Origin of the sequence: Paraburkholderia sp. RCC_158 (assembly GCF_041355255.1) — a bacterium.
Lineage (GTDB): Bacteria > Pseudomonadota > Gammaproteobacteria > Burkholderiales > Burkholderiaceae > Paraburkholderia > Paraburkholderia graminis.
The window spans coordinates 519,045-576,715 of sequence record NZ_JBFUPM010000001.1; the positions used below are offsets into that span (position 1 = coordinate 519,045).

Annotated in this window: 43 protein-coding genes (2 of these 43 cut by a window edge); 23 read left to right on the top strand and 20 right to left on the bottom strand. The window is 62.9% G+C overall.

Translation table 11 applies throughout. The features are described from left to right. Positions 1 to 887, top strand: partial view of a branched-chain amino acid ABC transporter substrate-binding protein gene (locus AB6809_RS02335; protein WP_307260141.1) — the 3' portion only. Its footprint begins 262 nt before the window's first position; 887 of the gene's 1,149 nt are visible here — the last part of the coding sequence; its start codon lies off the left edge, out of view; the stop codon is at positions 885 to 887. A 26-nt stretch (positions 888 to 913) separates the two neighbouring features. On the opposite strand, the gene AB6809_RS02340 is transcribed toward AB6809_RS02335, so the two are convergent. Then, on the bottom strand, positions 914 to 2,194 hold the full coding sequence (locus AB6809_RS02340) for a dipeptidase (protein ID WP_307260144.1): 1,281 nt from the start codon (positions 2,192 to 2,194) through the stop codon (positions 914 to 916). Between the two features lie 312 nt (positions 2,195 to 2,506). Here AB6809_RS02340 and AB6809_RS02345 point away from each other — a divergent pair, with 312 nt between their 5' ends. The 4 genes from AB6809_RS02345 (at position 2,507) to AB6809_RS02360 (ending at position 7,993) form a co-directional block, all read left to right on the top strand. Continuing rightward, on the top strand, positions 2,507 to 3,574 hold the full coding sequence (locus tag AB6809_RS02345; RefSeq protein ID WP_307260146.1) for a porin: 1,068 nt from the start codon (positions 2,507 to 2,509) through the stop codon (positions 3,572 to 3,574). 175 nt (positions 3,575 to 3,749) lie between these two features. Then, positions 3,750 to 4,787 carry a 3-oxoacyl-[acyl-carrier-protein] synthase III C-terminal domain-containing protein gene (locus AB6809_RS02350; protein WP_029966890.1) on the top strand — a complete coding sequence of 346 codons (1,038 nt, stop codon included), beginning with the start codon at positions 3,750 to 3,752 and terminating at the stop codon, positions 4,785 to 4,787. 29 nt (positions 4,788 to 4,816) lie between these two features. After that, positions 4,817 to 7,390 (top strand): response regulator, encoded by a 2,574-nt coding sequence (locus AB6809_RS02355; RefSeq protein WP_371025972.1) that lies wholly within the window; start codon positions 4,817 to 4,819, stop codon positions 7,388 to 7,390. Between the two features lie 69 nt (positions 7,391 to 7,459). Further along, entirely contained in the window at positions 7,460 to 7,993 is a 534-nt protein-coding gene (locus tag AB6809_RS02360) for a GNAT family N-acetyltransferase (RefSeq protein ID WP_029966894.1), read from the top strand. 32 nt (positions 7,994 to 8,025) lie between these two features. Here the strand turns inward: AB6809_RS02360 and hmpA are convergent, their stop codons facing one another. After that, positions 8,026 to 9,240, bottom strand: a complete 1,215-nt coding sequence (gene hmpA / locus AB6809_RS02365) for an NO-inducible flavohemoprotein (protein ID WP_307260149.1) — start codon at positions 9,238 to 9,240, stop codon at positions 8,026 to 8,028. Positions 9,241 to 9,403: 163 nt separating this feature from the next. On the opposite strand from hmpA, the gene AB6809_RS02370 reads away from it, so the two are divergent. Further along, positions 9,404 to 10,096, top strand: a complete 693-nt coding sequence (locus AB6809_RS02370) for a phosphatase PAP2 family protein (protein WP_006049679.1) — start codon at positions 9,404 to 9,406, stop codon at positions 10,094 to 10,096. Positions 10,097 to 10,113: 17 nt separating this feature from the next. Here the strand turns inward: AB6809_RS02370 and AB6809_RS02375 are convergent, their stop codons facing one another. Further along, entirely contained in the window at positions 10,114 to 11,853 is a 1,740-nt protein-coding gene (locus AB6809_RS02375) for a ShlB/FhaC/HecB family hemolysin secretion/activation protein (RefSeq protein ID WP_029966898.1), read from the bottom strand. A 498-nt stretch (positions 11,854 to 12,351) separates the two neighbouring features. On the opposite strand from AB6809_RS02375, the gene AB6809_RS02380 reads away from it, so the two are divergent. After that, positions 12,352 to 15,000, top strand: coding sequence for a PAS domain-containing protein (locus AB6809_RS02380; RefSeq protein WP_006049683.1), 2,649 nt, complete (start codon positions 12,352 to 12,354; stop codon positions 14,998 to 15,000). A gap of 67 nt (positions 15,001 to 15,067) precedes the next feature. Here the strand turns inward: AB6809_RS02380 and AB6809_RS02385 are convergent, their stop codons facing one another. The 3 genes from AB6809_RS02385 to AB6809_RS02395 all read right to left on the bottom strand — a co-directional run bounded on the left by AB6809_RS02385 (position 15,068) and on the right by AB6809_RS02395 (position 24,877). Next, a complete protein-coding gene (locus AB6809_RS02385; protein ID WP_035569661.1) occupies positions 15,068 to 15,796 on the bottom strand; it encodes an OmpA family protein in 729 nt (242 codons plus the stop codon). Between the two features lie 67 nt (positions 15,797 to 15,863). Continuing rightward, on the bottom strand, positions 15,864 to 22,085 hold the full coding sequence (locus AB6809_RS02390) for an ESPR-type extended signal peptide-containing protein (RefSeq protein WP_029966900.1): 6,222 nt from the start codon (positions 22,083 to 22,085) through the stop codon (positions 15,864 to 15,866). 1,013 nt (positions 22,086 to 23,098) lie between these two features. Then, entirely contained in the window at positions 23,099 to 24,877 is a 1,779-nt protein-coding gene (locus AB6809_RS02395; RefSeq protein WP_307260157.1) for a YadA family autotransporter adhesin, read from the bottom strand. Positions 24,878 to 25,321: 444 nt separating this feature from the next. Here AB6809_RS02395 and AB6809_RS02400 point away from each other — a divergent pair, with 444 nt between their 5' ends. From AB6809_RS02400 to AB6809_RS02410, 3 genes are read left to right on the top strand one after another with little or no spacing between them, the layout of a single operon-like run. Beyond that, a complete protein-coding gene (locus AB6809_RS02400; RefSeq protein ID WP_029966903.1) occupies positions 25,322 to 26,131 on the top strand; it encodes a response regulator in 810 nt (269 codons plus the stop codon). A gap of 7 nt (positions 26,132 to 26,138) precedes the next feature. Then, a complete protein-coding gene (locus tag AB6809_RS02405) occupies positions 26,139 to 28,412 on the top strand; it encodes a sensor histidine kinase (protein WP_371026036.1) in 2,274 nt (757 codons plus the stop codon). Between the two features lie 58 nt (positions 28,413 to 28,470). Beyond that, the gene (locus tag AB6809_RS02410; RefSeq protein WP_029966905.1) at positions 28,471 to 30,669 is read left to right on the top strand and encodes a TonB-dependent siderophore receptor; all 2,199 of its coding nucleotides are present in this window, start codon (positions 28,471 to 28,473) and stop codon (positions 30,667 to 30,669) included. Between the two features lie 49 nt (positions 30,670 to 30,718). Here the strand turns inward: AB6809_RS02410 and AB6809_RS02415 are convergent, their stop codons facing one another. Then, positions 30,719 to 31,708, bottom strand: coding sequence for a zinc-dependent alcohol dehydrogenase family protein (locus tag AB6809_RS02415; RefSeq protein WP_029966906.1), 990 nt, complete (start codon positions 31,706 to 31,708; stop codon positions 30,719 to 30,721). A gap of 102 nt (positions 31,709 to 31,810) precedes the next feature. On the opposite strand from AB6809_RS02415, the gene AB6809_RS02420 reads away from it, so the two are divergent. Next, positions 31,811 to 32,704, top strand: coding sequence for a LysR family transcriptional regulator (locus AB6809_RS02420; protein ID WP_053859929.1), 894 nt, complete (start codon positions 31,811 to 31,813; stop codon positions 32,702 to 32,704). A 26-nt stretch (positions 32,705 to 32,730) separates the two neighbouring features. Here the strand turns inward: AB6809_RS02420 and AB6809_RS02425 are convergent, their stop codons facing one another. The 7 genes from AB6809_RS02425 to AB6809_RS02455 form a co-directional block, all read right to left on the bottom strand. Beyond that, positions 32,731 to 33,729: an ABC transporter substrate-binding protein gene (locus tag AB6809_RS02425; protein ID WP_216649191.1), complete on the bottom strand. Its 999-nt coding sequence runs from the start codon at positions 33,727 to 33,729 to the stop codon at positions 32,731 to 32,733. Positions 33,730 to 33,802: 73 nt separating this feature from the next. Next, positions 33,803 to 34,711 carry an SMP-30/gluconolactonase/LRE family protein gene (locus AB6809_RS02430; RefSeq protein WP_029966909.1) on the bottom strand — a complete coding sequence of 303 codons (909 nt, stop codon included), beginning with the start codon at positions 34,709 to 34,711 and terminating at the stop codon, positions 33,803 to 33,805. 63 nt (positions 34,712 to 34,774) lie between these two features. Beyond that, positions 34,775 to 35,761 carry an ABC transporter permease gene (locus tag AB6809_RS02435; protein WP_029966911.1) on the bottom strand — a complete coding sequence of 329 codons (987 nt, stop codon included), beginning with the start codon at positions 35,759 to 35,761 and terminating at the stop codon, positions 34,775 to 34,777. Continuing rightward, a complete protein-coding gene (locus tag AB6809_RS02440) occupies positions 35,758 to 36,693 on the bottom strand; it encodes an ABC transporter permease (RefSeq protein ID WP_006049697.1) in 936 nt (311 codons plus the stop codon). Before AB6809_RS02440 ends, AB6809_RS02435 begins: the two co-directional genes overlap by 4 nt. After that, positions 36,690 to 38,174, bottom strand: coding sequence for a sugar ABC transporter ATP-binding protein (locus AB6809_RS02445; RefSeq protein WP_029966913.1), 1,485 nt, complete (start codon positions 38,172 to 38,174; stop codon positions 36,690 to 36,692). Before AB6809_RS02445 ends, AB6809_RS02440 begins: the two co-directional genes overlap by 4 nt. Positions 38,175 to 38,207: 33 nt before the next feature. Next, the gene (locus AB6809_RS02450) at positions 38,208 to 39,242 is read right to left on the bottom strand and encodes a substrate-binding domain-containing protein (protein WP_029966915.1); all 1,035 of its coding nucleotides are present in this window, start codon (positions 39,240 to 39,242) and stop codon (positions 38,208 to 38,210) included. Between the two features lie 290 nt (positions 39,243 to 39,532). After that, positions 39,533 to 40,459, bottom strand: coding sequence for a sterol desaturase family protein (locus tag AB6809_RS02455; RefSeq protein WP_051153892.1), 927 nt, complete (start codon positions 40,457 to 40,459; stop codon positions 39,533 to 39,535). Positions 40,460 to 40,758: 299 nt separating this feature from the next. Between AB6809_RS02455 and AB6809_RS02460 the strand changes: the two genes are divergently transcribed. The 5 genes from AB6809_RS02460 to AB6809_RS02480 all read left to right on the top strand — a co-directional run bounded on the left by AB6809_RS02460 (position 40,759) and on the right by AB6809_RS02480 (position 45,193). After that, positions 40,759 to 41,796, top strand: a complete 1,038-nt coding sequence (locus tag AB6809_RS02460; protein WP_029966917.1) for a hypothetical protein — start codon at positions 40,759 to 40,761, stop codon at positions 41,794 to 41,796. A gap of 67 nt (positions 41,797 to 41,863) precedes the next feature. Continuing rightward, positions 41,864 to 42,154 carry a hypothetical protein gene (locus AB6809_RS02465; protein WP_029966918.1) on the top strand — a complete coding sequence of 97 codons (291 nt, stop codon included), beginning with the start codon at positions 41,864 to 41,866 and terminating at the stop codon, positions 42,152 to 42,154. A gap of 26 nt (positions 42,155 to 42,180) precedes the next feature. Beyond that, positions 42,181 to 42,894, top strand: a complete 714-nt coding sequence (locus tag AB6809_RS02470) for a response regulator (RefSeq protein WP_029966919.1) — start codon at positions 42,181 to 42,183, stop codon at positions 42,892 to 42,894. After that, positions 42,891 to 44,255 carry an ATP-binding protein gene (locus AB6809_RS02475; RefSeq protein ID WP_051153894.1) on the top strand — a complete coding sequence of 455 codons (1,365 nt, stop codon included), beginning with the start codon at positions 42,891 to 42,893 and terminating at the stop codon, positions 44,253 to 44,255. The genes AB6809_RS02470 and AB6809_RS02475 overlap by 4 nt, the downstream gene beginning before the upstream one ends. 173 nt (positions 44,256 to 44,428) lie before the next feature. Continuing rightward, complete coding sequence (locus AB6809_RS02480) at positions 44,429 to 45,193, top strand: DUF4410 domain-containing protein (RefSeq protein ID WP_029966921.1); 765 nt, start codon at positions 44,429 to 44,431, stop codon at positions 45,191 to 45,193. Positions 45,194 to 45,203: 10 nt separating this feature from the next. Here the strand turns inward: AB6809_RS02480 and AB6809_RS02485 are convergent, their stop codons facing one another. Together AB6809_RS02485 and AB6809_RS02490 are read right to left on the bottom strand one after the other, a co-directional pair. Further along, positions 45,204 to 46,586, bottom strand: coding sequence for a dihydrolipoyl dehydrogenase (locus AB6809_RS02485; protein ID WP_029966922.1), 1,383 nt, complete (start codon positions 46,584 to 46,586; stop codon positions 45,204 to 45,206). A gap of 41 nt (positions 46,587 to 46,627) precedes the next feature. Then, positions 46,628 to 47,164 (bottom strand): carboxymuconolactone decarboxylase family protein, encoded by a 537-nt coding sequence (locus AB6809_RS02490; RefSeq protein ID WP_006049707.1) that lies wholly within the window; start codon positions 47,162 to 47,164, stop codon positions 46,628 to 46,630. Positions 47,165 to 47,294: 130 nt separating this feature from the next. Between AB6809_RS02490 and AB6809_RS02495 the strand changes: the two genes are divergently transcribed. The 4 genes from AB6809_RS02495 to pqqD all read left to right on the top strand — a co-directional run bounded on the left by AB6809_RS02495 (position 47,295) and on the right by pqqD (position 51,006). Beyond that, positions 47,295 to 48,278, top strand: coding sequence for an AraC family transcriptional regulator (locus AB6809_RS02495; RefSeq protein WP_035569664.1), 984 nt, complete (start codon positions 47,295 to 47,297; stop codon positions 48,276 to 48,278). Positions 48,279 to 48,393: 115 nt separating this feature from the next. Next, positions 48,394 to 50,367 carry a sigma-54-dependent Fis family transcriptional regulator gene (locus tag AB6809_RS02500; protein ID WP_029966925.1) on the top strand — a complete coding sequence of 658 codons (1,974 nt, stop codon included), beginning with the start codon at positions 48,394 to 48,396 and terminating at the stop codon, positions 50,365 to 50,367. 197 nt (positions 50,368 to 50,564) lie between these two features. Next, positions 50,565 to 50,639, top strand: a complete 75-nt coding sequence (gene pqqA / locus AB6809_RS02505) for a pyrroloquinoline quinone precursor peptide PqqA (protein ID WP_013341955.1) — start codon at positions 50,565 to 50,567, stop codon at positions 50,637 to 50,639. 85 nt (positions 50,640 to 50,724) lie between these two features. Beyond that, positions 50,725 to 51,006: a pyrroloquinoline quinone biosynthesis peptide chaperone PqqD gene (pqqD, locus tag AB6809_RS02510; RefSeq protein WP_029966926.1), complete on the top strand. Its 282-nt coding sequence runs from the start codon at positions 50,725 to 50,727 to the stop codon at positions 51,004 to 51,006. A gap of 143 nt (positions 51,007 to 51,149) precedes the next feature. On the opposite strand, the gene AB6809_RS02515 is transcribed toward pqqD, so the two are convergent. The 4 genes from AB6809_RS02515 to AB6809_RS02530 all read right to left on the bottom strand — a co-directional run bounded on the left by AB6809_RS02515 (position 51,150) and on the right by AB6809_RS02530 (position 56,138). Further along, entirely contained in the window at positions 51,150 to 52,400 is a 1,251-nt protein-coding gene (locus tag AB6809_RS02515) for a c-type cytochrome (protein ID WP_371025973.1), read from the bottom strand. A 92-nt stretch (positions 52,401 to 52,492) separates the two neighbouring features. Beyond that, a complete protein-coding gene (locus AB6809_RS02520) occupies positions 52,493 to 54,220 on the bottom strand; it encodes a methanol/ethanol family PQQ-dependent dehydrogenase (protein WP_114157738.1) in 1,728 nt (575 codons plus the stop codon). A 332-nt stretch (positions 54,221 to 54,552) separates the two neighbouring features. Then, complete coding sequence (locus AB6809_RS02525; RefSeq protein WP_053860799.1) at positions 54,553 to 55,062, bottom strand: cytochrome P460 family protein; 510 nt, start codon at positions 55,060 to 55,062, stop codon at positions 54,553 to 54,555. Positions 55,063 to 55,106: 44 nt separating this feature from the next. Then, positions 55,107 to 56,138, bottom strand: coding sequence for an alpha/beta fold hydrolase (locus AB6809_RS02530; protein ID WP_029966929.1), 1,032 nt, complete (start codon positions 56,136 to 56,138; stop codon positions 55,107 to 55,109). Positions 56,139 to 56,559: 421 nt separating this feature from the next. On the opposite strand from AB6809_RS02530, the gene AB6809_RS02535 reads away from it, so the two are divergent. The 3 genes from AB6809_RS02535 to AB6809_RS02545 all read left to right on the top strand — a co-directional run. Then, the gene (locus AB6809_RS02535) at positions 56,560 to 56,817 is read left to right on the top strand and encodes a DUF4148 domain-containing protein (RefSeq protein WP_029966930.1); all 258 of its coding nucleotides are present in this window, start codon (positions 56,560 to 56,562) and stop codon (positions 56,815 to 56,817) included. Between the two features lie 31 nt (positions 56,818 to 56,848). Continuing rightward, complete coding sequence (locus AB6809_RS02540; RefSeq protein WP_029966932.1) at positions 56,849 to 57,145, top strand: hypothetical protein; 297 nt, start codon at positions 56,849 to 56,851, stop codon at positions 57,143 to 57,145. Positions 57,146 to 57,224: 79 nt separating this feature from the next. Next, on the top strand, positions 57,225 to 57,671 hold the start of the coding sequence (locus tag AB6809_RS02545; RefSeq protein WP_029966934.1) for an epoxide hydrolase family protein. Its footprint extends 825 nt past the window's final position; 447 of the gene's 1,272 nt are visible here — the first part of the coding sequence; its start codon is at positions 57,225 to 57,227; its stop codon lies off the right edge, out of view.

Consider the following 57,671-nt stretch of genomic DNA (forward strand, 5'->3'; position numbering starts at 1 on the left):
TCGGCGTGCAGGTCGCGCAAAAGCTCGTGGATGGAGGCGTGTCGGTTGTCGTCGGGCACTTCAATTCCGGCACGACCATTCCTGCTTCCGATCTCTACGAGAAAGCGGGCTTGCCCGTCATCGATCCGGCGGCGACTAATCCAGTCATCAGCAGCCGCGGCTACAAGAACGTCTTCATGGTGATTTCGAGCGACGCGCAAAACGCCGGCACCGCGGGCGCCTATGCAGTGACGACGACGAAGGCCAAGCGCATCGCGGTGATCGACGACCGCACGGCCTTCGGTCAAGGCGAAGCCGATGAGTTCGTGAAGGCAGTGAAGGCGCACGGCGGCGACATCATCGATCGCGAATACACGACGAATCAGGCGACGGACTTCAAGACGCAGCTCACGAACCTAAAGAGCAAGAACCCCGATCTGATTTTCGTGGGCGCGCTCAATCCGCAAGCGGCCGGCATCATGAAGCAGATGAACCAGCTCGGCCTCAAGGCGCAGTACGTGGGCGGCGGCGGCGTGAAGGACGTCGACTTTATCAAGCTCGCGGGCAACGTGTCGGAAGGCGCAATGGCATGGGAGTACGGGCGCCCGCTCGACAGCACGCCCGTCGGCGCAAAGTTCGCCGAGCGCTTCAAGCAGAAGTTCGGCCAGGACGTGCTCTCGTATGCGCCGTTCGGCTACGACGCCGCGTGGACCGCGATCAAGGCGATGCAGGCAGCCAATTCGACCAAGCCCGACGACTACCGCGCGAAGCTGCAGAACATCAACTTCGAAGGCATCACAGGGCAGATCGAGTTCAACGCGAACGGCTCGCTTAAGACCGGTTCTTCCACGCTTTATCAGGTGAAGAACGGACAGTGGGTGACGGTGAAGACGGTTAGTGGGCTTTGAGGGTTGGGGGCGTTGTTGAGTGAGAGTCAGCTCAACGACGCCTCGAACACGCGCCGATAGTTGCCGCCTAGTAGCTGTTCGGTTTCTGTTTGGGAGAAGCCGGTGGCGAGCAATGCTGCGCCCAACGCCGGTAGTTGTTCATAGCGCGTGAAAACCGGCGGCGCAATGAAGCCGAGCATGTCGGTGCCGAGGCCGACGTGTTCGACGCCCACCACATCCGCCATGCGCTTGAAGCCGTGCGCCATCGCATCGAGGTCGTGGAATGTGCCGGAACTCGGCCACACGCCGATCACGCCGCCCGTGTCCGCGACAGCGCGCGCATGGTCGGCTGTGATCAGGCGGCTGCGCGCGCCCGGATGTCCTGCGAGCGCCGTGTGCGAGAGCACCAACGGCTTCGTCGTGACTGAAGCTGCGCGCTTCACGAGATCGAACGTGCCGTGCGCAACGTCCACCACAATACCCAGCGCATTGCAGCGGCGCACGACATCCGCGCCGAAATCGCTCAAGCCGCCGTGAACAGGCGCCTCCGTTTGAATGTCGCCGAGTTCGTTCACACGGTAATGCGTCAATTGAAGGTGACGTAGATGATGGCGCGAGTACGCCTCGTCGATACGCTCCAGTTGCCCCTCCAGAAAGTCCGCGCCCTCGGCGGCGATGATCACGCGCGGTCTTTCTTTTTCCGTCGACGCCAGCATGCTTGCATTCGTCACGATGACGAGTTGCTCGCGATCGACCAGTTCTTTCGCGCGGGCGAATTCCGTTTGGCCGAGTCGATATAGCTCGCCTGGCTGCGGCTCGCGCCACGCCTCGAAACGCTTGCGATCGGCGGACACGTGCGTGACGACGGTATCGGTGACGATGGCGAGGCAGATCACATTCATCCCGCCCGCGCGCATCGGGGCGCTGACGGGCGTCAATGGCCGATGGTCGCCTATGGCCGGATCGCGTGAGACGATGACATGGCCCGCATGACTGTGCATGTCGATGGTCAATGCGCCCGGGGATGCTTGCCATTGCTGCTGTTCTGAGCGCGAATCGGTGTATCTGGCAAAGCGGCCAGGCGCGCAAGCCGCGAGCCCCAGCGCGGTGGTTGACGCGAGGAATGCACGCCGAGTCATGCGCGATAAGGGTGGCTGGGTGACGCTCGCCGCTTCATCGACGCGCTCGGCCATTTCGAGCCGATAACGCCAGCCCGCAGGATCGTCAACGAGTCGCATCAGACGGCCACGCATGGTGACTAGGCCCGCGTCGAGCGCGACCGGCTCGAGCGGAATGACTTCAATGCAAGTGAAAGGATCGCGTGGCACGCAGCCACCGCAACAAGGTTCTTGCGCGGCGAGGAGGAAATAGTCGACGGTGATTGCGGTCGGGTCTAGTGGAATCATCCAGCCTGTTATTTCCACCATGCAGCGGTTTTGATCTATTGCCGGGTCATCTCGGATCATGGCCCATATCGATGAGAATGGCATTGAGTCGTCGTCGGTTGGCGGCATTGTCATTAGTATCCGATTGATGGTCTGATGGCAGCATGCAGTTAAACGCGACGTATGCAAAGATTCCGTCGGCAGAGCCTCCGCTTTATTTTCGCGGTATATCCGCTATTCCATCAAAAACATTCGATGCACTTTACCGAGCCCTTTCATTCACGCAACAACCGCACGGCGCGGCTGGTGCTCTTTCTCTCCATCGCGAGCTCATGCTTTTCCGTAGCGCCGAATGTTCTCGCTCAAAACACGGTCACGCTATACGGCACGATCGACACCAGTATCGAAGTCACGAACCCCGGCTCATCGTGGACGCCGCGCCTCGACTCGGGCGCTTACCGCGGCTCGCGAATCGGCTTGCGCGGCTCGGAGCAACTGGACTCGGACACACGCCTTCTGTTCGAACTGGAAAACGGCTTCAGCTCGGCCGACGGCACGTTGGCCACCCCCGGCACGATCTTCAACCGCCAGGCGTGGATCGGCATCGGCGCGCCGTGGGGCGAAGTGCGTGTGGGCCGTCAGTACTCGCCGATCTACATTCCGTTCAAAGGACAACTCGACGCCTTCGGCGCGGGGACGATCGCCTCGGGGTTGAATAACCTGTCCAAAATCACGCCTTATACCGACAACGGCATCGCCTATCTGTCGCCGGACTTTCACGGCTTCACGACGACGGTCATGGTCGCACTGCGCGACAGCGGCGATGGCAACGGCAACGGCAACGGGCTATCCGGCGACTACGAAACGTTTGCCTATTGCAACGGACCGCTTCGCGTTTCCTACGCGCATCAGCAAACGCATGGCGGTACGACCTTGCGCGCGAACCTCGGTGGTGTCTCCTACCAGTTCGGCCAAGCGACCGCCTATGCGTCGTTCTTCAACGGCGACGGCGGTTCGCCGCGGTATCACGACGACGGCCTTTCGCTTTCGATGCGCTATGCGTTCTCGCCGCGCCTGCGCGCTTCGTTGGGCTATGCGTACGCACGCGATCGCTCGGGCGGCGACAACGACGCGGACCAGTTCAGCGTGGCGTGCGAATACGATCTTTCGCCGAAACTCACGCTCTACGCGAGCGGCGCAATGCTGCGCAACCACCACGACGCCACCTTCACCCTGCGCGGCGTCAACGTCACCGGCCTTCCCGCGGCCTATCCGGGTGCGCCGGTTCGCGGCGTGCAATTGGGAATGATCGAGCGGTTCTAGCCAGATATCGGCCGCGAGGCCGATTAAATGATCCAGCGAGGGCGACGGTATTTTCGCCAGTCGCGGTGGACGCGTTAATGTACGAGCGCCGTGAGGCGGACGCCGAAGTACCCGCGCCCGCCGCCACGCGCGAACGGGACTCCATCCACCAAAAACCCTCTTTCACGGATTGTTTATGCTTATCAAGAACGTTGCGGTCAGCCTGCCTTCCCGAATCGTCACCAATGACGAAGTCGCCGACATGATCCGGTTTCATTCCACCGGCTACGACGGGGACATCGACAGAGGCATACGCACCATCAAGACACTGCTCGACAGAAGCGGGCTCGTCAACCGGCGCTGGTGCGACAGCCATGAATCGCCCATCGATCACGTCGCCATGGCCACTCGCAAGGCTTTGTCGGAAACCTATTTGCGGCCCGAGCATATCGAGCTGTTTATTTATGTCGGCATCGGCAGAGGGTTTCTCGAGCCGGGCAATAGCCACATGATGGCGAGCACGCTCGGCTTCATCAATGCGGAATGCTTCGACGTGGTGGACGCCTGCATGAGCTGGACACGAGCGATGTCGATTATCGACAGTTTGTTCAAGTGCGGTCAGTACAGAAACGCTATGATCGTGAATGCCGAATTCAATATGCTCGCAGGCGGTCCACTCTACCCGGGGAATTTTGCGTTGAAGAACCAGGCGCAAATCGAATACACGCTGCCGTCGTTTACGATCGGCGAGGCCGCCACCGCCACGCTGCTGGTCGCCAACGAGCCGGAGAACTTCAATTTTGCCTTTCGGGGCAAGCCCCAGGTATCGGACCTGTGCACCATTCCGATTCCCGGCTATGAAGGCTTCTGCCATCCGTCGGAAAGAATTGGCAAGAACGGCGACATGCGTTTTACATCGTTCGGCCACGAGCTTCACAAGAATTCCGACGAACTGTCCGCGGTACTCGCTAAACTGCCGATTCCGAGGAAAGACATCGACATTGTCTTTACCCATGCTTCTTCGAAGGCCGCGTGGCACGGCTACGGAGAAAAGGCCGGAATAGAGGACAAGATGTATCACATCTATCCGGAAACGGGAAACCTCGTTTCGGCCTCTATTCCCGCCGCGATAGCGATGGCAAAAGACAGCGGAGAACTGAAGCGCGGCGACAGAGTGTTGTGCTGGGTTGGCAGTGCCGGCATGTCATTCAACGTCAGCAGCTTCAAGTTCTGAGGCCGGTTCAATAAAAGTTAAAGAGCGACATGAAAGCCATTTCAGGGGGCATCCGCTATCTCAACCGGGTCGTGTCCGATGCCGCAAAGGTCTCCGATTACAGCGTATTGGCTGTGGGGCTGATCGGCACCGTTGGACATCCGGTGTACTGGTTGTGGTGGACGTTCATCGATCCTCAACCGAACGAGAACCTGCTGATGCGGGTTGTCGGCACCGTGAGCTGCGCATTGCTGCTTCTGCGCCGTTTCTGGCCCGCGAGGACAGCGCGCCTCCTGCCGTGGTTTTACTTCGTAACGGTAGCGTACACGCTACCGTTTTTCTTCACTTACTACCTGCTGTCCGGTCATTACTCGATGCTCTGGTCGATGGCGGAACTGGGCATGGTGTTCTTTCTGATCGCCATCTTTCCGTCTTTCGTTGCGTTGTCACTGAATCTTGCGCTCGGCATAGGCGCTGCTATTCTGTGCGCGCGAATCGTTATTCCGGAAGCCGTCCACGTCGACGCGCATCTCTTTCTCTACACCTATCTGCCGGTTTTCACGTTTGGCATTTTCGCCGGCATCACCTTCTCATACAGCAATCTGAAGGGGATCGTCGCACAGGCGAGAACCGGCGCGCTTCGGGCGCTTGCCGGGTCGATCGCTCATGAAATGCGCAATCCTCTCAGCCAGCTCAAGCATGTTCTCGATAGAGTAGAAGAAGTCTTGCCCGCTGCGATAGATCATGACTCGCCGCCGGCCGCATCACAGCGCCGGATTGCACTGCTGTATCGGCACCTGGCGCACGGGCAGTTATCGATCGAGCGCGGGTTGCGCATCATCGCGATGACACTTGACGAAGTCAGCGCGAAAGCCATCCGCCCGGAACAGTTCACGTATCTGAGCGCAGCGGCCGCAACGCGCAAGGCGCTGGACGAATACGGCTTCGGCGACCAGAACGAACGCGCGAGAGTCAGACTCGCGGTGCTCGAAGATTTCACCTTCAAGGTCGACGAAACGGTTTATCTGTTTACACTTTTCAATCTGATCAAGAATGCGCTGCATCACATTGCGGCGCATCCTTTGGCCACGCTCACGCTGACGGTGGATCGGCAGACAGTAATCGTGCACGACACCGGTCCCGGCATTGCGCCCGAAATCCTGCCGCATCTTTTCGAGCCGTTTCGCACAGCGGGCAATTCCGCAGGCTCGGGCCTCGGACTCGCTTACTGTCAGCGCGCAATGCGCGCGTTCGGCGGCACGATACGCTGCCGCTCCGAGGTCGGTCAGTTCACGCAGTTCACACTCGAATTTCCGCGCGTTTCCGAAAGCGAGGTCGCCGAGCACGAGCAGCAAATCTTTAATCGCGCCGCCCCGTTTTTCGACGGCAAACGTATTCTCGTTGTCGATAACGATGCAGACCAGCGCACGCGCGTTCAACGGGCACTGTCGAAGGTGGGCGCAAAGCCTGGCGACGCAGCGGACGGCGAGGCCGCGCTCGCCGCGCTCAGCGAGTCCCAGCCGTGGGACCTGGTGCTGATGGACATCAACATGCCGACGCTGGACGGCTACACGGTGACCGAACGAATTCGCGCCGATCATCGCAACCCGAACTGCAATGTGATCGTCGTCGCTTATACGGCGGAGCCGGGCAACGTGGCGCGATCTCTCGCGCGCCGCGCAGGCATGGACGAATTCGTCAGCAAGTCGGCGAGCATGGTCGAGTTGATCGGTGTTTTGCACAAGCTGTTCGAGAACGGTCATCGGCATGGCCGTACGCAGCGCTTCGACGGATTCGTCGGCAAAACGATTCTTCTTGCGGACGACGACACGTACAGCAGACTGGTCGCGAAAGGCTATCTGGAGCGATTCGGCGCGACGGTCGTCGAAGCCGAGCATGGACCGGCCGTGCTGGCGCGCTTGCAGCAAGGCGTCGTTATCGACGCCATCGTGATGGATATGAACATGCCCGGCATGGGCGGCGTGGAGACCACCGCGCTGATCCGCGCGCGCTCCGATGCCTACGCGAGCGTGCCGATCATCGCGTTGACCAGTCAATCAGATCGCGAGGCAATAGAAAGCTGTCTCGCCGCGGGCATGAACGAAGTGATGACCAAGCCCGCGCAAATCGGCGCGCTATATGCAGCGCTGGCGCGGCAGTTTGCACGCCATCGAGTGAGTCATGTGACGGCGGACGCGGCGCCGTCGCCCGAGAACACGTTGCCTGCGGGCAAGCTCGCCGCGTTGCATGAAGGTCCGTTGCTCGACGAGAAACATCTTCAGGAACTGGTCGCGCTGGACTTGCTTGACCAGACATTCCTCAACGGCATCGAACAGATTCGCTCGACGGTGGCGCAACTCGCCGCGAGCGTTAGCGCGCGCGACTTCGACGCGACACGCGACGCCTTGCATGTGCTGCTCGGCGTCAGTGGCAATATCGGTGCAAAAGCGCTGCATCAGTTCGTGCGCCAGATTTATCCGCGCGTGCTGGAAGGCGAATGGCCTGCTGAGGCAGACTGGCTCGCGCGAATCTGCTCGTTGAGCGACCGCTCGGCGCCCGCGTTGCAGACATATTTTGCGTCGGCGAAGGCGCCTGAGAATCATCGCAAGACATTGAGCGACTAATGATCTTTGACAACGCCTTGCTAACCGGCAGCACTAAACATACTTGCCTTTCAACTCACGGAGCCAACGATGACTGAAACGATAGCCATTCGACGCATCCATGCCGACGAAGCAATGGCCTGTGTCGATTCGCTCGCCGATCTGCTGATCGACTGCGTGGAAGGCGGCGCGTCGGTCAGCTTCATGTTGCCTATCTCGCGCGAAACCGCGCTTCGCTTCTGGCAACAGGTCGCGAATGGCGTGGCCCGCGACGAGCGAATCCTGCTGGTTGCCGAACGCGCTGACGGCAAGATCGTCGGCACCGTGCAACTGATCACGGCGCAGCCCGAGAACCAGCCTCATCGCGCGGATGTCGCGAAGATGCTCGTGCACCGAGACGCGAGGCGTCGCGGCATTGCGGCTCGTCTGATGACCGCCGTCGACGACGAAGCGCGCCGCGCCGGCAAGTCCGTACTCGTGCTGGACACTGTGACCGGCGGAGATGCCGAGCGGCTCTATGAGCGCGCAGGCTGGCAACGTGTCGGAGAAGTGCCGAACTATGCGTTGATGCCCGACGGCAGCTTTTGCGGCACTACTTTCTTTCATAAGCAACTCATTGCATAAACGCCGTAAAGCCGTTCAATGAAGCGCGGCACTCACTCCTCGAACAGGTCCGGGCCGAACACCTCGTAATGAATCCGCGTCTCGGGAATATCCATCGCGCGCAATGCATCGTGCTGCAAGCGCATGAACGGAATAGGCCCGCAAATGTAGTAGTCCGCGTCGGGAAGCAGAATCAGATCACGCAACTCATCGAGATTGATAAAGCCCGCACGGTCATAGTCCTGACCCGCTATATCGGCGGGTAGCGGGTTCTCGTAATAGACCACCGCCTTGAAGTTCGCATACGTCGCGGCGGTTTGCCGAAGCCTGTCGCGCATCGCATGAACCGCACCGTTTCGCGCGCCATGCACGAATACCACTTGCCGCTGCGGGTCCTGAATCGCGCGCTTGAGCATGCTGACCATCGGCGTCAAACCGACGCCGCCGCTGATCAGCACGATTGGCGTTTTCGCGTGTACGTCGATATAAAACGTGCCGTACGGCGCGGCGAGTTTGACTTCGTCGCCCACGTTCACATGCTCGTGAAGCAGCGACGACACATAGCCCGGCGGCCGTGAAGCGTCGCCCTCCTCGCGTTTGACGGAGATGCGATAGCTGCGCCCATTCGGCATGTCGGACAGACTGTACTGGCGAATCTGTTGCAACTGCAACGAAGGGACATCTACGGCAATGCTGATGTACTGACCCGGCTCGAAGTTGACGACCGGCTGCCCGTCCAACGGTTCAAGCACAAACGATGTAATCACGCTGCTCTCAGGCCGTTTTTCCTTGACCACGAACTTGCGCCAGCCCGTCCAGCCGCCGAGCTGTTGCGTCGACTTCTCGCGCAACTCGCTTTCCATTCCCATCAACAGGTCCGCGAGATTGCCATAAGCCTGCGCCCACGCGGAGATGATCTCGTCGGTGGCGGCGTCGCCGAGTACGTCCTTGATCGCGCCGAGCAAATGTTCTCCGACAATCGGGTAATGCTCCGGCCGGACATCCAGGCTTGCATGTTTGTTGGCAATGTTTTTCAGCACCGCCGCGAGACTGCCGGGATTCTCGATGTTCTCGGCGTAAGCGTAGACGGCGCGCGCGAGAGCCTGCTGTTGCTGGCCCTGATCCTGGTGGGCCATGTTGAATACGTTCTTCAGTTCCGGGTGCGCGTTGAACAATCGTTTGTAAAAGCGCTTGATGATCGGCAGCCCATGCTGCGCCAGCACAGGGGCCGTAGCTTTTACAACGTCCTTCGTTTTCTGCGTAAGCATTTGCCTCTCCTTTCATGCGGTGCACGCGTCGCGAGCGCGCGAGAGTCCATGAATAAACGCATGTAGCAAACCGCGTGACAGCAACGCATCCGGCGAAAATTGGCGACGGCTAATCATCAGTTACACTGACCATTAGCCGTTTGATTGGGAACCCCACAAAAAAATGAATAGCTTCGATATAACCATTGAGACATATCTTTCAAACATTCACTTCGGCTTGCACACAACGCATGCAATACAGGCACTCGCCGATCTCTACACCTTCAAGGGTCTTCTGCTGATACCGGTGTTGTGGTGGATGTGGTTTCAATCCGGCGAGCGCAGTGCATGGCGGCGCGAAATGGTCATTGCAACGATACTCAGCGGTCTCGTCGCGCTTTTTGTAGGAAGAACGCTCACGCACTGGCTGCCGTTCAGAGTGCGCCCCGTCTATAGCTCCGAACTGAATCTGCACTTTGCGGCCGGCGTGTCCAAAGACGCGTTGCTGTCTTCGTGGAGTTCATTCCCCAGCGACCACGCGATGCTATGGATGGCCATCGCCACCGGCATCTTTCTGATCTGCAAGCGCATCGGCGTGCTGGCGCTGATCTACACCGCGCTCTTTATCTGCGTCCCGCGTGCCTATCTCGGCTTTCACTATCCGACGGATCTGCTGGTCGGCGCGGCAATCGGAATCGCGATCACGTGGGTCATGACACGCGAAGCCGTTCGCGCGCGTTACGCCGGCCCGCTATTGCGATTGAGCGAGCGCTACCCAGGCCCTTCCGCGATGCTGGCCTTCGTGCTCTGTCTCGAACTCGTCACCCAGTTCGACGAACTGCGCAAGCTCGCGAGCAGCGTGCTGAAACATGTATAACGCGTGCGACGCAGGCTTTAACTGCCGATAGAAACGTACAGAAGCACCATCGGTGCCTTCGATGCGCCCGGCGTCGGCGCACGCAGCGGCACGCCATACGTGCAACGAAAATCGACGAAGCGCGACCATTGAAAACGCACGCCTGCGCCGACGCTAACGAGCGACCCATGAGCGGGTTCCGCGAGTTGATCGTCGCGGTTCCACACATGGCCCGCGTCGACGAACACAAACGGTTGCGCGGCCGCACCGCTCCCGCCGAACTGCAACGCGGGCGCACGCAATTCCGTCTGCACGTTCCAGCCGCGATCGCCTAGCACGACGTACGGCTCGTAGCCTCGCACGCTGGTCTCGCCGCCGAGGCCCATTTCCTCGCTCGGTAGCAGCGTATTCGGCGTCCACTGGAACGCGCCCCGCCCGGTCAACGTAAAGCCGCCCAGCGCAATCGCGCGTTGTGCTGCGAGTTGCAGATACGCATAGCGAGCGGTCGCGCCTTGCCGCGCGGCGGCGAACGCGGCGTCGTTGTTAGAGCCGTCCAGTCCGCCAGGACTTCCCACGAGTGTCGCCGATAGATGCCCGACGCCCGCGTCGCCCGGCTGACTGACATCGTAGGTAAGCAGAAACTGATGGATGTGTGTGTTCGAGTTGAACACCTGAAAGCCGCCGAATTCCAGATTGTTGTTGCTGCGCTTGAAGTCATAGCCGAACTGAACGAGCTGCGCGGTATTCGTCGTGGTCGGCAGACGCCAGTCGTAGCGGACGCTCATCTGCGCGGAAATGCCCGTTTGCCCGTAACTGTCCGGCAGACGCGGCGTGCTCTGCGCATAGACGCCGAACAGTTCGATGCTGTCGTGCCACGGCAGCGGCGCAATGTAGTTCAGCGCGTGAGCCATGAAGCGCGCGCGGTTCGGGCGTCCTTCAATGTCCGGGTTGCCGCTGAAGAAATCGTTGCTCGCCGTGAATTGATACGCGACATGCTGATCGAGCCCAAACAGATTGCCGTAGTCGATGCCGGCAAAAAAGCGGTCGCGGCCGAGATCGCGCACGCCCGCGTTGTCGTAGCCGGCGCTCATGCGAAGCGGCAGACGGTCGTCGGTCTGCAGGATGACGTCGGTTGAATTCGCCGCTTCGCCTGGCGCAAAGACCGCATCCACGCGTCGATAAGGATTGGCGTTGAGTACCGCGAGACCGAGCGAAACGTCCGACTGCAGAATCGGTGCCCCCGCTTCGAGCGGCATTTCGCGTTTGAGCAGATCGTCGGAGAAATAGCGATTGCCATTCGTGCGCACCTGTCCCAGGCGAAACTCGGCGACTGCAATATGCACGACGCCGGAACTCACGTCCTGCTCGGGCACGTACACATCCACGAGCGGTTTGCCGGCGGCGCGATAACGCTCTACCACGGCACGGCGCATGTCGGCAAGACGTCCGAACGTGAGAGGCTTGTCGAGATCGCCGTCGAACGAATGAAGAAAAGCCGCGTCGAGCAGGGGCAAATCTTCGGCGGCAATGCGGGGCTGCGTTGTGGCGGCAGGAGCGCTCGCGCCGGCCGGTTGGAACACCAGTCCCTCGAGTCGGGGCACTGCGATCTGCGCGGCATTCTCTTCCGATGGCGCGGAAGGTTGCGACGGCGCAGTGCGCGGAGTGGGCGGCGTCGGCTGCGGCGCAAGGTCTCGCCATGCCTGCGCGAGCACGGCGGAAGAGTGAAGCGCCGCTGTTACGCAACACGCAATGCAACACGCCAGCAGCGAGCAGCGCATGCTGCCGACGCGCGCCAGCGCATCCGTCGATGAAATACGCCGCTTAACGCGCAAGCTGCGAGCGCAACACGGAATGCGGCGCATTGAACGGCATCGGGCGCACGCCGTCGGCGCGGCTTGCATACGATGTCGGCGAAATACTGTTCATCACGTCTCCTGTCCCGCGCAAGGCGCGCCGCATGCTAATAAGTGGATTGTGCTCTCGCGAGGCGGCCCGATTGTGCGCACGCCCGTATTATTGCAGCGGCTTTCAGGCGCACAATGGGGCACGGATCGCGCGATCTCGACCTATTGCGCCTAAAGGTCTGCGGAATTGGCCAGGGCATAAGCAGCGGCGCGCTGCAATGGGGCGCGAGCCCAGGCTTTCCCCAATAGCAGCGAGGCGCCGCGCACAGGACGATGGATTGTCACTTCGCTCACGCAGCGCAGTGCTTCAATCCACTTGCGGTGCAGGCAAACGTTCTATCGAAGCAGTAAAACGGTGCGATTGATAACGCAATGAGCAACAACGATATTGCCGATCAGGTTCCGGCTCTTGTCTGGACCGCGGACGCGCGCGGAATTGTCACCTATACCAACATCGCTTGCCGCAACTACCTTGGCAATCCCTTCGCGCCGAACACCACGCTGCATTGGGACCAGTTCGTTCTCGAATGCGACGTGAAGAAAGTGCTCGACGCCTGGCGCAGCGCGCTCACCGCCGGCGAAAGCGCGAAGGTCAACGCGCGCCTGCAGCGCTTCGACGGCAAGTACCGTTGGCACAAGCTGCGCCTTCAGCCGATTTTCGACGACGCGCGCGTCGTCACCGGCGCATGCGGCATCGCGATGGACATCGACGACTTCGTGAAGGCCGGCGAGGCTTACGAAATCGGCGAACGGCGTCTGCGCTTCGCGCTCGACGCGGCGCGCGTCGGCGCGTGGGAATGGGACATGGGCAGCCGCACGGCGCGCATCAGCGCCCAGCTCGCGCACATCTACGGGCTCGAGCAGCAGCAGGCGGAAGTGCCGTTGCAATGGCTCTTCGACAGAATCCCCGAAAGCCACCGCGCGTGGTTCGCGCGCGAGTTGACGGGGCGCCTGCACGAATGTGTGCCGTTCGAACTCGATTTCCCGATCGAACTCGAGGACGGACGCCGTTTGTGGCTGCGCACGCGCGGCGAAACGGACTGCGGTAGCGGCTCGGAAATCGAGCGCGTATTCGGCGTGACCTTCGACATCACCGAGCAGCACGACGCGCAAACCGAACGCGAACGCAGCGAGCAGCGCTATCGCGCGCTCGTCGAAGCGAGTTCGGAACTGACGTGGATTGCGGACGCGGCGGGCCGTAACCATCAGCTCGGCAACTGGCACTCGTTCGCTCCGCAAGAGGGCTTAAGCACAGGCTGCGAATGGCTCGATCTCGTTCATCCCGACGATCAGGACAGCGCGCGCGACAAGTGGTTGGGCATCGTCAAGGCCGAGCGGCCAGGCTCGATGACGTTCCGCTTGCGTCGGCGCGACGGCAGTTGGCGGACCATGTCCGCGCGTGCCGCGCCATTGCGCGACGACGACGGCACACTGCGCGAATGGTTTTGCATGGCAACCGACGTGACCGACGAGCGCGCGGCCGCGGCCGCACTCGAGGAGCGCAACCTGCGTCTTCAGGTCGCGATGCGCGCCGCGAAGATGATTATCGGGTATCTGTCGCTGGATTCGTGGACGGTCTGCTGGGACACCGTCGACGCAATGCCCCGCGTGCTGGCCGGACCGATTGCGCTGTCGTATGACGCGGCGCTGCATCGCGTGCACGCTGAAGACCGCGCCGCGGTGGATGCTGCGATGCGCCGCGTCGCGCTCACCGGCGAATTCGACGAGCCGCTCGAGTTCCGCATCGCGATGAACGGCCAGGAATGCTGGCTGCAAAGCCAGGCCGTGTTGCAACGCGACGCCGACGGTCGGCCGTGGCGCGTCATTGCGAGCGCGGTGGACATCACGCAGCGCAAGACGCTGGAACTTGCGCTGCGCGAAACGGATCGCCGCAAGGACGAATTCCTCGCGATGCTCGCGCACGAACTGCGCAATCCGCTCGCGCCGATGCGCAACGCGATTGCATTGCTGCGCCGGCAGAAAGACGCCGGCATGAAGCCCGGCGAACTGGTCGGCATGCTCGGCCGGCAGGTCGATCACATGGCGCAACTCGTCGACGACCTGCTCGAAGTGTCGCGCATCACGCACGGACGCATCGTGCTTCGACGCGAGCCGCTCCTGCTCGGCACCGCGGTTTATGGCGCACTGGAAACCGTCTCGTCGATGGCGGCCTCGCGCGGCCAGCACCTCACCGTGCGCTTGCCGCCCACGCCCGTGTGGCTGCATGCAGACCCGCTGCGTCTGTCGCAGATTCTCGTCAACGTATTGAACAACGCGTGCAAGTACACCGACCACGGCGGTAGCGTGTGCGTGACCGCGCTCGCCGACGAGCGCTTCGCGACCGTCACGATCGAGGACAACGGCAGCGGCATTTCGCCCGATCTGCTGCCGCACATCTTCGATCTTTTCGCGCAAGGCGAGCGCACGCTCGACCGCGCGCATGGCGGTCTCGGCATCGGCTTGTCGCTGGTGAAAAAGCTGGTCGAGCTGCACGGCGGCACAATCGAGATCGCTAGCCCCGGCCCTGGCCGCGGCGCGACGGTGTCGATCAGACTGCCGCTTTCGCATGCGCCGGAAACGGCCGCGCCGTCGCACGACGAACCGTCGGCGAGCGGTGCCTCGCATGCCGAGCGCGCTTCGCTGCATGTGCTGATCGTCGACGACAACAAGGACGCCGCCGACTCGCTCGCCCTGCTTTGCGAGAGCGAGGGCTATCACGTCGACGTCGCGTATGGCGCGCAGGATGCGCTCGCGAAAGCCGAGGCCGAGCCGGTGGATGCCGCGCTGCTCGACATCGGTCTGCCGGACACGGACGGCTACGAACTCGCGAGGCTGATTCGCCAGAAAGGCGAGACGCGGCCCGTGCTGATCGCGGTGACGGGTTACGGCCAGGCCGACGATCATCTGCGTGTGCAGGCGGCCGGCTTCGACCATCATCTCGTCAAGCCGGTCGACATCGAGTACCTGATGTCGCTGCTCGCGGAACTCTCGCCCGCCGCGGCGTCGCCGCATGCGGAGTGAGGCATCGAACGCAGCATTAAGCCGGGAGCGGTGCATCGAGCCTACCCGCGCCGCCCCCACGCTCACATCACTTGCGTCCCTGAACCGTGATCGACACATACCGGTCCGGTTGCAGGCACGCGATCAGCGCGCGGCCCTCGCGGTCCGCGCAGTTCGTTCGCGGCTGGCTCGCGCCGACGCCCTTCGCCTGAATGATGCTGCCGTCCAGTCCGTGAGCGATCAGATAGTCGCGCACGGTGTTGGCCCGCGCGAGCGACAACGGTCCGTTGAGCGATTCGGGACCGAGCCTGTCGGTGTGGCCGACGACCTCGATCGCGCTCACCTGCTCGTGCTTGCGGATGCGCGCGGTGATCTCGTCGAGTTGCGCTTTCGCAGACGGCAGCATCGTGTCAGCCGCTGACTTGCCGAACGGGAACAACGCATCGCTTTCCAGTGCAAAACTCTCGAGCGTGGGCGCTTGCGCAGCGACGGCGCCCGTGTCGGCCGCCGCATTGTTGCCCGCTTCCTGGCCGCATTTGAACAGCAGAATGCGCGGGTCGCTGCGGTTGTCGTCGGCGGCGCGCACGCGGTCTATTTTGTCGATCGGCTGCACGCCCTTGTCGCCGCAAATGCGTTTCGCAACGTCCATGCAGGTCGACGCGCTTTCGAACAATCCGTGGCACTCGGCGCGGTAGGTGCGCGCGCCGTTGTTCGAGTCGACGGAATAGGCGTTGAAGGTCGGGCCGCTCGCCGCCGTGCATCCGGTTATGACGAGCACGGCGCTATTGAAAAGGCTTGCAAAAAAGAGTCGGTTCATCTGGTACTCCATAAACTGTGTGTGGCGAAGAATGCGTGGCGCGCGGCTGCGGCCCCGCGTTCACGACTTACCATTGCATGGCCGCGCCGACGCCGACCGTCGTGCCGCCGGGGCTCATGCCGACGCCGGCTTTCATCTTCACGTTCTCGGTGAGACGCGCCGTGCCGCCGATCGCCACCGCCTGATAGCCGCGGAAGCCCGCCGTGCCGATGCCGAGCGACAACGTCTTGTCCTTGTCCACTTCCGGAATCATCGTGAGCGCGGTCGCCGCCGCGATGCCCGAATACGCATTGCGCGCCGTCGAATTGATGCCGTTCTGCAGTTCGTTCATGCGAGCATCGGTGTAGGCGTTCGCCTGCGAAAGCGTGGCGTTCAACTGCTGGACGTTGACGGCATCCGTCGGCGCGGTGCCGGCTGCCACGTTGATGACCTGCCGGTTCGTGCCCGAGGAGCCCACTGCCACGACATTCGAGCGGCCGCCGTCGTTACTGTCGGAGCCGAGCGCCGTCGAACCTGCTCCCGTCGATGTCGCTCCGGCGCCCACCGCAGTCGAACCGCTGGCCGATGCGGTCGAACCGTTGCCCACCGCCGAGCTGTTCGTGCCGGACGCCACCGCGCCCTGCCCGCCCGCCGACGAGTTCGTGCCCGAAGGAGCCGGAGGCGTGGGCGTGCCGGGCGACGACGAGAAGCTGCCGCCGTTGTTGGTCGTCTGCTGGCTGATGAGTGTGGTCAAGCGGCTTGCCACTGCATCGAGTTGCGAGACGTTGACGGCGTCGGTGCCGGCCTTGCCCGCCGCAAGGCCGGTGATCTGCCGGTTGCCGATGTTCACTTCACCCGCCGACGACTGCGGCGTGCTCAAGCCATACGCGATGTAATTGCTGACCGCGCCGACCGTCGTCACCGATCCGGCTCCAAGCGCGACGCTGTTCGCAAACGATGCGCTGGAGCCTGAGCCGAGCGCGAGCGCGTCGATTGCGGTGCTGTGCGCGCCTGAGCCGATTGCAATCGATCCGGCGTTGGCCGCGCTAGCGTTCGCGCCTTGAGCAATCGACTGTGCGCCGCTTGCAACCGAGCCGCTGCCGACCGCAATCGCATCCGCCTGCGCCGAGTTCGCGGCCTGGCCGATTGCGACGCCGCCAGGCGCCGTCGCGTCGACGATTGCGCCATTGCCGACGCCCACGCCGTTGTCGCCGTTGACCACAGTGGTCGGCCCGACAGCGATCGACTCCGCACCGACCGCAAGTGAATCCGCCGCCGTGGAATTCGCGTGGAAGTACAACTGGCCCGTCACGGCAAACGACGACAACGCGCCGGCCAACTGCCGGATCGTGACGGCGTCGTGTGCCTGCGTGCCATCCGCGACGTTCGTCAATTGACGATACGTGTTGCCGCTCGCGCTACCGAACGACACCGCGCCGAGCAAGGTCTGGTCGGCCGTGTTGAACGGAATCGCGTGCGTGCCGTTTGCAATCGAGCCGACGCCCGACAGCACCGCGCGATCGGACACCGAACCCGAGCCCATCGCGACACCGCCCACCACCGACGCACTCGACAAAGTGCCGAGCGCAACCGCGTTATCCGCCACCGCCGAAGCGCCATTGCCGCCCGCGAAGCTGCTCGCGCCGCTCGCCGCTGCAGCTACGCCCGCCGCCAATGCGTTGAGACCGGTCGCGCCGTCGTTGTTGTAGTTGGCGCCTTGCGTGCCGCCGTCGTTGACGCTGTAGTAGTGCTTCGCGTTGGCCGTCACGACGCTGGCGAGGTTGTCGACTGCCTGATCGGTTGCGTAGAGCTGCGAGCCGTTCACTGCATCCGTGCTGCCCGAACTGAGCGTGCCCGCGGCCACGTTCTGGATCTGCCGCTCGGCACCTGGCGCGCCCACGCTCACCACGCTCGTCGGGTTCGTGCCGGCAAAGCTGTACACGGTGCCGCCGATGGTCGCGCTCGCGGTCGGCGTCGCGGTGCCGGTCCGCGAACCCGAACCGAGCGCCACGTCGTTCGCGTTGCTCGCCGTCGCGCCCTGGCCGAGCGCCGTGCTGCCCGCGCCCGCCGCGACCGTTCCGACGCCCGCCGCCAACGCGTTGACGCCCGTCGCGCCGTCGTTGTTGTAGTTGCCGCCCTGGGTGCCGCCGTCGTTGACGTCGAAGTAATGCGTCTTGTCGGCGGCGACGGTGGTGGCCAGCGCGTCGATCGCCTGATTGCTCTGATACAACTGCGAGCCGTTGACCGCGTCCGTGCTCGTCCCGTCGAGACGTCCCGCTGCGACGTTCTGGATCTGCCGCTCGGCGCCCGCCGCACCGACGCTCACGACGCTCGTCGGATTCGTGCCCGCGAAGCCATAGACCGTGCCGTTGATGGTCGTGCTCGACGTCGGCGTTGCCGTGCCGGTCTGCGAGCCGGAGCCGAGCGCGACGCTGTTCGCCGATGTCGCGTTCGCGCCGGCGCCGAGCGCGAGGGCATCGATTGCAGTGCTTTGCGCGCCTGAACCGATTGCGATGGACCCGGCATTGGCGGCGCTTGCGTTCGCGCCTTGAGCAATCGACTGCGCGCCGCTCGCGACTGAGCCGCTGCCGACCGCGATCGCATCAGCCTGTGCCGAGTTAGCGGCCTGGCCGATTGCGACGCCGCCTGGTGCAGTCGCGTCGACGATTGCGCCGTTGCCGACGCCCACTCCGTTGTCGCCGTTGACCACGGTCGTCGGTCCGACAGCAATCGACTCCGCACCGACCGCGAGCGAATCCGCTGCCGCCGAATTCGCGTGAAAGTACAACTGCCCCGTCACGGCAAACGATGACAGCGCACCCGCCAACTGCCGGATCGTGACGGCGTCGTGCGCCTGCGTGCCGTCCGCGACATTCGTCAACTGACGATATGTGTTGGCGCTCGCGCTGCCGAACGACACTGCGCCGAGCAAGGTCTGGTCCGCTGTGTTGAACGGAATCGAATGGCTGCCGTTTGCAATCGAGCCGACGCCCGACAGCACCGCGCGATCGGAGACCGAACCCGAGCCAATGGCGACGCCGCCCACCACCGACGCACTCGACAAAGCGCCCAACGCAACAGCATTGTCCGCGACCGCGGAAGCGCCGTTGCCGCCCGCGAAGCTGCTCGCGCCGCTTGCCGCTGCCGCGACGCCCGCCGCCAGCGAGTTCAGTCCGGTCGCGCCGTTGTTGTTGTAGTTGGCGCCTTGCGTGCCGCCGTCGTTGACGCTGTAGTAATGCGTCTTGTCGGCGGCCACGGTTGTCGCGAGACTGTCGACCGCCTGGTTGGTCTGGTAGAGCTGCGAGCCGTTCACCGCATCCGTGCTGCTCGCGCTCAGCGTGCCCGCCGCCACGTTCTGGATCTGCCGCTCGGCGCCCAATGCGCCCACGCTCACCACGCTCGTCGGATTCGTGCCGGCAAAGCTGTACACCGTGCCGCCGATGGTCGCGCTCGCGGTCGGCGTCGCGGTGCCGGTCTGCGAACCGGAGCCGAGCGCCACGTCATTTGCATTCGTCGCGACCGCGTTCGGGCCTATCGCGACGCTGTCGGTGCCGAGCGCCTGGCTGTCCGGCGCCGTCGAGTTCGCGTGGAAGTACTTGATGCCCGGCGCGCTGCCGCCGCCGGTGATCGCGGTGATGAGGTTCTGTACCGACGAATAAGTGTTGCCGCCGTAGCTGAGGTTGGTGGTCAGCGCGCCGGTCGTGCTGTTGTACGTGGTGCCGCCGCCGAGGCTCGACGCCACGGTGTTGCCGAGGTTCGTCACCTGGCCGCCGATTGTGTCGATGGCGGCATCGGCGGCGAAAAGCTGCGAGCCGTTCACCGCGTCCGTGCTCGACGCGTTCACGCGTCCGGCCGCGACGTTGGTGAGCTGACGCGGCGCCGCCGCGGTTCCGACGCTGACCACGCCGGCCGGTGCGCCGCCCGCATAAATAACGGTCGCGCCGTTGATGACGCCGCTGCCGGTCGGCACCGCGGCCGACGTGACCGACGATCCCTGCCCGAGCGCCACGTTCGAACCGGTCACACCGCTCGCGATGCTCGCGCCCTGGCCCAACACGGTGGAGTTCGCGACGCCGTTGTCGGTGGACTGATTGCCGACCACGAGCGACGCGGCGCCGCTCGCCGTCGCGCCGAAGCCGCCGGCCGCCGCATTCGCGCCGGACGATACCGGCTGCGTCGACGTGACCGAGTTGTTGGACACGAACGGGCCGACCGTGCCGCTCGTCAGACTGTCGACTGCCTGGTTGGTCGCATACAGTTCGCTGCCGTTCACGGCGTCGGTGCTGGTTGCAGTCACGCGGCCCGCGGCGAGATTCGTGAGCGTCCGCTCGTTGCCGACCGAACCGATGCTCACGGTGCTGCCTGGCGTCGTGCCTTGCACGCCATGCGTGACGCCGCCCACCGTGACAGTGGCGGTGTTGACGGCGGCGCCCGTGACGCTGCCGGCGCCGAGCGCCACGGCGTTTGCATTGGCCGCCGTCGCGTTTGCGCCCAACGCAATCGCGCCGCCCAGGTTCGCCACGGCGGAGTCGCCGAATGCGAGTGCGCTCGCGCCGGTCGCGTTGCTGGCGTTGCCGAGTGCGACGGCGCCCTGGCCGCTTGCGGTGTTGCCGTTGCCTTGCGCTACCGCGCCGTTGCCGGTGGCCGTGTTGTTCGCGCCCACCGCGATTGCGCCGTTGCCGTTCGCGCTATTGGGATCGCCGATCGCAACGGCGCCGTTGCCGCTGACGGTCTGCGCCTGACCCAGCGCGACCGCGCCCGTTCCGCCCAGCACGCGCGAGTTCTGGCCGCCGGCGATCGAACCGGCGCCGGCCGCCGCCGCGACGATGTTGCTGTCGCCGATGGCCACCGTCGACGCGGCCAGTGCTTGCGATGTAACGCCGATGGCCGTCGCATTGCCGCTGCTTGCGACCGTCTGCTTGCCCAACGCGACGGCGCCGGCTCCCGACGCCGTTGCATTCGTGCCCAACGCAATGGCATTCGCATTCGTGCCCGTCACTGCCGAGTCGCCAAGCGCAATCGACGACGAACCCGCAGCGCTCGCGCCGGAACCGAGAGCAACCGCGCGAATGCCGGATGCCGCGGCGCCTCCGACTGCGGCCGGCGAAGATGAACCGCCTTCCGCGACAGAGTCCGATGAGCCCAGCGCTATCGAATTAGCTCCGGTGGCCTGCGAGCCGTTCATCATGGCGAGCGAGTTGAGCCCCGAGGCGGCGGCTCCCGCGCCCAATGCGACTGCGTTCTGTGCGGTGGCTCTGGACACGGTGCCCGCAGCCAGCGAAGAGAGGCCCGATGCGACGACATCCGTACCAAGAGCAACGGCGCCGTCCGCCGTTGCGCCGGTGCCCGCGACGGTACGCGCGCCCAGATAGACGGCGTTCAAACCACTGGCAATGGACTGAAAGCCGACGGCTACGCCATGCGTGCCCGAACCATTGGCGACGTACCCAATCGCGACCGATGCGGCTCCGCTGCCCACCGCATGAAAGCCGAAGGCGTTCGCGTAGTCGCCGGTGGCAACAACGTCAGTGCCGATCGCGTTGGACGATAGTCCGCTCGATCCGGTGCCGGCAGCGGTTCGCGATCCCAGATAGACCGCGTTGACACCGGTAGCGGAAGCTCCGGAACCGACCGCTACACCATTGGTTGATGAACCGACGGCTCCGCTGCCCACCGCAACCACGCCCGACGCCGCGGCGCTTGCGTTCGCGCCGACTGCAACGCCGTTGTCTCCGGCGGCTTTCGCCAAGGCGCCGACGGCAGTCGACACATTGCCGCTAGCGAGGGCCTGGACGCCAATACCGATACCGGCTGAGCCACTCGCGGTGACGTCCGTACCAATGCCAATCGCCGACTGCGCAGTTGCGCCCGTACCTGCCGCAGTGCGAGCGCCGAGGTAAATGGCATTAGTAGCCGCGGCAATGGCTTGATAGCCGACTGCCAGGCCATTGAGTCCCGTACTGCTGGAGGCATAACCTACCGCCGTCGCCCCGCCCGCAGTGGCCGAGGACTGAACGCCCATGCACGACGCGCTGCCGCTGAAAGAGTTGTACGGCGGTGCGGCGCAGTTCACCTGGGCCTGCGCTTGCGCGCCCCATCCGCCCACGCCCATTGCCACCAGCACGGTCAGCACGCGTGGATTGGCGTTGCGCTGCGGAGCGACGCGGCCTTCGCCGGGTTCACCGTTGCGCGCATCGCATACCAAGGCCGCCGCCCCTGACTTGCCCTTGCCGCGCGACGCGTCCAGTTCCGACGCCGCGACGAAAGCGCCCAGCGCCTTGTTCCAGATTGTCCGATATGCCTTGTTCATGTCGTTGTCTCGCCGAATAATTGAAATGCGGAGTTCTTAAGCACGAGCGTGCGCTCGCCTCCCGCTTACTTAGGATGACTATTTACTGCGTTTAAAACATCGCTCAGCGGCGAACAGCTTTAGCGTTGATCTTTCGACGACGAATCTTCGGTGCAGGCGCAAAACATCGCCACACTATCAATTCGCATAGCTAAAGGAAAACGCGCGCGTCAACCGGACATTCCCGGTTTCCGACGACTAACCACTGAGACGATTGATGGATTGCCGCGTTATGAAGGTCCGAACGGACACGGCACGGAGACACGAGCAGCGATTGAGCGGCGGAACGCCAATTGCCGGCCTTGATATTGTTCTTTCGCCGGGCGTGCGCCCGACTTTTTTGCGCCTGGAATACTCATAGCTGCCAGCCCCCTGGATATGCGTCACTTCGTTTCGCCGGCGCCTGAATGGCGAGTCGCCTCATGCCGTGCACAAGCGCCGTTTATTCAAATGATTGAGCACTATCTAAGACGATGACCGACCTATTCGCTTTGGATGCCGCGTCTCGCCCGGGGTATCGTGTAACAAAAAGAAAGTTCTGTGCTCAAGGGAACTTTCTCATAAGACTTTTCATTTGTCCACGTAAAGTCTTTAACTATTTTTAGGTATTGCAAGATTTAACAATTGAAAGAAGCCGCCCCTATTAAGGCTGAGCGCGAGGTTGCCTGGCAGTTGCCCGGAAACTGAGCAGCATGCCGTGATACGGCCATCAGCGGGGAATGAGCGGTAGCGGCGACGCCGTGTTCCTCTGGAATGTCATTCAAACGACTGAGCGAATATTCCTTACAAAATCGTTTCGTGCCCATACGCATTTTTTATGTATTTCTCGTTAAATCGATCCGGCCGGCCAATACTTTTTTGCTCGGATTCTGTGCAAATTCCGACATCGCTTTGCGGTCGCCATAACGCACTGCGATGCCCGCGTATTGCCGGGCATCGCAGTGGTTTCAGAACAGGCTCATGAGAGCATGTGATTACCAGCGATAGCCGACGCCCGCGCCTGCACCTACTGCGCCGTGGCCCGAAACGCCGGTACTCACCGAACCTTTGACCATCCACTTTTGCGTCGCGACCGACACGCCGAGTGCCATCGCCGACTGGCCGCTGTAATTGCCGGCTGCGAGCGAGACGACTTTCTCGCCAGGCAATACGGCTTGCGGCAAGTTCGCCATCGCGATTGCCGATGCCGAGCCCGCGTTTGCGTCGCGACGATACCTCTGCATGTCATCGCGAACGCTGTTGATGGCGCCATTCAATTGACGCACATTCACAGCGTCGGTCGGAGCCGTACCGTCTGCAACGTTGGTGATCTGACGTTCAGCACCCGGCGCACCGACCGAAACCGTGTTGTCCCGGGTTGCAACTGAATTTGCACCCAAGGCAACCGAATTGTTAGCGGTAGCCTGGCTGTTGGCGCCGATTGCAGTGGAGTCGGTGCCCGTGACTTTCGAGTTCGTGCCGATGGCGGTGGCACGCGCCGCCGTGACAGTCGAGTTAGTGCCGATTGCCGTGCCGTCCTGACCCGAGACAGTCGAACCGTTGCCCACCGCCGTTCCGTTCTCTGCCGATACCAGCGAGTTCCTGCCTACTGCGGTGGCGGAACTGTCGATAGCGGTGCCATTCGAACCGGTAGTCGAGATGGTGTTGACCGTGGTCGTGAGCGACGTCAGGTTAGTCGACAGCGCGGAAACCTGCGATGCGATCGAGAAAAGCTGCGAGCCGTTGACGGCGTCGGTGCTGGTTGCGCTGATCTGGCCGGCCGCGACGTTTTGCAACTGATGTTCCTGACCGACCGCGCCGATACTCACGACACCCGTCGGCGTCGCGCCCGCGAAGCCACCGAACGTGACTCCGTTCAGCGTGACGCTGCTCACGTTCGTAGCCGCGCGCGTGACAGCACCGGAACCGAGCGCCGTCGATTCGTTGGTCGAAGCGACGGCTGCGTTACCGATGGCGATGGAATTGTTGCCCGTCGCTTGCGTGAGCGTGCCCAGCGCAACCGCGTTGGCCGATGCGGCGTTCGCGCGAAGACCAATCGCTACGCCACCGGCGACGGACGCGTTGGCGCCGTTGCCGCCTGCGAAGGAACCATTTCCAACCGCTGCTGCGCCGTTACCAATCGCGACAGCCTCTCCGTTCGTTGCAGATGCGGCAGGGCCAATTGCGATCGGCGACGCCGGCGTCGTCGAGGTCGCCACAGCATTGGAGCCGATTGCGATTGCAACACTGCCCGCTCCGCCATTAGCGACTGCGGCAAGACCTTGTGCGATCGCACCAGCGCCAGTCGCAACGCTCCCAGTACCTAACGCGATGTTGTTTGTTCCACTGGCCGTTGCCTGAGCACCAATTGCAGCATTGCCGTTACCGATAGCGTTGGCAGAAGCGCCGAATGCGACAGCATCTATGCCGCTTGCCACAGAGTTCGCGCCCACAGCGGTTGCGTTGAAGCCGTTCGCCGTGACCGTATCGCCCAAGGCCGTTGCCGCACCGCCTTGTGCCGACACATTGATGCCGACAGCCGTATTCTGGCTCGTACCGTCCGCACCGGCGACTGCGGGAAATACGCCGCCCGTGCTCGCGACAGGCGCCGTGGCCCCACCGACGGTTGCAGTCTGACCAGCGTTTTCACCGCCGACAGCGAGGTTATCTGCATAGGCCTGCGTCGCCGGCAGCAGCATTAGCGCCGTGAGTACTGCGAGTGACAGCTTAGACTTCAGCGGAGTACCCGCCACTTCATATCGGCTCTTGTTCATTGCGTTTCCCGTTCTGACTTCTCTAGTAGACGAAAGGGTTTCTCTTGCTCTCCGCGCCGCATATCGCAGGAATCAAAGCCGTTTCTCACCGACAGTTGCGCGAGTAAGCACTAGAAACACCGTGTAAGGACTCGCGGAATTATGGGTAGCGCTATCGGCGCATCTGTTTGCCCGAGCGGCGAATTGCTTTGCTGGAGAGAAAATTCTTTCTTTATCCGCCAGGCATCTTGTCGACTGTCGCCAGGTCGTGCGATTTGTTGCCGAAGCGAATGGGCGTCGCCGGCAACGAAGCCTCCAACGCAACTTAATTTGAACTGAAACATGTATCTGATATTCTTCGCCGCTCGCTCGGCCTATTGATGGAGAGCCATCAACGCCGACCGGCGTATCCCGTCGCCGATAAACCTCCGAGAACGTCACCCGCAAGGTGTGTCCGCTTACACGATGCCGCTTCTCAACACCGCCCTGGCAGGCGCTCATCTTCTCGTTGTCGACGATCAGCCCGACCAGTTGCGATTGTTAATTGATCTTCTGCGCAATGCCGGATGCCGGATCAGCGTTGGATTTGACGGATCGCAGGCCTATCAGCGGGCACTCGCCATTTCGCCCGATCTGATCCTGATGGATGTGCGGATGCCGCGCATGGACGGATTCGCTGCTTGCCGGCTTCTCGCCGCGGACCCCCGCACGTGTGGGATTCCCGTCATCTTTCTTACTGCGGCGAGCGATCTCAACGAACGTATCAATGGCCTGGAGATTGGTGGCGTCGACTATGTACTCAAGCCATTCGATGCGGCGGAAGTGCTTGCACGCATTCGCGTGCACCTCGTCCGTGCAAAAAGTACTCAGCGTGATGAACAGGATGTGTCCGCAGCAGACACGACGGGCAATGGCGTACTCGTTCGCGCCGCCATTCAGCACTTGTCCCAAAGATTGAACGATCCGCCAACGGTCGAGCAGCTCGCGCGCCTCGTGGGAACAAATGAAAAGCGACTGTCGCGCGCGTTTCGGGAGAACCTTGGGCAAACGGTATTCGAGTACCTTCGCGAAGAACGCTTGCGGATTGCGCAAACGCTATTGAGCAGTACGCCGTTGAGTATCGCGAGCATCGCCGAGGAAATTGGTTTTTCCAGTGCAGCCAATTTCGCCACGGCATTTCGCGAGCGATTCCATGTGACTCCATCGACGTATCGCGACGAGCGCCGCGGCAACGCAGAGGCTAGCCAGAACGAGCCTGCCGTCGATGCGGATTAATTCCATCATGCCGGGAGCCATCTGGCAGCGCATCGCGTTCTTGTGTTTTATCTGCTGGAGCACTCATTTATTCGCTTCAACGTCCAACACTACCAGCGCTAACGAGTCGCCACTGCCCGCTCTTGGCCAGATACAGGTCTTTGAAGATGTCTCGGGCACGATGACGCTCACCGATATCAATGCCCTTTACGCAGAAAGTCCACTCAGCTTCGCCACTGCACAGCAGAAGAGATTAAAGCCGGGTTTCACGCACTCGGCCTGGTGGCTGCGCGTCGAGTTGAGCAATCATGCCGCAACAAACCTCGCACTAGTTCTCGCGCTTCTTGACGCGCGTCTAGAGCATGTCGACTTCTATACCAGCCGTACCCATGTGGCGTCCCAGCCTGTTTCATCACGCTATCCGCTGATGGAGTTCTCGCTCGCGCCCGGCGAACGCTTGCCGGTTTTCATCCGCGTAGCAAGCGATACCGCGCTTACGCTCGAACCGGCGCTGTATTCGTCGGCGGCATTCGATGCATTGGAAAAGCGCGCCGCGCTCTGGAATGGCGGATTGATCGGCGGAACTCTCGCACTCGCATGGTGTGCGCTGCTTATCGCCTATTTTTCGCGCAGCGGCCCGTTTCTCGTGTTGGCGGCTCTCTGCTTGATGACAGCGCTATTCGAAGCTGCGGAGCGCGGGTACACGAGAGTCTATCTATGGCCGCAGGCGATCGAGTGGAGTTCGAGAAGCGTCACGGTATTCGGATGCACTGCGGTGCTGCTGTTCATCGCATTCATCTTGCGCATTGCACGCGACGAGAAGGCGCGTCTGCCCTGGCGCTACGTGCTGTATGTATTCGCGTCGCTCGAATGCATTGGGGCGGCGGGCGCCGCATTCGGCAATCTGTTCGTCTTCGCGCAAGTCGGCCTGTACGTCAACGCAGTATTCGGTTTCGTCACAGTGGGGATGGCTGCAAGTCTCGCCCGTCAATCGACTCCGACCGCGCGGATCATGCTGCTCACTGTCATCTTCTCGCTGCTCAACTCTGCGTTGCGCGTACTCGAAACATTGGGATCGTTGCCGCCGGCTCTTGCATGGTTAAAGTCGGATATTCATCCGAACCCGGCGGTCGCGATCATTGGATTAGCGACGCATCTAATCGTGCTTGCGGCATGGGTCAATCACGTCGGCAAACAACGAAGGGCGGCGAGAACCGAACTCGCGGACTGGCAGAGAACCGAACACGACCGCCTGCGCGAGCAAGTCGCGCGACGCACACTGGAATTAAATGAAGCACTGCGTTACGCCGAAGAGAAGAACCGGCAAAAGATCGAAACGCTCGGCTATGTCAGTCACGATCTCCGCGCGCCATTGGCGACCATTTCCAGTTACGCCAGCCTTCTGCTGAATAGAGCCGATTCGAAGCAAGCCACGCTGATACAGGCTATCGAGCGCAGTGTGAACTATCAACTGGCCTTGATCGACGAGCTAATTGGATACACGAAGGCAGAGTTGCAACCGCTGGATATCGCACCGACCGCGACCGACCTGCCCGCACTTCTCGACGACATCGCCGAATACGCGGTCGCACTCTGTGCGCAACTGAATAACCAGTTCCACTATCAGGCGTTGACATCGCTACCGCGTCAATTGACGATAGACGGTCGCCGATTACAGCAGGTACTGCTGAATCTATTGTCCAATGCGTCGAAGTTCACACGCGACGGCACCGCCATGATGACAGTGCGGGCGCGCCGCCATGAACAGCATTGGCACATGGGCTTTGAAGTCGCGGATACGGGCATTGGCATCGCCATCGAAGAACAGTCGAAACTGTTTACCGCCTTTAGACAGATACAGTCGGTGAACGGCAGTACCGGACTCGGCCTTTTCATCGCCCAGCGTATTGTCAACACAATGGGCGGTGAGTTGCGCGTTTCGAGCGCGCTGCAGCAAGGCACTTCGTTTTCATTCGAGCTCATTGTTCCTTTTGCAAAAGATCTCGATGCTTCGCAGTTGAGCGTCGTACCGTACACCTCCATCGGCTCAGCGCCTGCTCGTCCGCAACCTAAGCGGTGGCTTGCCTCGGCTATTCCCCCGCGCAGCGATCGCCGGGATCTGGCAGTACTTGCAAAAGACGGGCGCCTCACCGATATCGAGCAATGGATTGAAACCATGCTCGCGATTCATCCCTCGTGTACCGCGTTTCTGACCGAAGTTCGCCATTGCGTCGAGGCATTGGACTTTCCGGGCGCCGAAGCGCTTGCACTCGCGCCGTATGAACCAGAGAACATCTCGTGAAAGTGCGCAAATGGCCAGGCCCCGCAGGCCGCCAACAATAAAACAGGAGCAGTACCGAATGATGTGGGCTATGCGCACCGGACGACGCACGATCATGGTCGCGGTGAAGGGTTTCGTTCTCGCAACGACTGTCGGCCACGCGCACGCACAGCCGACGCAACCCGTCGACGACGCGAACGTGACGGACGCCATGCCTCTCAACGCGTTGCCGGCGATCACCGTGAAGGATGTGCGAGAGGAATCGTCGGTCGGACTCGTCGGCAAGCGCACAACGACGGGCACAAAAACCGATACGCCAATCAACGAGATTCCTCAAACCGTCAACATCGTCACCGCGCAGCAGATGGAGATGACCGGCGCGACCGACATCAATCAGGCGCTGCGCTACGTACCTGGTTTTTCATCGTTCGGATCGGACGGCCGCACCGACTGGTATGCGGCATTGCGCGGCTTTACGCCGACGCTATTCGTCGATGGGTTGCAAACGCCTAATACCGCAACACTCGCGAACTGGCGTGTCGATCCTTATATGATCGAGAGCCTCACCGTGCTGCGCGGGCCGACGTCGGTGGTATATGGAGCCGGCGACCCCGGCGCTATCGTCGATGCACAGACGCGGCAGGCTGACGGCGAGCGCATCCGCGAAATCGGCGTGCAGATCGGCAACTATGCACGCAAGCAGACGATGATCGACGTCGGCGATACGCTCGACGCCGACGGCAAATACGCGTATCGCTTTCTCGGCGTTGCACGCGACGGCAATGCGCTGACCGGCCCGAACGCGGACCAGCGCGTCGCGCTTGCACCATCGTTTCGCTGGCGGCCAGACTCGAAGACATCGCTCACAGTCACTGCAACCTACCTGCAAGATCGCGGCGATATTTCATATAACTTCCTGCCCGCGCAAGGCACGGTACTGCCGAACCCGAACGGCCCGTTGTCTCAGGACATTTATATGGGCGATCCGGCATTCAACCACTATCAGAAGAAGCAGGAATCGCTCGGCTATCAGTTCTCGCACGAGCTCGATCCGATCTGGACGTTGCGCCAGAACGTGCGCTGGATGCACTTGTCGGGTGACGATGGATCTGTTTTTGGCAACGGTCTCGCGCCTCACAGCACGACCACCATGACGCGTTATGCAGGCTTGTTCCAGATGAACTACAGCCGCCTGGACGTCGACAACAATGCGCAAGCGCGCTTCGCGACAGGACCGCTTGAGCACACGCTGCTACTCGGCTTCCAGTACAACAGGCAGACGACGACCGAAAGCGTGTGGCTCGCACTCGCACCCTATCTCAATCTCTACAAGCCGGCCTATACGCCGGTCACGACCGCGATCTTTTCGGGTCCGACGTCGCTCGGCCACACCGATGCGCACACAACGGCGAGTACATTGGCCACCTATGCGCAGGATCAGATCAAGGCCCGCCGATGGACCCTGACGCTCGGCGGCCGCGAAGACTGGGTCGATATGCGCCAGGACGACCGCGACAACAACTCGCAGATCAAACAGAATGTCAGCGCCTTCTCGGGTCGGGTCGGTCTCACCTACGAGGGCGACTATGGACTGTCGCCCTACGCAAGTTATTCGACATCGTTTAATCCGGTCATTGGCGTGAGGATGAACGGCGATGGCTTGCCCAAGCCGACGCGCGGCCGGCAGATCGAGGCGGGTCTGCGCTGGCGACCCGCAGGCAAAAACGTGACGTTAAGCGCAGCCGTCTATCAGATCAATCAAAGCAATGTCGTCACGCCGGCGCCGATCAATCTCGATCCGACCGGGACTTCGTTCGTGCAGACCGGCGAGGTCCGTTCGCGTGGCATCGAGTTGAACGCCGTCGGACAGATAACGCGGGAACTGTCGATGATTGCGTCGTATGTCTATCAGGACGTGAAGAACATCAAGGCCAACGATGCGTCGTTAAACAAGTGGCCCGTGGACATTCCACGTCCACGGCAAATGGCGTCGCTATGGACGGACTGGACATGGCATACGGGCGCGCTCGCGGGTTTCGGCATCGGCGCCGGAGTCCGCTATCAAAGCGCGCTGGCGGGCGCACCGGACAACTCGCTGACGATTGCAAGCTATACGCTTTACGACGCCGCATTGCACTACGACACTCGCGACTGGCGGCTCGCTTTGAATGTGGCGAACGTATTCGACCGCCGCTATGTGAGCGGTTGCCAGTCGTATGCAGTGTGCGTGTTCGGCAACGAGCGGACCGTGCTGGCCAGTGCGAAATACAACTGGTGATGGCGATGTGAACGATTGCAGGCTCCGAACGCTATGCCTGCAAACGTCCTCACACCGTAACAACAATCTTCCCGAACTGCTGGTTCGACTCGAGATAACGATGAGCGTCGACGATCTGCTCGAGCGGGAAGACCTTGTCGATCACCGGCTTCAGCACGCCCGACGAAAGGCCATCGAGAACGAAGCGCTTTGCCCTTTCCAGACGCGCCGGATCGCTCACGATCAGCTTGTACTGGTAGCCATACACGGTCAGCATCTTGCCGAGGATCGCGAACAGCGGGAACGGCGTCGGTTCTGGACTCAGCGCGCCATAAGCGAACACGATGCCGCGCTCGCACAGCGCATCGGCCACTTTCTCGAACTCCGGCCCGAGCACCGGATCGAACGCGACGCGCGCGCCCGCGCCGCCGGTGATCTCGTTGACGCGCGCGACCAGATCTTCCTGCTGCGTGACGATCACGTGGTCGGCGCCCGCTTCCAGCAGCGCGTTTTTCTTCGCGTCGGTGCGGGTCGTCGCAATCGCAATGGCGCCCACGCTCTTTGCCACCTGAATCGCCGCAAGCCCCACGCTGCTCGACGACGCCGTGATGATGACCGCCTCGCCTGGGCGCAGTTGCGCGATGTCGACCAGTGCGCCCCACGCCGTTACATACTGCATCCACACCGCGGCGGCCTCGGTGAATCCTAGCGACGGTGGATTCTTCACCGCATGCGCCGCCGGAAAATTGCCGGTATCGCCATACGCGCCCCATCGCGTGATCGACATGGGCGGAATGATGGCGACCGCGTCGCCGACGGCGACGTTGGTCACGGACGAACCGACGGCGCTGACGACGCCGGACGCCTCATAACCGAGCCGCGCGGGAAACACGGGGGACTCCACATAGAACCCGGAGCGGAACATGGACTCCGCTCTGTTCACGCCCAGCGCACGAATCTGCAACTGGATCTCGTCCGCGGCGGGCGGCGGCACTTCGACGTTATCGATCCGCAGCACTTCGGGACCGCCATTTTCATGAAAACGTACGACACGCGGCATGTTCGCTCTCCAACGAGTAAGTGACGAACTCACTATAATTTGAGCCGGCCGCACGATAAATGGCGCGTTCGCTCTGACTATCGAACCTAACTGTTTCTAATCATGGATCGTCTCACCAGCATGGCGGTCTTCGTCAAAGCGGCGGAAACGGGCTCGTTCGCCGCGGCCGGCGCGGCGCTCGGCATGACATCGCAGGCCGTCGGCAAGCATGTGCGGCTGCTCGAGGAGCGCTATCGCATGCAACTCATCAATCGTACGACGCGCCGCCAAAGCCTCACCGAAGCCGGGCGCGCGTTTTACGAGCGCAGCAAGTCCGTGCTCGCCGAGATGGAAGCGGCGGAGGCGCTGGCCGCGAACCTTCAGGCCGCGCCGCGCGGCAAGCTGCGCATCAATGCACCGGTGAGCTTCGGCGCGCACAGCCTCGTACCGACGCTCGCGCAATACATGCGGCAACATCCCGAAGTGAGCGTGGACCTGACGCTGAGCGACCGGCTGATCGACGTAATCGACGAAGGCTATGACGCCGTCGTACGCATCGCGCCGATCGCCGATTCGAGGCTGATTGCGCGGCCGATCGGTCCTTATCGACTGACGATCTGCGCGTCGCCCGCGTATCTGGCTGAGCGCGGCACGCCTCTACGCCCCGAAGATCTGACGCAGCATGAGTGCCCCGGATTCTCTTACTGGGGCCGCGGGCCGTTACGTGAATGGCACCTGGTCGGGCCCGACGGCCGGCATGTGGTGCCGGTCAGCAGCCGCTTCTCGATCAACAACGGCCAGGCGCTGCGCAATGCCGCGGTCGAAGGCGCGGGCATCATCCTGCAACCGTGCGACATGCTGCGCGACGATCTCGCTGCCGGGCGCCTCGTGCGCGTGCTGCCGGACTACGAACCGCCGCCGCTGCCGATCCATCTACTATTCGCACCCGACCGCCGGCCCACGCCGAAGCTGCGCAGCTTTATCGACTTCGTCGTGGCGCGCTTCGGCGAGGGATAGATCGGTCGACGGAAATAGCGGCCGCCCTATTTCTTTCCGTCGATGACCGCCACCACTTCCTCGCGCGTGTACTCCTTGTTCGCGAGCGCGCCAGGCGGCGTCTTCGCCAGCACGGCGTCGAGTTCGTCAGGCTTCACTTCGAGCACCGGCATGCGAATGTCATGCGGCACTTTCTTGCCCGCGAGAATCTGCTGCGTCACCCAGAATGCGAACGACGACGCGCCGGGCGGAATGGTCACCGACATCGTTTCGTAGCCGCTCTTTTTCTGATCGGCCCACCACGCGAGTTCTTCCTGGCGGTTGCCAAGAATGATGATCGGCGTCGGCCGTCCGGCCGCCTTGATCGCCTGCGCCGCGCCGAAACCGTCGCCGCCTTGCGTGAGCACGCCGTCGATCTTCGGCAAGGTCGGCAACACACCCGCAACCTGCTTTTGGGCGACCGTCTGCGTCCAGTCGCCATGCACCGAACCGACCACCTTCAGGCCCGGATACTTCTTCAGTTCGTCGACCATGCCCTGATGAATCTCGTCGTCGACGGAGACACCCGCGAGCCCGCGAATCTCGAGCAGGTTGCCCTTGCCGTTCAGACGCTTCGCCAGATAGTCGACCTGCATGCGGCCCATGCCCTGAAAATCGACGGCGATGCGATAGGCGCACGGCTCGGTCGCGATGCCGTCGAACGAGACGACCGTCACGCCCGCGCCGCACGCCTGCTTGATGACGCCGTTGAGCGCCGTGGGCGACACGGAATCGACCGCAATCGCCTTGAAGCCCTGGAGTATCAGGTTCTGGATCTGCTGGACCTGTTCGGTCGCCTGGCTTTCCGCCGTGGTGAAACTCGGCGCGGCCGCGACGATCTTCTGCTTGACCGCCGGGTCCGCGATGTTGGACCAGCTCTTGAGCATCTGCTGACGCCAGCTATTGCCCGCGTAATTATTCGACAGCGCAATTTTCATCGACGAGGTATCGCCCGTCGCGACCTGCGCCGATGCGCCCGCGGATGCAGCCACGCATATCGCGGCCATGCACAGCGAGAGAGCCAGTTTTTTTATCTGCACGTCTTGTCTCCTGTCGAGGTATTTGAAATATTCGGGCGCTTCAGCGGCCCGCGCCGCGCACGCCCACATGAAGCGAATAGATGGAAGCCGTCGCGGCGATGAACAGGCGATTGCGGTTCAGTCCGCCGAAGGTCAGATTGGCCACGACTTCGGGTATCAGGATCTTGCCGAGCAGCGCGCCATTGGGCGCGTAGCAATGCACGCCGTCTTCGGCGCTGGTCCAGACGTTGCCGTGCTCGTCGATGCGCATGCCGTCTGGAACGCCACTTTGCATCTCCGCAAAAACACGCCCGTTGCGCAGACCGCCTTCGCTCGTCACGTCGAATACGCGGATATGGCGCGGCGCGTTGTCGTCGTGCGAAGCAGCGGAATCGGCGATATAAAGTTTGCTCTCGTCCGGCGAGAACGCGAGACCGTTCGGCTTCGCGAACTCGTCGCAGACCAGTTCCACCTGCGCGCTGCCGGCGCCGATGCGATAGACGTTGCAGCGGCCGATCTCGCTGTCGGCGCGATAACCTTCGTAGTCGCTCAGAATGCCGTAGTCGGGATCGGTGAACCAGATGTCGCCTTTGGAATCCACGACCACATCGTTCGGAGAATTGAGGCGCTTGCCTTCGAAGTGCGACGCCAGCACGGTCACGCTGCCGTCGTGTTCGGTGCGCGTCACGCGTCGCGTGCCGTGCTCGCAGGTCACGAGCCGTCCCTCGCGGTCACGCGTGTTGCCATTGCTGTAGTTGGACGGCGCGCGATAAACGCCTACGCCCATGCTGGGCGCCCAACGCATCATGCGGTTGTTCGGTATGTCGCTCCAGATAAGCAGGTCTGTCGCCGGGAAATAGACCGGACCTTCGGCCCACAGGCATTCGTTCGTGAGACGCGTCAGAAAGGCGTTGGGCTGAAGCAGCAGCCTGAAACGCGGGTCATGTACTTCGAAGTCGGTGCTTTTCATGTCTCCTTGCCCTTCTCTATTTGCTATTACTGCGGGCTTCAATTGCAACGCTTATTGCAAAGCCTATCGCAGCACTTTTCCGCCCGCCGCCACGGTCACTGAAATGATCAACACGCCATACACGATGGAGCGCACGCCCGCATCCGCGCCCACCGCATTGAGCGCCGCGTTCGTGAGAAAGAGGAACATGGACGCGCCCCATACGCCGACGATGGTCGCCTTGCCGCCCGTCACCAGCGTGCCGCCGATCACGACCACGGCAATCGAAATCAGCATGTACTCCACGCCCATGTCGAGCGACGCGCCGCCGGATATGGCCGCGAGCAGCAACGCGGTGAGCGACGCGATCATCGACGACAGCACATAAGCGAGGCACCGCGTGCGATGCACGTTGACTCCCGCGAGCCACGCGGCCCGCGCGTTCTGGCCGATCGCGGAAAGCCTGCGGCCATACACGGCGCGATGCAGCAACACCGCGAGCGCAATCGACAACGCAAGCGCGAGCAGCGCGATATACGGAATCTGCAAAACGCGGCCCGTCGCGAAAGCGCCGAGCGCGGGCGGTGGCGGCGGCAACTGGCGGCCTTGCGTGATCGCAATCGACTGAATGATGAAGCTCGACGACAGCGTCGCGATGATCGGCGGGATGCGCAAAAGGCGAATCAGCATGTAGTTGGCGACGCCGACAACGACGCCCACGCCCAGCACCGCGGCTACGCCCAACGCGATGTATCCGTTCGAGCTGCGCATCACATGCATGCCGATCACGCCGGCAAGCGCGATGGTCGACGGCACCGACAGGTCGATGTTGCCGACGCCCGATGTGATGACGAGCATCTGCCCGAGACCGACGAGCACCATGAAGACGCCATAGGTCAGCGCCGTCTGCGCGACATTGCTTGCGATGCCGAAGCCGAACACGCCGACAATGCCGAACCACACCAGCACCGTGCCGACGAACGACCAGGCCCACGGCGCCTGAATACTTTTGAGCCGCGCCCAGACGCTGTCCTGAGAAGCGATCGGCTCGCTGGAAATTTGCGTTTTCACCGGCGTTCTCCGCGTTGCAGCAGCACGCGCAACGACAACACGACGATCAGAATCGCTCCCTGCATGCCGACCTGCCAATCCGCCGAGATGTTGAGGAAAGCGAGAAACGACGCGGCAAGCGTCAGCGTGATCGCACCGAGCACCGCGCCGACTACCGACACGCGGCCGCCGATGAATTCACCGCCGCCGAGTATCACCGCCGCAATCGACAGCAACGTATAGCGCAGCGCGAGATTGGCGTCGGCGGAAGTCGTCAGGCCGAGCAGCGACAACCCCGATAGCACGCCGAACACGCCCGCGACGCCGTAGAGCGTCGCCTTGCTGCGCACGAGCGACCAGCCGAAGCGGCGCATCGCGCGCGGATTGCCGCCCGCGCCGCGAACCCGCACGCCCGCCGACGAGCGCATCAGCAGCAGGTGTCCGACGATCGCGATCAGCACCGACCACACGATCGGCGCGGCGATCAGCGGCGTCTGGTAGCCCATTGCCGTGCCGAGCCACTCGGGACTCGTGCCGCCAGGCGACGGCAGCAGCACGATGGCGAGCCCGCTCCATACGAACGAAAGACCAAGCGTTACGACGATGGACGGAATCTGCCGCAACTCGATCAGCGCGCCGACGGCCGCATACGCGAGCACGCAACCGGCTAACGCCAGCGCGCCAAGCCACGGTTGCTTCACCAGCAGCGTTGCACCGATGCACGCGACAAGACTCACGAACGGCCCAATCGACAGATCCAGATCGTTGACGGTGATGATCGCGAGCTGCGCGAGCGTCGCCAGCACGATCGGCACGGCGAGATTCAGCAGCAGGCTGGAGCCGAAGTAGCTCATCACGGTCGGCTGCATGATGGCGATCGGCACCAGCACCGCGACCAGCGAAATGGCGGGAAGCATCGCGCGCAAACGCGCCTGCGTATTAGCGAATGTCATGCTGCCTGATCCTCGAAGCTCGCCGCGAGCAGCGCCTCTTCCGTGCATTCGTCGGCGTGAAGCACGCGCGTAACGGCGGCGGAGCGGAACACGTAAGTGCGATCGCAGTGCGAGAGTTCTTCGTTTTCCGTGGTGTACCAGATGAAGGTGCGGCCCTTCGCGGCTTCTTCGTGTACGAGTTGATAGATGTCGCGCTTGGTGCCGACATCGACGCCGCGCGTGGGATCGTCCATCAGAATGAGTTCGGCGTCGCAGGCAAGCGCGCGCGCGAACAGAACCTTCTGCTGATTGCCGCCCGAGAGCGAAAGAATGCCTGCGTTCATCGACGCGCCCCGTATGCCGATCTTCGCGCGCCATGCTTCGACGAGTTCGCGCGCCGCGGCGAAATCGACGAGACCGCGCTTGCGTTTTGCGCCGCCGAGCAGCCAGCGCAGATCGAGATTCTGCGCGATCGACCAGACGGGAAACACGCCGTCGCGTCCGCGATCGCCCGCAACGAATGCGACCTTCGCGCGCGCCGCGCCGTGACGTGTCGCGGCATCGTAGATGGATAGCAGCGCTTCGGTTTGACCTTGTCCCGCGAGTCCCGCGAAGCCGACGATCTCGCCGCGCGACGCTTCGATTGCCGTGTGCTTCTTCACGCCGACATTCCAGCGAAAATGCGCTTGATCGCTGCGCGCATTACGCGCGCGCGCCGCGGCCGGCGACTTGTCGGCTTCGAGATGCTGGCCCATCGCCTCAATGATCGACGCGCGGCTCGACTGCGCGCGCGGCAGCACGCCGACGATGCCGCCGTCGCGCATCACCATCACGCGGTCCGCCACGCGCTCTATTTCGCCGAGCATGTGCGTGATGAGCAGACACGTAATGCCGCGCTCGGCAGCCGCGCGCCGCACGAAGGCGAGCAACTGCTCGGCGGTATGAGCGTCGAGCGAGGAAGTCGGCTCATCCAGAATCACGAGACGCACGGGCGTATCAGTGACCGTGAAAGCGCGCGCGATCTCCACCATCTGCTGCTGCGTGAGCGTGAGATCGGAGACGAGTTCGCCGCCCTTCAGGCCGTGATCCGGAAAAATTTCGTCGAGCTTCTCGCGCATCAGCGCGGTGGCCTTGCGTCGCCAACCGCGTCCATGCAAATGCGGATGCACGACGGTCATGTTCTCGGCCACGGTCAGATTCGCGCACAACGAGAGTTCCTGAAACACGCAGCGCACGCCCGCATTTCTGGCGGCATTCGCGTCGTAATGCGGCGCGTCGTGGCCGTCCACTTCGATGCGGCCTTGCGTCGGCGCGTACACGCCCGCGAGCACCGACATCAGCGTCGATTTGCCCGCGCCGTTGTGGCCGGCAATGCCGACACATTCACCGGGCAGGAACGCGAAGTCGATGTCCGTGAGAGCGCGGACCCGCCCGAACGTCTTGCCGATGCCTTCGAAGCGGATCAGCGCGCGGCTGTCCTCCTGGCTGGATGTTGCGCCCATTCACCTGTCTCCGTGGGTGGCGTCTTCGTGCGCTTACTTCTTGTCGAGCAGAGCCACGGTTTGCGGCAACGTATAGGTCACATCGGCGATGCCGCCAGGCGGAATCGCGGCGAGCTTCGCGGGCAACTCCTGTTGCGAGATGGCGAGCAGCGGCACGTTGATCGTGACTTCTTTCGGGATCTTCTTGCCCGCGAGCACTTGCTGCGCGACCCAGAATGCAAAGCTCACCGCGCCCGGCGGATTGGACAGCGAGCGCGACTGATAGCCGGCCTTCGCCTGTTCGCTCCACCATTGAAGCTCGGGATACGTGCTGCCGATAATCATCGGAGGCGCGGGCCGGTTGGCCGCCTTGAACGCCTGCGCGATGCCGAACGACATCTCGCCCTCGGTCGCGACGCCGTCCACTTGCGGCAGCGTCGGAAGAATGCCCGCGACGGCTTTCTGCGCGACGGACTGCGTCCAGTCGCCGTTGACCGATCCGACGAGCTTCATGCCCGGATGCTTCCTGAGCCCTTCGAGCACGCCTTCGTGCATGAGGTTATCGACTGAAATTCCGGCGACGCCGCGCACTTCGAGAATGTTGCCCTTGCCGTTGAGCCGCGTCGCCAGATAGTCGACGCCCTGCTCGGCCCAGCCCTTGAAATCGAAGTTCACGCGATACGCGCAAGGCTCGTCGACGACGCCGTCGAACGAAACGACAACGACGCCTGCCGCGCACGCCTTCTTGATCGTGCCGTTGAGCGCAGTGGGCGACACGGCGTCGATCACGATCGCGTTATAGCCCTGCAAGATGAGATTCTGGATTTGCTGCGCCTGCTCTGTCACCTGGTTTTCGGCGGTGGTGAAGGCCGGCGCGGCGGCGACTTTCTTGTCGGCGACCGCCTGCTGCGAGACGGCGTTCCAGCTTTTGAGCATCGACTGCCGCCACGCGTTGCCCGCGAAGCTGTTCGACAGCGCGATCTTTTTCTGCGATGTATCGCCGGTTGCGACCTGCGCCTGCGCGACGCCTCCCAACACGCACGCAACCACGGCAGTCGCGATCTTGACCTGCATTCCTTTACGGAACATCTTGTCGTCTCCTTTCATTCTGCTTGTCGGAGGCGCGACTCGACTTTGTCTACAGCACGCCTCTTGCGAACACGGCCGCTTGTGCGCGGCCGCTATACATTTCGGACAGTCTGCTTCGAACCCGTTCTGCGGTCAGGCCAATCACGGTGGCCAGGCCACCGGATCGCCGAGGCAGTATAACGACTGCGTTCGGCGCGTGCAATTCGATTTCCGTTACCGGTAACGGAATTGGCCGTCGGTATAAATGGCCACGTGGCGAAACGGCACATCGGCGCGCCGGACACCATTGCTCATCGTCCCTGTGTCGTACTCGCCGGAACGGTACGCGCTGCGGCCAGACTCTGCCGACGCAGTGCTTCTGTCGTTTCGCCGGCGCCGTCAGCGCGCCAGCCGGGCGGCAGAATCACGTAGCAAATCGCGGCCCAGACGCTGCCCGCCGACGCGACATCGCGTGCAAGACTCACCCAGTGCTCGAATTCGACGACGAGCGGATTGCGTGAGCGCGTCGGTGTCGTGAGACCGTAGCGGCACGGTTCATCGGCGCGTTCTTCGACATAGGTGCCGAACAGGCGATCGAATATGACGAGCACGCCGCCAAAGTTTGCATCGAGATAATCGACGTTCGATGCGTGGTGCACGCGATGCGCCGACGGCGTATTGAACACGTATTCGAGCCAGCCGAGTTTCGGCGTCCAGGTGTTATGCAGCCAGAACTGATAGAGCAGATTGAAGCTCAGCGTCGCGAGCACGATTTCGGGGCGTACGCCGAGCCAGACGAGCGGCGTGAAGAAGATTGCGGAGCCGGTCAGTTTGCCGGTCAAGCCGAGGCGATAGGCGGACGAAAGCGTCAACTGGTTCGGCGAGTGGTGAACCGCGTGCGTCGCCCAGAAAAAGCGGATGCGGTGCGACGCGCGGTGATACCAGTAGTAGCAGAACTCCTGTCCGATAAAGAGCACGAACAGCATCAGCGCGCTGTTGAGCGTGACCGTAAAGAGGCGGTGATCCCAGGCAAGGGCGAATATCGGCGTCGCGAGCGAAAGCGGCAGCAGCGCGAGCAGCTTGCGGCCGGCCACATCGGCGAGCGAAATCCATACTTCATACCAGTCGAAGGGCGAGGCGCTGTTTCTCTGTGCGCGGGTGAGCACGCATGCCTCGATCAGCGAGACGCCAATGATGAACACGGTAACGAAAAGCGCGATTTTTCCAGTAGTCGACATGATGGGCAGATAACGGTTGAGCTGGGACGCGTCGTCTGCGGGCAAAGCCGCTATCGCGTCGGGTGAAGCTAATGTAGTGGGCTGCCCGGCCGAAGACCACGCGTAAACCATGTCGCCAGATGTCACGAAATCGCGGCCGCGACGGCGAATCGGGCCATGCGGCCCGGCTGCCGGCGGCCCGCCGCGGGGGTGTAACACCGCGACATCTTTTACCGGGCGATTATTTCGCGAGGTCCTCTTATAGTTCGTTCCGCTGCCACGCCGCAGTGCGTGACTAACCGAACCGGGAAGGACACCTCATGAAACTCCGTTACCTCGCCGCAGCCAGCGCTGCGATGCTCATCGCGATCAGCACCATCAGCACGCCCGCCTTCGCCGGATGGTCGGGTCATGGCACCGCCTACACGCCGCACGGCACTTACAACGGCGCACACTACGGCTCCTGTGGAGGCGGCAGTTGCACGCACGCCGGCGGCGTCGAGAATCCTTATGGCGGCATCGCCACCAACACCGGCACGGTCAACCGCACCGCACCCGGCCAGTTCTCGAATTCGGGAACGGCGACGGGCCCCAACGGACGTCAGGTGCAGCACTCGGGCGACACGAGCTGCGCAGGCGGCACATGCGACCACACCGGCGCGCTGCACGGCTCGGACGGCCACAGCGCCACGACTTCGGGCAGCGTGACACGCAACGCGCCGGGTCAGTATTCGTCGTCGGGCACGGTTACCGGCGCGAACGGCAATACGACCAGTCACACGGCATCGACGGACTGCGCCGGTTCAACCTGCAATCGTTCGGGGACGGTGACGGGCTCCGATGGCGGAACCGTCAACCATTCAGGCAGCGCGACACGCGTGGCGCCCGGCGTGGTGACGACAGGCAGCGGCACGACGGTCGTGCACGGCGGCACGGTGACCACAGGCGGCACGGTTACGACTGTCGGCGCGACGGTTGCCGTGGGCAGCGTACCGGTTGTCGTGGCGCCTCCGCCGGTCGTGGTGGCGCCGCCGCCGGTCGTGGTCGCGCCTGCGCCTGTGGTCGTCGCGCCTCCGCCCGCTTATGTGCCACCGCCGCCGGTCGTCTACGTGCCGCCGCCTGCACCGAAGACTGTCTACGTCGCGCCGCCCGCACCCAAGGTCGTCTACGTTGCGCCCCCGCCGCCGAAGGTCGTCTACGTTGCGCCGCCCCCGCCGCATGTCGTATTCATCGCGCCGCAGGCCCACACGCTGTATGTCGCGCCGCGTCCTGTGTATGTCGCGCCCGCGCCGCATCCCGCGGTGCTGGTGCCGGGCCACTGGGTCGGGCGCTTCTGGGTGCCGGCGCACTGGGCGTAACAGCAAACGTGAGATCGATGAATCAACCCTGCCGGCCATAAGCGTCGGCGAAACCACGGAGTAGATGATGAAAAAGATGATCGCAGTGCTTCTCTTGTGTATTGTTTCTGCAGTGGCTTCGGCTCAAAGCGCACTGCCACCCGCGGATGCCCCGCGCGGCGAGCGTGCGATGCAGCAATTGCAGGCCCGCTTTGCCCGAGCCAACACGACGGGCGACGGCAAGCTGACGCGCGAACAGGCGACAGCCGGCATGCCGATGGTCGCGAAACACTTCGACGAAATCGACACGCAGCACGCCGGTTATGTCACGCTGCCGCAAATCGAGGCGCTCATGCAGCAGAAAGCAATGGCACGCTGAAAGGCAACGAGGCTGGGAGACGCGTCATGGATCAGGCGAACAGGATCATCGTGCTGGACGACGAAGCCGAGTTGCGCAACATGCTGCAACGGTTTCTGACCGGGCACGGGTTCCATGTGCGCGTCGTCGCCGACGGCAAGCAGCTCGACCGCTACCTGCAGCGCGAACCGTACGACCTGCTCGTGCTCGACCTGATGATGGAACCGGAAGACGGGCTGACGATATGCCGGCGGCTGCGCGCCGAAGGACAGACGCTGCCCATCCTCATGCTGACCGCGAAAGGCGATCCCGTCGACCGCGTGGTCGGCCTCGAAACCGGCGCCGACGACTACCTCGCGAAACCGTTTCTCCCCGATGAACTGGTTGCGCGAATCCGCGCTCTGCTGCGTCGCCAGAAAATGGCCGCGGGCGTACCGACCGTGACTTCACAAACGCTGCGCTTCGGCGAATACCAGTTCGACGTCGGCAAGCAAACGCTGCTGCATCGTGGCGAGCCGGTCGACGTGCACTCCGCGCAGATGTTGCTGCTGCACGCGCTCGGGTCGTCGCCGAACCGGCCGGTGAGCCGCGAGAATCTGCTGGCGCGGGCGCGCGGCCGCGACCACGACGCGCTCGATCGCAGCATCGACGTGCAGATTTTGCGGCTGCGTCAGATCGTCGAAGACGATCCGTCGAAACCGCGCTTCATCAAGACCGTGTGGGGTGTCGGCTATATGCTCGTTGCAGGCATCGACTCGTGAGCATCGCAACGCGTTCAAAGCGGCGCAGCAGATGGCTGCCGCGTTCGCTGCTGACGCGCAATATCGTTCTGCTGGTAGCGCTCGTCGCACTGACGCAGGCGTGCTCGTTCGCGGTGCTGCTGCATTTCGTGCAGCGTCCGCGCATCGACCGCGCCGCGATCATCTTCGCCGATTACGTCAAGACGCTCGACGGCGTGCTCGCCGCGATGCCGCCCGACCAGGGCCGCGCCGCGGCCGCGCGCCTCGGTGCGCAGACAGCGGCGCCCGAACCCGATGGCGTCAAAGCGCAGCGCAGCCTGCCGCGCCTGTTCGGCACATGGCAACGCGATGTCTTCCTTCGCGCGCTGCAGCACCATCTGCCGCCGGACATGCCGGTGCGCTGGCAAACTGGCAACGGCGGCGACGGCGAGCGCCTGTGGATTCGCGTGCACGTCGCCGGCGCGCCAAGCTGGATCGCGCTGCCGATGACAGAAGACGCGCAGGCGAGCGGCATCACCACGACGCTGATACTTTCCGTGGGCCTCGCGTTGCTGGCCGCGCTGACGGGTTATCTGATCCAGTTGCACATCAACCGGCCGCTCAAAGATCTCGCTCGCGCCGCGCGGCACGTGAGCGCGGGCGAAGCGCCCGTCGTGCTGCCAACCGACGGTCCGACGGAAATCGCCCAGGTCAGCGGCGCGTTCAACCAGATGACCGAGGCATTGCAGCAGGCCGAAGCAACGCGCGCGCTGATGCTCGCGGGCGTATCGCACGACATCCGCACGCCGCTCACCAAGCTGCGTCTCGCGATGGCGATGGCGATTCCGCGCGGCGCCGACGACACGTTCGTCGCATCGGCGGAAAGCTATCTCGACCACATCGACACGATTCTCCAGCAGTTCATGGACTACGCCGGCAGCGGCGAACGCGAGCCGCCGCGGCAGGGCGATCTCAACGCGCTCATCGGTCAGCTCGCCGCGGATTTTGCGGGGCTCGGGCACGAGTTCGAACTGTCGCTCGGCGAAGTCCCCGGGTTCGCGTACCGGCCCGTGAGCCTCATGCGGCTTTTGATGAATCTGATGCACAACGCGATTGCGTATGGACGTACGGGCCTCGCCGTGCGCACATGGACCGAAGGCGATGCTGCGTGTGTCGCCGTCTGCGATCGCGGCAGCGGAATCGACGCCGCAGAAATGGAAAAACTCAAGACGCCGTTCAGCCGCGGCACGAACGCACGGACGCATTCGGGCGGCACAGGTCTCGGGCTTGCGATCGTCGAGCGCATCGCGCGTCTGCACGGCGGCTCGCTGCAGTTTCGTGCGCGTGAAGGCGGCGGCCTCGAGGCGCTCGTCACGTTGCCGCTGAACCGGCATTCTTCATAAGCAACGCGGGCCTACTCCGGCCCCGCGCGAACGATCCTGGCGAACGGTCCTGGCGACATCGCGCGACACAATTGCTGAATGGTGTGCGGAGCCGCTTCCTCCCATACTCACGTCTACGTGCTGCGGCACACCTCCCGACATTACCGGCGCCACGGTGCCACGACAGGATCGATATGCATACCTCACTCAAATCATTCGTTGGCAACGCTAAACGTGTAGCTGGCTCCGCACTCGTCGCAGGGGCGCTGCTTCTGACCGGCTGCGCTTCGGGCATCGCCGCCACGACGCAGACCAGCGCCGTCCCGCATGTTCGCGCCGACGTCATCTACGTGTATTCGTTCGGCGCCACGCCCGACCAGGTGAAATCGGACAGCGGCGGCATCGCGCAGAAACTCGGAGCGGCGATGACGGGCGAATCGTCGGAGCAAAAGCAGCTTCAGACCGCGAGCGATACTCGTGAACAGGTCGCCGACGAAATCGTGCGCGAACTGCAAACGCTCGGACTGCGCGCGGTGCGCGTGGACGGTCCTGCACCGATGAACGAAAACGCGCTCGTCGTCGAAGGCAACTTCCAGACGATCGACGAAGGCAAGCGCCGCCGTCGCGTGCTGATCGGGCTTGGCGCCGGCAAGAGCGAAGTGAGCGCGTCGATCCAGATCCTGTACAAGCCCGCCGCCGGCACGCCGATCGAACTGCAAAGCTTTTCCGCCAACGCCGATAGCGGTCACATGCCCGGCATCGCGGAAACCGCTGGCGTCGGCGCCGCTGCTGCGCATGTTGCAACCGCAGCAGCGACAGGCACGGCGCTGCATGGCGCGTCGGAGGCGAAACAGGGCGGCATGAGCGGCGACGCGAAAAAGCTCGGCGATTCGATCGCGAAGCAGATAGCGGCGGTAAGCACGGCCAACGGATGGATGTCGGCCACACATATCGACTGAGAGCAGTCTCCTACAACCGCGCCACCGCATCCCGCAACGCCGTCCTCAACCCTTCCTCGACGACCGGATGATAGAAAGGCATCCCGAGCATATCGTCGACCGTGACCTTCATTTGCAAGCTCCACGCGAGCAGATGACCGATGTGTTCCGCGGCCGGGCCGAACCATTCCGCGCCGACAAAGCGCCGCGTCGCGCGATCGATGTACACCCTCGCCCGTCCGTGATTCTTCAGCATGACGCGGCTGCGCCCCTGGTCTTCGAAGCTCACTTCGCCCGCCACGAAACTATCCGGCGCGAGATCGCGATGCCGTGCCCCGACCATCGCGATCTGCGGATCGGAGAAAACGATGGCGAGCGGCGCGCGCCTCACCAGCGGCACGACATCGGGATGAAGCGCGGCATTGCGTCCGGCGGCGCGGCCTTCGTCGGCGGCTTCGTGCAGGAGCGGCAGAATCCCGTTCGCGTCGCCGGCAATGAAGACCGGATGGGCGCCCACTTGCAGCGTGTCGCGGTCGAAGCGCGGCACGCCGTGCGCATCCAGTTCGAGCGATGTGTTTTCGAGGCCGAGTTGCGCAACGTTCGGGCGTCGGCCGGTCGCTGCGAGCACGTACTCATAGGTGTCCTCGACATAGCTTCCGTCGGCGCGCGCATAGCGAATCCGCACGCCGCCTTCGACCGCCGTCGCGGCTTCGAGCGTACCCTGCGGCTCGAAGTGGAACGCTGCGGCAAACGTCGCGCGCGCTTCCGCCACGATCACGGGGTCCGTCAGCGGACCCACGCCGCCGCGCGCGCCGAACACGCTCACCTTCACACCGAGGCGAGCCAGCGCCTGACCGAGTTCCAGACCGATCACGCCCGGGCCCACCACGGCCACGCTGCGCGGCAGCGTCTGCCATGCAAACACATCGTCGTTCACGATGACGCGCTCGCCGACGCCACGAAGAATCTCGGGGATGACAGGCGTCGAACCCGTCGCGATCACCACGCTCGCCGCATGCACGAGCGTATCGCTGCCGACCTGCAACAGCCGGTCGTCGATGAAGCGCACGTGGCCGATCAGCCGGTCCGCCTCCGGCAACGCGTGGACGCCGTCCACGACGAAGCCGACGAAGCGGTCGCGCTCGCTGCGCACGCGCTGCATGACCGCCTTGCCGTCTATCCGCACTCCATCGACACGAACGCCAAACGGCTCGGCGTGGTTCGCGGCATGCGCGGCTTCCGCCGCCGCGATCAGCAGCTTCGACGGCATGCACCCCACTCGCGCACACGTCGTGCCGTATTCACCGCCTTCGATGATCACGGCCTTGCGGCCTTCGGCTTTCGCGCTGCGGTAAGCCGACAGCCCGGCCGTGCCTGCGCCGATTACGGCGACGTCTGTATGAATGGTGCGCATGACAGTCTCTCCTGTCGAAACTTGAGTGCCGCAGTTGCGGGTTACTTGACTGCGGGGAAGTCGATCGTCGTATCGTTCACGCGATTCACGAGATTCGTGAACGTAATCGACGCGATGGCCAGGTTGATTTCGATGATCTGGCGGTCCGTGTAGCCGGCCGCGCGCACTGCATCGAGAGCCGCCTCGGGCACCGTGCCTCGCGTACCGACCAGCGTTTGCACAAACGTCACCAGCGCGTCGCGCTTCGCGTCGCCGGTTGCAACGCCGGCTCGCACCTGCTTCATGTCGTCGCTCGACAGACCGGCCAGCTTGCCCTTCAACGTATGCGCGGCCACACAGTAGTCACAACCCACGTGCTCGCTGACGGCCAGCTTGATGACTTCGATGTCCGCCTTGCCGAGCGTGCCGGCATCCACGGCTGCGTCGAATGCGAGCGCCGCGCTGAGCGCTTCGGGGCTGTGCGTGCCGATGGTCGCGTAGGCGTTGGGCACTTTGCCGACGGCCTTCTTGATCTTCGCGAACACTTCGGCGGCTGCGCCAGTTGCTTCTTCGGGGCGAATGGTGGTCAGACGGGACATGATTGACTCCTTCCTTCAGGTTGGCGGTTGAAACTGCTTAGCCATGTCGTATGGCATGGGAGTCAGTGTAGGGGTGCGCGGCGAGTTCTTTAATGCCATACTTTCGCAACTTCATGCTCAAACGTCTCATATGGAACTGCTCGACCGATTGCTCTCGCTGATGCCGGTGACCGGACGGCTCGATGTGCGCTGCCACTTCGGCTCGCCGTGGCGCCTCGACCATCCCCAATCGAACGAGTGGGAGTTTCCGTATCACGTGCTGTTGCGCGGCGAGGCTGTCATCGAAAGCGCTGCCGGAACGAAAGGCGAACCGGCGCTGCGCATGAAAGCCGGCGACATCGTGCTGTTTCCATCGGGCATCGCTCATACGTTGCACGACGGCAGCGGCAGTCCGCCGCGACCGGCGCGCGAGCAGCAGAAGGACGGATTGACCATCGTCACGAACGGCAAAGTACGCGAAGGCGCCGATGTGCTGTGCGGGCGCTTCGTGCTGCCGGCCGTGCCGCAGCAACTGATGCGCGACCATCTGCCGGGCCGTTTGCTGGTGAGCAGCGTGAACGCGGACACGGGCGACGGAGCGGCGCGCGACGCTGCGTTCGCCGCAAGCCGGCTTGCACGAGTCATCGAATTAATGCGTGAGGAAGCGTTCGAGCAGCGGCCGGGCAGCGCGACGGTCGTGAATCAGCTTTCCGGCGCTTTGTTTGCGCTGACCTTGCGTTGCGCGTCCACTACCGACGAAGCGCCGCGCGGCCTGCTTGCGCTTGCGCAGCGTCAGCGCCTGCAACCGGCTCTCGCGGCCATGTTCGACGAACCGGGGAAGCCGTGGACGCTGCCGACGCTCGCCGAACTCTGTCACATGTCGCGCGCTACGTTCGCCCGTCATTTCGACGAAGCGATTGGCCGTTCGGCGAGCGACGTGCTCACGGACATCCGCATGGCGATCGCCGGACGCAAACTGGCGCAAACGGGTATGTCCGTCGCCGAGATCGGTGAGGCGGTGGGGTATCAATCGGAAGCCGCATTTCAGCGCGTTTTCAAACGGCAGATCGGCATGACGCCAGCGAAGTGGCGTGCGCGTTCGTCGCGAAACGAGGTCGGAGAAGCAAGTCTGTAAAGCAGGTCTGTAAAGCAAGCGAATCCGCATATCGCAAGTGCCTGGCGCAGTATTTGCATTCTGTCGCACCTGCACGACCCCGGCAGAACGACCGGGGCCCGACCAGGAGGAGACAATGCGCGATGACATGTATCACGCCGCAACCCCAATCGCCACGCGCGAGGCTTGCTGGCTTACGCCGTCGATTCAGAAGTCCCATGAACGCTCGGAGGTATTCGGTCTGAGCGAGTCCATGCGCCCGGATTACGACGTGCTGCCCGCCGGCGAACTCGCAATGAAGCTCGAGCAGAACCGCATCCTCTGCGCGCACGCCACGCCGGTGATGGAAACGCTGCATGAGCAGATTGTGAACACTCAGAGCATGATCGTGCTGACCGACGCCGAAGGTCTGATCCTTCATTCCATCGGCGACGACGACTTTCTGCGGCGCGCCGAGAAAGTCGCACTGCGGCCGGGCGCGAACTGGGCGGAGAGCCGGCAAGGCACCAATGCAATCGGCACGGCGCTGGCTGAACGCAGTGCGACTGTCGTGCATGGCGAGCAGCACTATCTCGCCGCGAACCGGTTTCTGACCTGTTCGAGCGTGCCGATTCTCGATCCGTATGGCGATCTCATCGGCGTGCTCGACGTCACGGGCGACCATCGCAGCTATCACCAGCACACCATGGCGCTTGCGAAAATGTCCGTGCAGATGATCGAGAATCATCTGTTCGCCAACACGTTCCGCGAGACCTTGCAGATCGCCTTTCATGGCCGCCCCGAGTTCCTCGGCACGTTGATGGAAGGCATCGCCGCGTTCACCTGCGACGGCCGCTTTCTGTCCGCGAATCGCAGCGCGCAATTCCAGCTCGGGCTGCCGCTTGCAGGGTTGCGCGCGCATACGCTGTCGTCGCTGTTCGGGCTCACGAGCGCGCAGTTGATCGACCGCCTGCGCATGCATCGCGACCGGCATCTGTCGCTGAACCTGAGCAACGGCGCGGTGGTCTGCGCCAATGTGCAATTCCGCCGCACGACGCTCGCCGACGAGCCCGCTCGCTTTCATACGTCGAACGAAGCGGCGGCGGGCAAGCGCAGCGAGCCATGCGCGCCGCCCGCGAATCCGCTATCGACGCTGAGCCAGCTCGACACCGGCGATCCGCGGATCGCGGCGGTCATCACGAAGGTGCGCAAGGTGATCGGCAAGAACATCCCGATCCTGATCACCGGCGAGACGGGCACCGGCAAGGAACTGCTCGCGCAGGCCATCCACAACGATTCGCCCCGGCGCGCGGCGCCTTTCGTTGCGGTGAACTGCGCGTCGATACCGGAGACGTTGATCGAGTCGGAACTGTTCGGCTATGAAGAAGGCGCGTTCACCGGCGCGCGCCGCAAAGGCGCCGTCGGCAAACTGCTGCAAGCCAACGGCGGCACGCTTTTTCTCGATGAAATCGGCGACATGCCGTACCCGTTGCAAGTGCGCCTGTTACGCGTGCTGCAGGAGCGTCTCGTGAACCCGCTCGGCTCCGCCAAGTCGGTTCCCGTCGATGTCGCGATCATTTGCGCGACCCATCGCGATCTGCGCGAAATGATCGCGCAGAGCCGCTTTCGCGAGGATCTGTACTACCGGCTCAATGGACTGGTCGTCAAATTGCCGCCGCTGCGCGAACGCACCGATTTGTCGGCGGTGATCAAGAAGATGCTCGATTGCGCGTCGGCCGAGAACGCCGGCGACCAGCCGCTCAGCATCGCCGGCGACGTGATGACGCTCTTCGAGCAATGCGCGTGGCCCGGCAACTTTCGCCAGCTCGGCAATCTGCTGCGCACCGCGGCCGTGATGGTGGATGCCGACGGCGAGATTCGCCGCGAGCATCTGCCTGACGACTTCTTCGACGATCTGCGCGCCGCGCGGCCATCGTCCACGCATGCAGCAGATGCGTTGCCGCTGCCCAGCGGGCGTCTGCACGACGTCGCCGCGAGCGTGATCGCGAATGCGCTCGCGCAGCATGGCGGCAACGTGTCGGCGGCGGCTCGCACGCTCGGCATCTCGCGCAATACGATCTATCGCAAGCTGCCGGCGCATGGCGCGAACAATGGCGAAGACGCCGCGTGAATCGCGCGCATTGCACTGCTCCGTTGTGCAACACGAGTGTGCTGGAATTGAACAGCGCGCGGGCATCGGCGGCTTGCTCGCGCTTTACGTGGGCTGCAAGCACACATCGATACGTTCGGCATGGACCTTGCGTTTGAGCACGGGACCGCTTCACCGATGCGGTTTTTTAATCAAACGTCCTATCCAAGGAGACAGCCATGCAGTGGACTACCCCCGCCTACACCGATCTGCGTTTCGGTTTCGAAGTCACGATGTATATCGCCACACGCTGAAGCAAGCATGAAGCGCCGCCGCGCGCGTCACCGAACATGTCGCGCGCGGCGGCCTGTCACAACGGACAACAAAGGCGTGCCTCGTATGACCGCTCAGAATATTGAACGCTGCATCGGTCCGAGGCCGAATTTGCGCCCGCACTTTCGCCTGCACCGGGAAGTCGCCGAAGACGGCTATGTGCTGCTCTCGCCGCAAGGCGTCATCAGATTGAATCCGAGCGCAGGCGAAATTTTGAGCCGCTGCGACGGCAAGCGCGAACTCGATGACATCATCGGCGAGCTCGAGGCTATGTTCAACGCGTCGGATCTCGCCACGGACGTTTACCGTTTCATCGAACATGCGCGGCAGCGCGGCTGGGTGGAGTGATTTGCGGTTGCGTGCCGAATGGCGTTATTGACGCACACGCATGAAGCGCCCGGCGTTTCTCCGTTGCTCGGAAGAACCGCCGGGCGCTTTCTTTCGTTGCCGAAGTTTGCGCTTGCGCGTTGGCTTTTCAGCGCTTCACGACGCTATTGCGAAGTGCCTGCACTGAGCGAGCTACCCGCGTTCAACGGTTTCGACGACGCCCTCGCGCTCTCATCCGTCAACTTCGTCTTCCCGGCGCTGTAGCCGTTCGAATACAGCAGAAACGCCATGATGTCCGCGTAATCCTGCGGCTTCATCTTGCCCGGACGGTCCGCCGGCATGTTGTTCGCCATGTATCCATACACACCGCCGATGGTCAGCTTCGCATTCGAGGTCGGCGCGAACGACGGGCCGCGCAACGCCGGCGCATTCAGTCCTTGCAACTCGGGACCGTGGCACTTCGCGCACGCGCTCGAGTACAGCGTCTTGCCATGCGCGACCTGCGCGCGATCGAAAGCCGGCGCGTCCGCGGGCACGGCTGCATCGACCTTGATGAAATGGCCGCGCTCGATCTCACGGCCGCCGGCTCGCATGATCGGCGATTTAACATCGGCACGCCGAGGACCGTCGCGATAGAGAAACGCCGCTGCGTCGGGCGCACTCGCCTGCGTCATGCGCGGCAACGTCCAGCCGCGCGTCAGCGCGGCGAGCCTGCCGTCGGACTCCATCTTGCGCAACGCGGCGTCGATACGCGGCTGCAACGCCGCACCGTTTTTGCCGAACGCAAATACCAGGTGCCAGTCCGCATACGCCGAAGCGGCTTGCGCGATATGAAAGCTCCGCCCAGGATGCGTGTTCGTATAAGCGACGACAGCCGGATACCAGACGATCGCGCGCTGCGCATGTCCGCTTGCGACGGCATCGACGGTAAGCTCGGCCGTGTTCTGCAGATCGAGCTTCACATTGGGCTGTTGCACGGCGATCAACTGCGCGGGGCTCGCATAAGTGGCCGCGACGATTTCCGCGCCGCCCGCATGCGCCGCGGATTCCTGCATCGTCACGCTCACGTAACCCGAGCGCAGATAGGCACGCGAGAAAACGAGCTTGCTGCCGGAGCCGTCCGCGATATCCGAGCGCGGGAAGCCGGCGATCGCATCGCACCTGCGCGCGAGCGCCTTGTCGAGTTCCTTCAGCGATACGCCGTCGTCGTCGCTGCTCGCGAAGCCGCCTGGCGTGAGCGTAAAGGCGATGCCCGCGGTGCGAAACGCTTCGCGCGTCACGGCCTCGTCGAGTGCCGTCGACGGACTGCCTGGAAACGTGCAGACGCGCACGCCCGCGCTCGCGTGGCCGGGCATCAGAGCGCCGCTCGCGAGCAATGCGCCGGCGAGTGCGAAAGAGTTGAGTCGAGTCTTCATGGTCTTGCTTCCAGAAAGAAGCGGCGCCGCCGCAGCCAGGTTGCTCGAGCGAATGTGCATCGGGCAGGACCGGCGCCGGCGCCGCGTGGGCATCAGCCGCGGTTGAGTGCGAACACGTAGAGCGTGCCGCCGCGCGGAACCTTCTCCGCGGCCTTCGCCATCGGTCCGCCCCAGATCGGATTGGCCCCGCCGTAGCCGGCGAGAATCGCCACGTACTCCTTGCCGTCGACTTCGAATACCGACGGTTGCGCCACAATGCCGCTCGCCAGTTTCGGGCTTTTCCAGAGCACTTTTCCGGTCGCCGTGTCGAATGCGTACAGATGGCCGTCGAGCGAACCGCTAAACGCGAGACCGCCCGCGGTCGTCGCGACGCCGCCGTTCCACGGCAGCTTGCTCCAGAAACTCCACAGCTTCTTGCCGGTGCCGACGTCGATAGCCTGCAGTTCGCCGTAGCCCTTGCTGCCAGGCTCCGGCTTGATCTCGAAGCCTTCGCCGAGGTACGGCAGTCCTTCCATGTAGGTGACCGACTTGCCGGACAGCGACATGCATGCATGCAGCGCGGGAACGATCGCTATGTGCTTGTCCGGGTCGTACGAAACCGACCACCAGTTCTTGCCGCCGAGAAAGCTCGGGCACGTTTCGATCGTCGTGCCGGTCTTCGGATATTTCGCCGGGTCCTGAATCGGCGCGCCGTCCGCTGTATAGCCGGTCACGGAGGTGGCCTTGACGAAGGGCTTCGCGTAGATCAGCTTGCCCGTCGACCGGTCGATTGCGTGAAAGTAGCCGTTGCGGTCGGCATGGATGATCGCGTCGTAGTCCTTGTCCTGATACTTGATATTGGCAAGCACCGGCGTGTTGACGCCGTCATAGTCCCAGGTATCGTGTTTCGTGTACTGGTAATGCCATTTGAGATCGCCGGTCTTCGGATCGAGCGCGAGCAGCGAATCCGAATACAGGTTGTCGCCCGGCCGCAGATCCGCGAGCCAAGGTCCGGGATTGCCGACGCCCCAGTACAGCGTTTTCGATGCCGCGTCATACGTGCCCGTCAGCCAGGCCGGCGCGCCGCCGTGCTCCTGCATGCCGTCGGGCCATGTGTTCCCACCCTTCTCGCCGGCCGCGGGCACGGTGAAGCGCTTCCACAGCACGTTGCCGTTGTCGGGATTCAACGCCGCGATAAAGCCGCGCGCGCCATATTCGCCGCCCGCGCTGCCGACCACCAGCGCGCCGTCGAGCGCGAGTGGCGCAAGCGAAAACGCGTAGCCGACTCCGGGCTCGAACATCGCCTTGCGCCATGCCGGCGATCCCGTTTGCGCATCGAGCGCGACGACCTCGCCGTTGAGCATCGCCACATACACGTTCTTGCCATAGAGCGCGACGCCGCGATTGATCACGTCGCAGCAGGCGGTCTTGAACGATTCGGCGCTGAGCTTCGGTTCGAACTTCCACAGTTGCTTGCCGCTTGCCGCGTCGAACGCATAGACGTTGTCTTTCGGCGTGGTCACGAAGAGATAACGGCCGTTGACGATCGGCGTCGCTTCGAAACCCTGTTGCAGTTCGGCCGGAAACTTGTAGCTCCAGACCTGCTTCAACTGCTTCACATTCGACGTGTCGATCTGCTTGAGCGGCGAGTGCGCCTGGCCGTTGTAGGTGCGGTAGTACGTGAGCCAGCCGGGATCGCTTTGCGCGGCGGTGAGCCGTTCGTAGGTGACGGCTGGATAATCGTCGGCCACCGCCGCCGTTGCGCATGACAAACCGACGGCCGCGGCGACGCTTATCGCAAGCGCTCCTCGCCGCATCGTCCGAATCGAACGTGCTTTCATCCTTGTCTCCTGGTGTCGACCCGAGCTTGAGTAAAGCGCTGCTCCGGTCACACATCACATGCTTGCTGTTGAGTTATCGATGCGAAGCCGGACGGCGACGCCATCGTCTGGGGAACGCAGTCTGGCTGCGAACCGTTCGAGGCAAGTCGCATGCCATTGCGGCATGGTTCCGGCGCAACACGCGCGGGGCTAAGGAGAGGAGGAAAGCAGGACCGATCCGCGCGCTGGGTCAACGTGATAAGGGTTGTTGCACGTTGAAGCAGTCCATCGCCGATGTGTTGCTAAAAAAGACAGCGGGCGTTGGGTCGGAAGTGCGGGGAGCGCCGCCGCGCTTACGGCGCGAATCGCGTGAACACGTAGTCGCGATCCTTGACCTTCGCCGCGTGACACGCGAAGCAGGTCTGGTGTTGTGCGGCATCGACCGGCTGGCCGTTGACGAAGCGCCCGAAACCCCAACCGCCCGTCGATGCATAACGGCGCGAGTCCTTCACCATCACCTGGACCGTGGTGGGCGGTCCGGGAATCGTCGCGGTCGCGAACTCGGGCGACTGCTTGCGCTTGTATGCGAGCTTGACCAGGATCGTGCCGTCGGGATACGGCAGCGTCGAGTTCTCGATCGCCTTGATCGCCGCGGGATTGCCGAGCACGACGCGCAGCTCGTCGAGCGGCGCGGCCTCTTCGGCCGGCGCGATCATCTGCCACTTGCGGTAGCCGTCGGGAATCGTCACCCCGTAGATCGGCGACGGCGCCGACTTCGCGGGCCCCGCCAGCGCGTGTTCCGCGACTGCGCCGAGCAAGAGCGCCGCGCTCAGCGCAACGTATGCGGTCCGTACTTTTCGCATCTGCATCGTCATGTGCCTGTCTCCGCTTCGTCCGCTTCGTCCGCTTAAAAACGGGCGACGTCGATGACGGCGTCGGCGAAGGCTTTCGGCGCTTCCTGCGGCAGGTTATGCCCAGTGCCGCCGCCGACATTGCGATGCGCGTACTTGCCGGTGAACTTCTTCGCGTAGGCCGACGGCTCGGGATGCGGCGCGCCGTTGGCGTCGCCTTCCATCGTGATGGTCGGCACGGAGATAGTCGGCCCCTTCGCGAGACGTTTCTCCAGATCGTCGTATTGCGGTTCGCCCTGCGCGAGTCCGAGACGCCAGCGGTAGTTGTGAATCACGATCGCGACGTGATCCGGATTGACGAACGAAGCCGCCGAGCGCTCGAACGTCGCGTCGTCGAAATTCCATTTGGGCGACGCGGTATGCCAGATCAGCTTGTTGAAGTCGTGACGGTTTGCGTCGTAGCCCGCTGCGCCGCGCTCGGTCGCGAAGTAGAACTGATACCACCACGCGAGTTCCGCTTTCGGCGGCAACGGCGCCTTGTTGGCTTCCTGGCTGCCGATCAGATAACCGCTCACCGACACCATCGCCTTGCAGCGTTCCGGCCACAGCGCCGCAATGATGTTCACCGTGCGCGCGCCCCAATCGAAGCCGCCGAAAATGGCCTTGTCGATCTTCAGCGCGTCCATCAGATTGATGATGTCGAGAGCGATGACGGCCTGCTGCCCGTTACGCGGCGTATCTGCCGAGAGAATGCGCGTCGAGCCGTAGCCGCGCAGATACGGCACGATCACCCGATAGCCGGCGGCGGCCAGCAGCGGCGCGACTTCGACGTAGCTATAGATGTCGTACGGCCAGCCGTGCAACAGGATCACGACGGGACCGTTTTGCGGACCCGCTTCTGCATAACCGATGTTCAGCGTGCTCGCGTTGATCTGCCGAAGGTTCTCGAACGAGGTCGCGCCCGCGCCCGCCTTCGCGCCAGTGGACTGCGCATGCGCGAGTCCGCTCAAACCAAGTTCCATCAGGCTGATGCCCGCGACGGTCGTACCGAGCAGACGACGACGCCGGTTATTAATCTGTTCAGTCATGGCTATTTCCTTTTCTTTTGAATGAAAACTTGCGAGAGCCTGCGCGTTGCCAGTCCGGCCGGCGTGGAAGTATTAGACGCCTTCAAAGTATCCGCCGTATGTCCACGACGCACGCCAGTGCAACGTTATGTGTCGCCCGGTTGTGTAGATACATTGGGATACAAAACGGACATGGCATTCGATCCGGCAAAAGCTGAGTAGCAGCGAACGCAGAAATTTGTTTCTCAATGTGTATGAAGTCCAAAGCGATACACAGCCTTGCAATAGCCCCTTCCCGCGACACAAGCCAGATACCTCCCCCGGTTCTAATGCATTCCAACGACGGACTCTGATCGACGCAGCACGGCAAGCCTCACTGCCGATAGCGGCTCGCAGATGCCCGTACGGATGCTTTCCATTTGAACTGTTCCAGGAGAACGACATGAAAGTCTCGATCATCGCTTTGGCCTTTACTGCTTTCGCCGCTTCGGCAATGACTGTTTCCGCTTATGCAGCGAATCCGGCGGTCAACTCCGCCACCGCAAACGCCGGCAGCTACGACGCGCAGCAAGCAACTCAGTGGGCGCCGGTTCAGCCCGCAACGACAGCGAAGACGCGCGCCGAAGTTCGTCAGGAACTGGTGCGCGCCCAGAAGGACGGCCAGCTCTCGGCACTCAGCAAGATCTATCAGGGTAGCTAAGTTTTCTTCATTCAATCTTGGAGGTTTCATCATGATCAAGCGTCTTGTCATCGCCGCAGTTCTTTCCGCCAGCGCCGCGATCGCCGCGCCCGTTTTCGCCAGCAGCGGCTACGGCCCTGCGCCCCACTACGATCCGCTGATCGGCGCACCGTCGTCGCAACGCGGCCAGAGTGCTGAGACCGTGCGCGCTGAACAAACCGCTCTGATGGCGAGCGCGGACATCGACGCGCAATCGTACGGCGGCATGCACGACACGACTTCGCAGGCCGGCTCGCGTTCGGCACCGCACGCATCGAACATCTCCATCGCGCCGTATGCACATCATTGAATGCGAGTCGACTGATCGATAACTTGCCGGCTCGCCGCGATGAGCGCGCCGGTTTCTCATAGCGTCAGGAAATAAAAATATGTCTTCAACACCGTTTTCTCCCGCTCGACGTCACGTGCTGGCCGCCTCCGTTGCAGTCGGCGCGATGGGGCTGATTCCCGGCTCGGTGTTCGCCGCCGCGGGCGACAGCAAGATCCGTCCGTTCAAAGTCAACGTGCCGGAAGCCGACCTCGTCGATCTGCGCCGGCGCATCGCGGCCACGCGCTGGCCTGGCAAAGAAACCGTCGCCGATGAATCGCAAGGCGTGCGGCTCGCCAGAATGCAGACGCTCGCGAAGTACTGGGGCACCGATTACGACTGGCGCAAAGGCGAAGCGAAACTGAACGCGCTGCCGATGTTCATGACTGAAATCGACGGGCTCGATATCCAGTTCATCCACGTACGTTCGCGCCACAAAAATGCGTTGCCGCTCATCATGACGCACGGCTGGCCTGGCTCGATCTTCGAGCTGATCAAGGCCATCGGG

Excerpts from the sequence above, each read along its gene's own strand:
- AB6809_RS02420 (WP_053859929.1), top strand. The coding sequence starts at position 31,811 with ATGGATCGTCTCACCAGCATGGCGGTCTTCGTCAAAGCGGCGGAAACG.
- AB6809_RS02390 (WP_029966900.1), bottom strand. The coding sequence starts at position 22,085 with ATGAACAAGGCATATCGGACAATCTGGAACAAGGCGCTGGGCGCTTTC.
- AB6809_RS02400 (WP_029966903.1), top strand. The coding sequence starts at position 25,322 with ATGCCGCTTCTCAACACCGCCCTGGCAGGCGCTCATCTTCTCGTTGTC.
- AB6809_RS02520 (WP_114157738.1), bottom strand. The coding sequence starts at position 54,220 with ATGAAAGCACGTTCGATTCGGACGATGCGGCGAGGAGCGCTTGCGATA.
- AB6809_RS02395 (WP_307260157.1), bottom strand. The coding sequence starts at position 24,877 with ATGAACAAGAGCCGATATGAAGTGGCGGGTACTCCGCTGAAGTCTAAG.
- AB6809_RS02535 (WP_029966930.1), top strand. The coding sequence starts at position 56,560 with ATGAAAGTCTCGATCATCGCTTTGGCCTTTACTGCTTTCGCCGCTTCG.
- pqqD (WP_029966926.1), top strand. The coding sequence starts at position 50,725 with ATGACCGCTCAGAATATTGAACGCTGCATCGGTCCGAGGCCGAATTTG.
- AB6809_RS02530 (WP_029966929.1), bottom strand. The coding sequence starts at position 56,138 with ATGACTGAACAGATTAATAACCGGCGTCGTCGTCTGCTCGGTACGACC.
- AB6809_RS02375 (WP_029966898.1), bottom strand. The coding sequence starts at position 11,853 with ATGCGCTGCTCGCTGCTGGCGTGTTGCATTGCGTGTTGCGTAACAGCG.
- AB6809_RS02515 (WP_371025973.1), bottom strand. The coding sequence starts at position 52,400 with ATGAAGACTCGACTCAACTCTTTCGCACTCGCCGGCGCATTGCTCGCG.
- AB6809_RS02445 (WP_029966913.1), bottom strand. The coding sequence starts at position 38,174 with ATGGGCGCAACATCCAGCCAGGAGGACAGCCGCGCGCTGATCCGCTTC.
- AB6809_RS02540 (WP_029966932.1), top strand. The coding sequence starts at position 56,849 with ATGATCAAGCGTCTTGTCATCGCCGCAGTTCTTTCCGCCAGCGCCGCG.
- hmpA (WP_307260149.1), bottom strand. The coding sequence starts at position 9,240 with ATGCTTACGCAGAAAACGAAGGACGTTGTAAAAGCTACGGCCCCTGTG.
- AB6809_RS02480 (WP_029966921.1), top strand. The coding sequence starts at position 44,429 with ATGCATACCTCACTCAAATCATTCGTTGGCAACGCTAAACGTGTAGCT.
- AB6809_RS02345 (WP_307260146.1), top strand. The coding sequence starts at position 2,507 with ATGCACTTTACCGAGCCCTTTCATTCACGCAACAACCGCACGGCGCGG.
- AB6809_RS02355 (WP_371025972.1), top strand. The coding sequence starts at position 4,817 with ATGAAAGCCATTTCAGGGGGCATCCGCTATCTCAACCGGGTCGTGTCC.
- AB6809_RS02460 (WP_029966917.1), top strand. The coding sequence starts at position 40,759 with ATGAAACTCCGTTACCTCGCCGCAGCCAGCGCTGCGATGCTCATCGCG.
- AB6809_RS02485 (WP_029966922.1), bottom strand. The coding sequence starts at position 46,586 with ATGCGCACCATTCATACAGACGTCGCCGTAATCGGCGCAGGCACGGCC.
- AB6809_RS02380 (WP_006049683.1), top strand. The coding sequence starts at position 12,352 with ATGAGCAACAACGATATTGCCGATCAGGTTCCGGCTCTTGTCTGGACC.
- AB6809_RS02360 (WP_029966894.1), top strand. The coding sequence starts at position 7,460 with ATGACTGAAACGATAGCCATTCGACGCATCCATGCCGACGAAGCAATG.
- AB6809_RS02370 (WP_006049679.1), top strand. The coding sequence starts at position 9,404 with ATGAATAGCTTCGATATAACCATTGAGACATATCTTTCAAACATTCAC.
- AB6809_RS02495 (WP_035569664.1), top strand. The coding sequence starts at position 47,295 with ATGGAACTGCTCGACCGATTGCTCTCGCTGATGCCGGTGACCGGACGG.
- AB6809_RS02405 (WP_371026036.1), top strand. The coding sequence starts at position 26,139 with ATGCCGGGAGCCATCTGGCAGCGCATCGCGTTCTTGTGTTTTATCTGC.
- AB6809_RS02415 (WP_029966906.1), bottom strand. The coding sequence starts at position 31,708 with ATGCCGCGTGTCGTACGTTTTCATGAAAATGGCGGTCCCGAAGTGCTG.
- AB6809_RS02470 (WP_029966919.1), top strand. The coding sequence starts at position 42,181 with ATGGATCAGGCGAACAGGATCATCGTGCTGGACGACGAAGCCGAGTTG.
- AB6809_RS02410 (WP_029966905.1), top strand. The coding sequence starts at position 28,471 with ATGATGTGGGCTATGCGCACCGGACGACGCACGATCATGGTCGCGGTG.
- AB6809_RS02450 (WP_029966915.1), bottom strand. The coding sequence starts at position 39,242 with ATGTTCCGTAAAGGAATGCAGGTCAAGATCGCGACTGCCGTGGTTGCG.
- AB6809_RS02455 (WP_051153892.1), bottom strand. The coding sequence starts at position 40,459 with ATGTCGACTACTGGAAAAATCGCGCTTTTCGTTACCGTGTTCATCATT.
- AB6809_RS02385 (WP_035569661.1), bottom strand. The coding sequence starts at position 15,796 with ATGAACCGACTCTTTTTTGCAAGCCTTTTCAATAGCGCCGTGCTCGTC.
- AB6809_RS02350 (WP_029966890.1), top strand. The coding sequence starts at position 3,750 with ATGCTTATCAAGAACGTTGCGGTCAGCCTGCCTTCCCGAATCGTCACC.
- AB6809_RS02525 (WP_053860799.1), bottom strand. The coding sequence starts at position 55,062 with ATGCGAAAAGTACGGACCGCATACGTTGCGCTGAGCGCGGCGCTCTTG.
- AB6809_RS02430 (WP_029966909.1), bottom strand. The coding sequence starts at position 34,711 with ATGAAAAGCACCGACTTCGAAGTACATGACCCGCGTTTCAGGCTGCTG.
- AB6809_RS02500 (WP_029966925.1), top strand. The coding sequence starts at position 48,394 with ATGCGCGATGACATGTATCACGCCGCAACCCCAATCGCCACGCGCGAG.
- AB6809_RS02425 (WP_216649191.1), bottom strand. The coding sequence starts at position 33,729 with ATGGCCGCGATATGCGTGGCTGCATCCGCGGGCGCATCGGCGCAGGTC.
- AB6809_RS02490 (WP_006049707.1), bottom strand. The coding sequence starts at position 47,164 with ATGTCCCGTCTGACCACCATTCGCCCCGAAGAAGCAACTGGCGCAGCC.
- AB6809_RS02440 (WP_006049697.1), bottom strand. The coding sequence starts at position 36,693 with ATGACATTCGCTAATACGCAGGCGCGTTTGCGCGCGATGCTTCCCGCC.
- AB6809_RS02465 (WP_029966918.1), top strand. The coding sequence starts at position 41,864 with ATGAAAAAGATGATCGCAGTGCTTCTCTTGTGTATTGTTTCTGCAGTG.